The sequence below is a fragment of the Nonomuraea sp. NPDC050404 genome (assembly GCF_040655495.1).
In the GTDB taxonomy this organism is placed as follows: Bacteria; Actinomycetota; Actinomycetes; order Streptosporangiales; family Streptosporangiaceae; genus Nonomuraea.
Window position 1 is genome coordinate 1 of the sequence record NZ_JBFAKB010000038.1, and the last position, 57,671, is coordinate 57,671.

Sequence of the window (57,671 nt, forward strand, 5' to 3'; positions counted from 1 at the left end):
GGGCTCAGAACCACGGCTTGACGAACCGCCGGATGCGGGCCCGCATGTCCGGTGGTGTGAGAGGAGGGTGAGGCGACCTCACCCTCCTACTCGATTGCCCGGCGGGGCCCACCGTGATCTCCAGGGGGCAAGTCATGGCACCCCCGTGAACCTCCTCCGACGATGATCCGCTTATCGTGGGCGGCGACGGCCGATGACGAGGTGGTGGGCGCGATGCCGGGTACGGATGAGATCGAGGCGCTGAAGCGGCGTCTGGGGCGCGTGGGGGTGTGGAACGTCACATTGAGCGGCGAACCGGCCGCGGCCGAGCGGGAGGTCGCCGCCGAGGTGGAGAGTCTGGGCTTCGGGGCGTTGTGGATCGGGGAGACGCCCAACGGCAAGGAGGCCCTGGCCCACGCCGCGATCCTGCTGGGCGCGACGAGCCGGCTGACGGTCGCGACCGGCATCGCCAACATCTGGGCCCGTGACGCCACCGCCGCCGCCAACGGGGCCAACACGCTGGCGGAGGCGTACGACGGCAGGTTCCTGCTCGGGCTCGGCGTCAGCCACGCGCCGGCGGTGTCGGTGAGAGGGCACGACTACGGCAAGCCGGTCTCGGCGATGCGCACGTACCTCGACGCCATGGACGCCACCGAGTACGCGGGCCCGCTGCCGCGGCCGGCGCCCCGGGTGCTGGCCGCGCTGCGGCCCAGGATGCTGGAGCTGGCCGCGCGGCGCAGTTATGGCGCGCATCCCTACTTCGTCACCCCCGAGCACACGGCCCGCGCGCGGGCGGTGCTCGGGCCGGAGCCCGTGCTGGCGCCGGAGCAGACCGTCATCCTGGAGACCGACCCGGACCGGGCACGGCAGACCGCCCGCCGGTTCACCTCCCGCTACCTGGCGCTGTCGAACTACGCCAACAACCTGCTCGATCTGGGCTGGAGCGAGGCGGACCTGGCCGACGGGGGCAGCGACGCGCTGGTCGACGCCGTCGTGGCATGGGGCGACCCCGAGGCGATCGTCGAACGGGTGCGTGCGCACCACGACGCGGGCGCCGACCACGTCTGCCTCCAGCCGCTCGCCGCCGACCCCAAGGAACTGCTGGAGCATCTGCGCGTCCTGGCACGGGCGGGCCTGGCCGAGCGCTGATCCGGTGGCAAACGCCGAGCGCTGATCCGGTGGCAAACGCCGAGTGCTGATCCGGTGGTGAAGACGCCGGTGGCAAAGACAGGGAAAGGATTGGCGGCGGTGAGCTAGGGCGCGCGCAGGACGGGGAAGGTTCCGCCCGGGAGTCCGACCGGGGGAGTGGATCGATCGTGAGGGTCGTCGTCGATCTGACGCGCTGCCAGGGGTACGGCCAGTGCGTGTTCCTCGCCCCCGACGTCTTCACCATGCACGAAGAGGCGCTTCTGTACGACCTGCAGCCCGCCGACGAGCAGCGCGAGCACGTCCTGAGGGCGGCGGCCGCCTGCCCGGTGCAGGCCATCCACCTCGACAGGACCGCCTACCCCACTCCGACGGCGGAGACGGGACCCGCCAAAGCGGGGAGCGACGGCCGTATCGTCATCGTCGGGGCCTCGCTGGCGGGGGCGCGCGCCGCCGAAGTGCTCAGGCGGGAGGGCTTCACGGGCTCGCTGACGATGATCGGCGACGAGCGCCGCGAGCCGTACGACCGCCCGCCCCTGTCCAAGCAGGTCCTCACCGGCCAGGTCCCGCCCGAGCACACCCTGCTGCCCCGCATCCGCGAGGTCGGGGCCGAGTGGTTGTGCGGCACACCGGCCACGGGCCTGGACCTGGCACGCAAGCACGTACGGCTGGCCGACGGCCGCGAGATCGCGTTCGACCGCGTCCTGCTGGCCACCGGCACCCGCGCCCGCCCCTGGCCGAACGAGGCCGAGGCCGCGCTGGAAGGCGTGCACACGCTGCGCGACGCGCGCGACGCCGCCCGGCTGCGGCAGGCGCTGGCCGCCGGGCCGCGCCGGGTGCTGATCCTCGGCGCCGGGTTCACCGGCAGCGAGATCGCCTCGGTCTGCCGTGAGCTGGACCTGCCCGTCACGGTCGTCGAACGCGGCCCTGCCCCGCTCGGCAACGCCATGGGCGGCGTCATCGGCGACGTGGCCGCGCGGCTGCAGCGCGAGCACGGCGTGGACCTGCGCTGCGACACGACCGTCACGGCGCTGGAGGGGGACGCCGACGGGCGGCTGCGCGGGGCGCGGCTGTCGGACGGCGGCACGGTGGAGGCGGACGTCGCCGTGGTGGCGCTCGGCTCGGTACGCAACGTCGAATGGCTGCGCGACTCCGGCCTGGCCGCCGGCGTGTGGGGGGTGACCTGCGACGCGGGCTGCCGCGCCGTGGACACCAACGGCCTGGTCACCGACGACGTGTTCGTGGCCGGCGACATCGCCCGTTTCCCGCACCCGCTGTACCAGTACCAGTTCATGACCCTGGAGCACTGGGGCAACGCGGTCGCCCAGGCGGAGATCGCCGCGCACAACATGGTGAGCGACCAGGCGCACCGCTGGCCGCACCTGGCGGTGCCGGTGTTCTGGTCCAGCCAGTTCGGCGTCAACATCAAGTCGGTGGGCGTGCCCACGTTCGCCGACGAGATCGTCATCACCCAGGGCTCGACGGCGGAGCGGCGCTTCGTCGCCGTGTACGGCTACCAGGGCCGCATCACCGCCGCGGTCACCTTCGACCAGGCCATGTGGCTGGAGTTCTTCCAGCGCCAGATCGAGCGGGCGGTCCCGTTCCCGCCAGATTTCCGACATGTCGGGCGGCGCGCGGACGACGGCGTGCCGGTGCCCGCTCAGGTGCCCGAGCGGCTGGTGGCCACGGCGGGGGCGACGGTCGTGGTCACGGGGCACGACCCGGCGGAGCGCCGCGCCTCGCTGGTGCATCCGGAGTAGGGGGAGAGCATGCACGACGCCTTCCGGCAGATCCTCGATCCGGTCGGCCGCGCGGATCCGTACCGGTACTTCGGCGCGCTCAGGGACGAGCCCGTGGCGCGGCAGGAGGACGGCTCGTACGTCGTCAGCACCTACCGGGAGATCGTCGCCCTGCTGCACGACCCGCGCGTCAGCTCCGACCGCCGCAACCTCGGCGACGGCGGATCGGTGTCGCCGGAGCTGCCGGTCTCCTTCATCGGCCTCGACCCGCCGGAGCACGACAGGCTGCGCCGGCTGGCCATGCGGCACTTCGGGCCGCCGCACGCGCCGGGCACGGTGGAGCGGCTGCGCCCGCACATGCTGGAGATCACCACCGGGCTGATCGACGCGCTGGCCGGCAGGAACCGGGCCGACCTCGTGGACGAGGTGGCCTACCCGCTGCCGGTGGCGGTGATCTGCCGGCTGCTGGGCGTGCCGCAGGAGGACGAGCCGCACTTCCACGCCCTGGCCGACGAGATCATCGAGACTCTCGGGCCTGGGGAGGAGGACCGGGCCGAGCGCGAGCGGGCCCGCCAGGAGAAGGGGCTGGAGCTGGCGCGTTACCTGCGCGGGCTGGCCGAGGCGCGCGGCCGTGAGCCGCGCGAGGACATGTTGTCCGGGCTCATCGCCGACGGCGGCATGACGACGCAGGAGGTGGTCGCCACCTCGGTCCTGCTGCTGATCGCGGGGCACGAGACCACGATCAACCTGATCGCCAACGGCATGCTCACCTTCCTTCGCCACCCGGAGCTGCTGGTACGGCTGCGCGAGGAGCCCCGCCTGATCATCCCCGCGGTCGAGGAACTGCTGCGCTACGAGCCGCCGGTGCAGTTCATCTCCTCCCGGGTGGCGCTCGACGACATCCAGATCGCGGGCACCACGATCCCGGCCGGCTCGCCGATCGTGCTCGCGGTGGCGGCCGGCAGCCGCGACCCGGCCCACCTGGCCGACCCCGACGGCTTCCACCTGGACCGGCCCCGCAACGAGCACCTGGGCTTCGGCGGGGGAGCGCACTACTGCTTCGGCGCGCCGCTGGCCCGGCTGGAGGCGCAGATCGTGCTGAACGAGCTGATCCGCAGGCTGCGTAACCCGCGCCTGGTCGCCGACCCGCCCCCGTACCGGCCGAGCGCCGTCCTGCGCGGGCCGCGTCACCTGCTCGTGGACTTCGACGAAGTTGTCGGATAACTTATGGACTCGTACGATGACATACGAGTTCGTTAGGACCCCCATGGATCGCATCCGGCACGTCACGCTCTCCTCCGTCACGCTCCCGCTCGACGTCCCCATCAGCGACGCCAAGGTCCTCACCGGGCGGCAGAAGCCGATGACCGAGATCGCCTTCCTCTTCGCGGAGATCTCGACCGAGGACGGCCACAGCGGCACCGGGTTCAGCTACTCCAAGCGGGCCGGCGGCCCCGCCCAGTACGCGCACGCCAAGGAGGTCGGCGAGAACCTCCTCGGTCAGGACCCGTCCGACATCGGCAAGGTGTATGAGTCGCTGCTCTGGGCGGGCGCGTCGGTCGGCCGGTCCGGCGTGGCCACGCAGGCGCTGGCCGCGATCGACGTGGCGCTGTGGGACCTGAAGGCGCGGCGGGCCGGGCTGCCGCTGGCCAAGCTGCTGGGCTCCTACCGCGACTCGGTCAGGACGTACAACACCTCCGGTGGTTTCCTGCACGCGCCGATCGAGGAGGTCAAGGCGCGGGCCACGCAGTCGCTCGCGGACGGCATCGGCGGCATCAAGATCAAGGTCGGCCAGCCGGACATGAAGGAGGACCTGCGCAGGCTCGCGGCCGTACGCGAGCACCTTGGGGACGACGTGCCGCTCATGGTGGACGCCAACCAGCAGTGGGACCGGGCGAGCGCGCTGCGGTTCGGGCGGGCGGTGGAGGACCTGGGACTCGTGTGGATCGAGGAGCCTCTGGACGCCTATGACGCCGAGGGGCACGCGCAGCTCGCCGCCGCGCTGGACACCCCCATCGCCACCGGCGAGATGCTCTCCAGCGTCGCCGAGCACGTACGCCTCATCGAGGCGCGCGCCGCCGACATCATCCAGCCGGACGCCCCCCGCGTCGGCGGCATCACCTCCTTCCTGCGCCTGGCCGCCCTCGCCGACCACGCGGGCCTGCAACTCGCCCCGCACTTCGCCATGGAGATCCACCTCCACCTGGCCGCCGCCTACCCGCGCGAGCCGTGGGTCGAGCACTTCGAGTGGCTGAACCCGCTGTTCAACGAGCGTCTCGAAACCCGCGACGGGCGCATGATCGTGCCGGACCGGCCTGGGCTCGGGTTCACGCTCAGCGAGCAGTGCCGCAAGTGGACGGTCGATTCCGTCGAGTTCGGCAAGGCCTGAGCCGTGCGGATCGAATCGGTTAAGTTCGGGCGTTATGCCGTGCCTCTCGCGCGGCCGGTGAGTGACGCCAAGGTGGCCACGGGGCGGCAGCGTCCCCTCTCGCAGATCGACATGCTGACCTGCGAGATCGAAGCCGGGGGCCTGACCGGGCTGGGCTTCTCCTACACCACCCGGGCGGGCACGCCGGCGCAGTTCGCGCACGTCAAGGAGGTCGGCGAGAACCTCCTGGGCGAGGACCCCGCCGACATCGGGCGAATCTACGAGCGGCTGTTGTGGGCGGGCGCGTCAGTGGGCCGGTCGGGCGTGGCGACGCAGGCGCTGGCCGCGATCGACGTGGCGCTGTGGGACCTGAAGGCGAAGCGGGCGGGCCTGCCGCTGGCCAAGCTGCTCGGGGCCTACCGCGACTCGGTCAGGGTCTACAACACCTCCGGCGGCTACCTCCAGGCGCCGATCGAGGAGGTCAAGGAGCGCGCCGCGCAGTCGCTGGCCGCCGGCGTCGGCGGGATCAAGATCAAGGTGGGTCAGCCCGACATGCGGGAGGACCTGCGGCGGCTGACGGCCGTACGCGAGCACCTGGGGGATCAGACCCCGGTGATGGTGGACGCCAACCAGCAGTGGGACCGGGCGAGCGCGCTGCGGTTCGGGCGGGCGGTGGAGGACCTGGGGCTGGTGTGGATCGAGGAGCCTCTGGACGCCTATGACGCCGAGGGGCACGCGCGGCTCGCCGCCGCGCTGGACACCCCGATCGCCACCGGCGAGATGCTCTCCAGCGCCGCCGACCTGGTACGCCTCATCGACCTGCGCGCCGTCGATTTCCTGCAGCCCGACGTGCCCCGCGTCGGCGGCATCACCCCCTACCTCAAGGTCGCCGCCCTGGCCGACCACGCGCACCTCCAGGTCGCCCCGCACTTCGTGATGGAGATCCACGTGCACCTGGCCGCCGCCTACCCGCGCGAGTCCTGGGTGGAGCACATCGAGTGGCTCTCGCCGCTGTTCGAGGAGCGGCTGGAGATCAAGGACGGGCGCATGCTCGTGCCGGACCGGCCAGGGCTGGGGCTCGGCCTCGCCGAGCAGGCGCGCGGGTGGCTGCTCGACAGCGTCGAGTTCCGCGATGGCGACCGGTAGATTGTCCCGCGTGCCGCCAGACCAGAGGCTCGACCGCGACACCGGACGGGGGCTCGCGCACGAGCTCGTGGAGCGGCTCAAGGCCCGCATCCTCGCCGGTGAGATCGCGCCGGGCGAGAAGCTCCCCACCGAGTCCTCGCTCATCCGGGAGTTCGGCGTCAGCCGTACGGTGGTCCGCGAGGCCGTCTCGCGGCTGCAGGCCGCCGGGCTCGTCGAGACCTTCCAGGGGCGCGGCTCGTTCGTGCTGGCACTGCCCGCCTCCACCGCCTTCTCGGTGGAGGCGGCGCAGGTCCGCACCCACCGCGACGTCCTCGACATGATCGACTTCCGGATCGGGGTCGAGTCGGAGGCGGCCGGGCTGGCCGCGCAGCGCCGTACGGACCTGCAGCTCAAGGCCATCGAGCGGGCCCTGGTCGATCTCGGGAGGACCGGCGAGCAGCCGGGCAACGCCGTGGAGGCCGACTACGAGTTCCACCTGAAGATCGCGCTGGCGGCGAACAACCGGTTCTACTCCGACCTGCTCGCGTCGCTCGGGCCGATGATGATCATGTTGCCGCGGACCCGGCTGGAGGACGTGTACACGGTCTCCAACGCGGGCCACTTCACGCGGGTGACGCTGGAGCACGAGAACATCTACCGGGCCATCGCCGGGCAGGACCCGGCGGCGGCGCGGGCGGCGATGCGGCTGCACCTGTCCAACTCCCGCGCCCGCCTCCAGGCGCCCTAGTTCCGGCTCCCGCGCCCGCCTCCAGGCGCCGTAGGCACCTACCAGCGGGCGGTGTTGGGGGAGAAGTCCGGCACGATCGAGCGCATGTACGCCGTGTCCTCCCGGCCCCGCTGCCCGCACCTCACGTACTGCTCGTGCAGCGCCGCCAGCGCGTCCTCATCCACCTCCACGCCCAGGCCGGGCCCGGTCGGCACGGCCACGCCGCCGCCGGAGAACTCCAGCGCGCCCGGCTTGACCACGTCCTCCGTCTTCCACGGATAGTGCGTGTCGCAGGCGTAGGTGAGGTTCGGGGTGGCGGCGGCCAGATGGGTCATGGCCGCCAGGCTGACCCCGAGGTGGGAGTTGGAGTGCATCGACAGGCCCATGCCGAACGTCTCGCAGATGCCGCCGAGCAGCGCGGAACGCCGCAGGCCGCCCCACAGGTGGTGATCGGACAGGACGACCTGCACGGCGTCGGCGGCCACGGCCGGTTTGAGGTGCTCGAAGGCGATGACGCACATGTTCGTGGCCAGCGGCAGGTCCGTGTGCTTGGACACCTCGGCCATGCCCTCGATGCCGGGCGTCGGGTCCTCCAGGTACTCCAGCGCGTCCTTCAGCCGGTCCGCGACCTTGATCGAGGTCTCGACGGTCCAGGCGCCGTTCGGGTCGATGCGCAGGGCGTGCCCGGGGAAGGCGTCGGCCAGGGCCTCGATGGTCTCCATCTCGTGGCGGGGGTCGTACACGCCGCCCTTGAGCTTGATGGCGGTGAAGCCGTAGTCGGAGACCATCCGCCGCGCCTGGGCGACCAGCTGCTCGGGCGTGCGGCCCTCGCCCCAGGTGTCGTCGTCGTGGCCGGGGTGGCCGGCCCACTTGTAGAACAGGTAGGCGGAGTACGGCACGTGGTCGCGTACGGCGCCGCCCAGCAGGTCGCTCACCGGCCGGCCGAGCGCCCTGCCCTGCAGGTCCAGCAGCGCCACCTCGAACGGCGCGACCACGGTGTCCACGGCGCAGGAGACCTCCAGCATGCCGCCGAAGCTCGCGCCCGCCCCGCCGGTGGCGGAGCCGAGCGCGCCGGCCACGATCTTGCGCAGGCCGTTCAGGTCGAAGGCGTCCGCGCCGGGCAGGGCCGCCGCCACCGCCTCCAGCCGGCCCAGGTGGGCCTGGTCGGCGTAGGTCTCGCCCAGCCCGACCAGGCCCTCGTCGGTGTGCACCCGGACGATGGCGCGCAACACGTACGGCTGGTGCACGCCCACGACGTTGAGCAGCGGCGGGTCGCGGAAGGCGACCGGCGTCACCTCGACCCGGCTGATCCGTCCCGCCACGCGCGGGCTCATTGGGCGGCCGTCTTCACCGTCAGGACCGGCACGGTGGACTCCATGAGGATGCGCTGCGCCTCGCTGCCCATGATGAACTTGCCCACCAGCGAGCGGTGCCGCAGCCCGATCACGATGAGCGTGGCGCCGGTCTCGGCGACGAGCCGCTCGAAGGTCTCCGGCAGGTCGTCGTCGTGCAGCGGCTGGCGCAGCTCGGCGTCCACGCCGGCCTCCCGCGCGCGCCGCAGCAGCGCGCTGCCGGCGGCGTCGTCGATCTTGTGCTCGTCCACGGGGGCGCCGCGGCGCGGGGAGTTCACGATGATCACGCGTTCCCCGCGCAGCGCGCCCTCACGCAGGCCCGCGTCCACGGCGGCCTCGCCCTCGGGCGTCGGCAGGTATCCGACGAGGATGGTCATGAGACTTTCTCCTTGGACTTGCTCGGCACCGCTTTGCGGATCAGCGGCCAGATCAGCACGACCACGACCAGGGCGAAGATCGTGCCCGAGATGGGACGGGTGAAGAAGCCGGTCGGGTCGCCGCCGAAGATGAGCAGCGACTGCCGCGCCGAGCTCTCGATCATCGAGCCGAGCACGAAGGCCAGCACCAGCGGCCCCGGCTCGAAGCCGAATTTCTTCATCAGGTAGCCCAGCAGGCCGAACCCGATGACCAGGAAGATGTCGTACACCTGGTTGCGCACCGTGTAGGCGCCGAGCAGCGTGATGAGCACCGTGATCGGGGCCATGATGGCCGGGCGCACCCGCAGGATCTTCACGAACAGGCCCACCATCGGGATGCTCATGATCAGCAGCAGGATGTTGCCGATGTACATCGAGTTGATGACGCCCCAGAACACGTCCGGGTGCTCGGTGACGAGCTGCGGCCCCGGCTGGATGCCCTGGATGAGCAGCGCGCCGAAGATCAGGGCCATGGTCGCGTTCGCCGGGATGCCGAGTGTCAGCAGCGGGATGAACGAGGAGGTGGCCGCCGCGTTGTTGGCGGTCTCCGGCGCGGCCACACCCTCGACCGCGCCCTTGCCGAAGCGCTCGGGCTGCTTGGCGCGGCGCTTCTCCAGCGCGTACGCGGCCAGCGAGGACAACACCGCGCCGCCGCCGGGCAGCACGCCCAGCACGAACCCGATGAGCGAGCCCCGCCCGATCGCGCCCTTGGCCTGGCCGAGGTCCTTGCGCGAGGGCCACACGTTGCCGACCTTGGCCGGCGCGTGCACCTTGTTGTGCCGCTCCTCCAGGTTGTAGAGGATCTCGCTCAGGCCGAACAATCCCATGGCGATCGGGATGAAGTCGATGCCCTCGGCGAGGTTCAGGCTGCCGAAGGTGAAGCGCTCGGCGCCGGTGAAGGTGTCGCGGCCGACGGTCGCGAGCAGCAGGCCGACGCCGGCCGCGATGATGGCCTTGAGCTTGTTGCCGTTGCCGATCGCGGAGATCAGCAGCACGCCGAGGATGCCCAGGGCGGCGTACTCGGGCGGCCCGAAGTCGACCGCGAAGCCGGCCACGATCGGGGCGACGAGCGTCAGGCCGAGAATCGAGACCGTGCCGCCGACGAAGGAGCCGATGGCCGCGATGCCCAGCGCCGTGCCCGCCTTGCCCTGTTTGGCCAGCGCGAAGCCGTCGAAGACGGTGACGACCGAGGACGCCTCGCCGGGCAGGCGGAGCAGGACCGAGGTGATCGTGCCGCCGTACTGGGCGCCGTAGAAGATGCCCGCCAGCATGATGATCGCCGAGACGGGGCCGATGCCGTACGTGATCGGCAGCAGGATGGCGATGGTCGCGCCGGGGCCCAGGCCGGGCAGCACGCCGATGAGCATGCCGATGATGACGCCGATGAAGCAGTACAGCAGGTTGGCCGGCTCCAGGACGACGCCGAAGCCGTTGAGGATCGGGGAGATGTCCATGTGACTTTCTCAGATGAGGCGGGGGAGCGGGATCTGCAGCAGCAGCACGAAGAGCACGTAGAACACGGCCACGGCGGCGATGCTGATCACGATGGACGAGCGCCACGACTCCTTGCCCAGCCAGCGCAGCCAGATGAACATCAGCAGCAGCGAGGGGACCTCGAAGCCGATCACCGGCAGCAGCGCGGCGAGCCCGACGAGCGTCACCACGCCGACCGCGACCTGCACGCTGGCGCGGGAGAAGCGCTCGCTGTCCTCCAGGTGGCGGCCGGTGACGACGAGCACCGCCGACAACACGGTGATGACCACGCTGATGGCGAACGGCCACAGGCCGGGGCCGGGCTGGGTGAGCTGCCCGAGCCCGAGCGCGTACGAGCCGGCCATGCCCAGCACGCCGACGGCGAGCGCCACCACGGCAGCCGAGATCTGGGAGATCGGGCCACCGTGCGGCGGTCTGGCCTCCTCCATCTCGGCCTGGAGCCGGTCGGCCTCGGCCTGCAGCAGATCGGCGTCGGCAGGTTCCGCGCCTGGCGGCCGGGCCGGGTCGGATGTGGACATGAGCGCTCCTTCGTGGCGGGCAAGGACAGGGACCGGCGGCCGGGCTGCGCCCCGCCGCCGGCCGGGCGTCAGCCGGTCAGGCTGATGCCGAACTTGTCCAGCTGCGACTTGAACGTGGTGGAGTCGTTCTGCAGCGAGGTGAGCACCTCCTGCGGGGCGACCTCCATCGGGGTCAGCGAGTTCTCCTCGTTGAACTTCTTGTACTCCGGCGTGGCGAACGTCTTCTTGGCCGACTCCAGCAGCTTGGCCTTGACGTTCTCCGGTGTGCCCTTGGGCGCGGTTAGGAACCGGTACTGGGTCACCTGGACGTCGAAGCCCTGCTCGATGGCGGTCTTCACGTCGGGCAGGTACGGGATGCGCTCCTTGGAGAAGACGGCCAGCGGGACGAGCTTGCCCGCCTTGATGTTCTCGATGGCCTCGCCGATCTGCATGGTGGAGACGTCCACCTGGTTGCCCAGCAGCGCGGTCAGGTTGGGTGCGCCGCCGTCGAACGGCACGGCGGTGGCCTTGACGTCGGCCGCGCCGAACGTCAGCGCGGAGGCGAGCTGCGCGCCGGTGCCGACGCCGGTGGTGCCGTACCTGATCGTCTTGCCGGCCTTCTTCAGGTCGTCGATCGACTTGTAGCCGGACTTGGTGTTGGTCGCCATGACGTAGTCGTCCCGCGAGACGCCGGTGATGACGTCGAAGGAGTCGATCTTCGTGGCCTCGGCGGGGGACACCGTGAGCGGCGTGATGGTGAACAACGACGCGTTCTGCACGGCGATCTTGTAACCGTCGGGCTTGGCGGACTGCAGCTCCTTGGCGGCCAGCGAGCCGTTGGCGCCGGGCTTGTTCAGCACGGGCGCGGTGACCCCGAGGTCCTTGGCCATGCCCTGGGCCAGGGCCCGGGTGATCAGGTCGGACGAGCCGCCGGCCGAGGCGCCGACGCTGAACTCGATGTTGCCGGAGGGATAATCCCCATCGCCGCCGCCCGAGGAGGTCGTCTTGACACCACCGCAGGCGGTCAGCGAGACCGCGGCGGCGACGCCGGCCACACCCAGGAGGATACGGCGGGGGGCTGTCCGAGATGTCAGCATTGACTTCTCCTTCATGCGGGCGGAGGCCGCCCGTGGATCTCTGTGAAGCGGAGTGAGGGGGTTGCGTAAGGTTACGGCAAGGTTTCCGCTCTGTAGTCTCCGGAGACTAGGGACCAGCCTCGATGCCTGTCCAGGCTCAATTCGGTATCAAGTGATACTCTATGCGCATCATGCTAACACTCGATCAGATCCGAGCATTCGTGGCGGTCGCCGAGGAGTTGCACTTCGGCCGCGCCGCTGATCGGCTGCGCATGACCCAGCCCCCGCTCAGCCGCCACATCCAGAAACTGGAACGCCTGGTCGGGGTCACCCTGCTGGAACGTGACAACCGGCGTGTCGTGCTCACCGACGCCGGTCGCGGTTTCCTGGAGGACGCCAGGCGCATGCTCTCGCTCGTGGACACGGCCGGTGACCGGGCGCGCAGGATCGCCAGCGGGGCGGCGGGCACCGTACGGCTCGGCTTCACCGCCGTCTCGGCCATCAGCATGCTCGGCGCGCTGCTGCGGCGGTTGTCGGAGCGGCTGCCGGAGATCGACGTCATCCTGCACGAGCGGGTGACGGCCGGGCAGGTGGACGGCCTGCTGCGCGGCGAGCTCGACCTGGGCCTGGCCCGCCCGCCGTTCGACATCGACACGCTCAGCTCCCGGGTCGTCTTCCGCGAGCCGCTGTGCGCCGTCGTCCCGCTCGGCCATCCGCTGGCCGCTCTCGGGCGGCCTCTGGCACCCGACGACTTCGACGGCCTGCCCGTGGTCAGCTACAACCCGGTCCAGTCGCGGTACTTCCACGACCTGACCGTGCGTTTCCTCACCAACGCCCACCCCCGCATCGAGCAGCAGGTGCACCAGATCCTCACCGCCGTGCTGCTCGTCGCGGCCGGCCGGGGCGTGGCGCTGGCCCCCGCCAGCGCTCGCTCGCTGGGCGTGGACGGCGTAGCCTTCTGTGACCTCCTGCGCGGCGGCGGCGACCCGCTGGACGGCGACGGGAGCACGGGCGAGCCGGTCGAGCTGCACGTCATCTGGGACCGCGAATCGACCAACCCGGCACTCGGCCGGGTGCTGGAGCTGCTTCCCGATCTTGGTCTGGCCAAGGCATGATGCTTTGTGGGTATCGCCAGATACAGAATCGCACTTGGACAGGAATAACTCCACTTCCTTAGCCTGACGAGCGTCAGTCCCTATCGGCGGTGCGGGGAAATCCCACGACCGCAGTGAAGCGAGGAGCGCCAGCCATGCCCAGTTACTCCCCGCAGGAGCTCGCCACACAGCTCAAGAGCGGCCTGTTGTCGTTCCCCGTCACCCATTTCGATCAGGACCTGGAGTTCGACGAGGCGGCCTACCGTGAGCACCTTTCGTGGCTGAGCTCGTACCCGGTGGCCGGGTTGTTCGCCGCGGGAGGCACCGGTGAGGGCTTCTCACTGACCTTCGCCGAGACCGACCGGGTGGTGCGCGCGGCGGTGGCCGAGGTGGACGGCAGGGTTCCGGTCGTGGCGCCGGCCACCGGCGGCACCGCGAACGCCGTGGCCCAGGCCAAGGCCGCCGAGGCCGCGGGCGCCGCGGGGCTGCTCCTCATGCCGCCCTACCTCACCGAGGCCGGCCAGGAGGGACTGGTCGAGCACGTCTCCGCGGTCTGCCGCGCCACGAGCCTCGGCGTGATCGTCTACAGCCGGGCCAACGCGGTGCTGAACGACCGCTCCGTCGCGGCGCTGGCCGAGCGGAACGAGACCTTCGTCGGGTTCAAGGACGGCGTCGGCAACATCGAGAACATGACCCGCATCTACGCCGCCGTCGGCGACCGGCTGGCCTACATCGGTGGCCTGCCCACCGCCGAGACCTTCGCGCTGCCGCTGCTGCAGCTCGGCATGAGCACGTACTCCTCGGCGATCTTCAACTTCGTCCCGCAGTACGCCCTCGACTTCTACGCCGACGTACGCGCCCAGGACCAGGCCGCCGTCTACCGGCGCATCCGCGAGTTCGTGGTCCCCTACCTCGACATTCGCGACCGCACCAAGGGGTACGCTGTGTCGATCATCAAGGCGGGCCTGACCGCCGTCGGCCGCAAGGGCGGCCCGGTCCGCCCGCCGCTGACGAACCTCACGGACGGCGAGCTCGCCGAGCTGACCGCCCTCATCAACAAGATCAGCTAAGGGCGGTCACTTGTCTCCCACCATCCAGAGCGTCGAGGTCGTCCCGGTCGCCGGCTACGACAGCATGCTGCTCAACCTGAGCGGCGCCCACGGGCCGTTCTTCACCCGCAACATCGTCATCGTCACCGACTCCGACGGGCGTACGGGCCTGGGCGAGGTGCCCGGCGGCGAGGCCATCGGGCAGACCATCGAGGAGGCCGGCGCGCTGCTGGCCGGCCGGCCCGTGGCCGCCTACCGCGGGCTGCTGCGCACCGTGGCCGACCGCTTCGCCGCCAGGGACGCCGGCGGGCGCGGCCTGCAGACCTTCGACCTGCGCACCACCGTGCACGCGGTGACCGGCCTGGAGTCCTGCCTGCTCGACCTGCACGGCCAGTACCTCGGCCTGCCCGTCGCCGACCTGCTCGGCGAGGGCCGCCAGCGCGACCGGGTGCCGATGCTGGGCTACCTGTTCTACGTCGGCGACCCCGGCAGGACCGACCTGCCCTACCTGGTGGACGACGACGGCCGGGACGCGTGGTCGCAACTGCGCCGCCGGGAGGCGCTCACGCCCGACGCCGTGGTCGCGCTGGCCGAGGCCGCGCGCGAGCGCTACGGCTTCAGCGACTTCAAGCTCAAGGGCGGCGTGCTGGCCGGCGAGGAGGAGATCGAGGCGGTCAAGGCGCTGGCCGCCCGCTTCCCGACCGCCCGCGTCACGCTCGACCCCAACGGCGGCTGGCTGCTGGCCGACGCCGTACGGCTGTGCCGCGGCCTCGGCGGCGTGCTCGCCTACGCCGAGGACCCGTGCGGAGCCGAGGGCCGTTTCTCCGGGCGGGAGACGATGGCCGAGTTCAAGCGGGCCACCGGCCTGCCGACCGCGACGAACATGATCGCCACCGACTGGCGGGAGATGGCGCACGCCATCCGCTCCGACGCGGTGGACATCCCGCTCGCCGACCCGCACTTCTGGACCATGGCCGGATCGGTCCGCGTCGCCCAGCTCTGCCACGACTTCGGGCTGACCTGGGGCTCGCACTCCAACAACCACTTCGACATCTCGCTGGCCATGTTCACCCACGTCGGCGCCGCCGCGCCGGGGGAGATCACGGCGCTGGACACGCACTGGATCTGGCAGGACGGCCAGGCCCTGACGACCAGCCCCTTCCGGATCGAGGACGGTTCCATCGCCGTGCCGGACACCCCCGGGCTCGGCGTCGAGCTCGACCGGGCGGCCCTGGCCAAGGCCCACGAGCTGTACCTGCGCCACGGGCTCGGCGCCCGCGACGACGCGGTGGCCATGCAGTATTTGGTGGAAGGCTGGACGTTCGACCCCAAACGCCCCTGTCTCGTGCGCTGACCGGCCGGAAAGCCGTTCAGAACAGGGTCAGGGGCTCGTTCGGCATCGGCTCGGGCAGCGGTTCCAGGGCGGGGACGCGTTCGCGTACCTCGTCGTGGAACCGCCGGGCCAGCAGCGGCGCGTCCGCGTTGTCCGGCGTGTGGATGAACACCGTCGGCTCGCGCCCCTCGCGCAGCCACGCCACGGCCTGCTCCACCCACGGCCGCCAGCCCCCGACCGTCCGCTCCTCGGCGTCGCGCCCCAGGTAGCGGACGATCGGGTGGCCGGTCAGGGCCCGCGTGCGGCGCGGCACGCGCGGCTTCTTGGTCCACGCGTCCCGCTCGGCGTCGCTGGTGGGCGGCCCGTCGAACATCACCGTGGTGTCGAACGGAACCCACTCGGCCCCCGCACCGGCCAGGACGCGTTCGAGCAGCCTTTCCGAGCGCTCATCCTCGAAGAAGGCGCGGTGCCGCACCTCCACGGCGCAGCGATGCCCCTGGGGCAACTGCCTCAAAAACGCCGCCAGCGAACCGAGACCCTCGGGGGAGAAGGAGCCGGGCAACTGGATCCACCACGCGTGCACGCGCGGCCCCAGCGGCTCCATCGCCTCCAGGAACGCGCGCAACTCCTCGCCCGCGCCGGTGAGCCGGCGCTCGTGGGTGATCGGCTTGGGCAGCTTCACCACGAAACGGAAGTCAGGGGAGGTCTGGGCCGCCCAGGACTCCACCGTGGCCCGCGACGGTGTGGCGTAGAACGTCGTGTTGCCCTCCACGGCGTCGCACCAGGTGGCGTACGCCCGCAGGCGCTCCCCGGGAGACAGGTGGGCGGGGAGGAAACGTCCTTGCCAGCGCGCATGTGTCCACATCGCGCATCCCACGTGAAGCCGCATGAGCACGACGCTATCGTTCCCCGGCCACAGCGTGGGCCGGTCGTGAGGACGCCGATCGGTCCGGCATAAGGTTGCGACATGGGCATGGTCGGGACGGTCGGGCTGGTGTTGCACCCCCAGCGCGACTCGCAGAAGGCGATAGACACCATCCTGCGGTGGGCGGCCGGCAAGGGCGCCACCGTGCTCGGCCTGCCCGAGGAGGTGGGCCGCATCGACTGCACGGCCGTGGCGGTGGACGCCGAGACGCTCGTGGAGCGGGCCGACCTGATGGTGGGGCTCGGCGGCGACGGCACGATGTTGCGCACGATGCGGCTGCTGGCCGGGCGGCCGACGCCCATCCTGGGGGTGAACCTCGGACGGCTCGGCTTCCTCGCGGAGATCGACGTGGACGAGTTGCCCCGTACGCTGTCGGCGATCGACGAGCACGCCTACACCGTCGAGCCGCGCATGGCGATCCGCGCCCAGGTGGCGGGGCACGAGGTGACGGCCTTCAACGACATCGCGCTCGCGCGTTTTCCCGGCGACGGGCTGGCCGCCGTGTCCGTCACCCCGTCGGGCAGCCCGTTCGTCCGCTACAGCGCCGACGCCGTGATCGTGGCCACCACCACCGGGTCCACGGCCTACAGCTTCTCCGCCGGCGGGCCGATCGTCTCGCCCCGGGTGGAGGCGGTGCTGGTGGTGGCCGCCGCCGCGCACTCCTCCTTCAACCGGGCGCTGGTGTTGCCGGCCGACGAGGAGGTGACGCTCCAGGTGCTGCCGTCCAGCGGGCGGCTGGCGGTGGAGGTGGACGGGGCCGTGGTGGGCAACCTCAGCCCCGGCGACTGCCTCAGCGTCACCGCCTGGCCCGGCGCGGCCAAGGTGGTGCGGCTGGGCACCACCTTCTACGAGCGCGCCCGCCGCAAACTCCGGGTGGACGGCAGCGCGGAAGCCGACTGACAGCCCTCAGGTACGGCGACGGCGGCGGCCCGGCTGAGGGGTGAAGAAGTCCTCGTCGTCGGCGTGCGGCGCGAAGAAGTCGTGGTCGTCCGCAGGTGAGGCGGACGGGTCGCGGCGGTCCTTGTGCGAGGCGGACAGGTCACGGCGGTTCTTGTGCGGGGCGGCCAGGTCGTCGCGTGAGGCTGAGGCGCGGTCCTGGGGCGGGGCCGGGGTGTGCGGGGTGAACAGGTCGCCGTGGGCCGGGGGCGGGGCGGGGAGCGCATCGTCCGGGCGGGGATTCTTGCGCCGGGAGCCGCGCCGTCCGGACGGTTCCTGGCGGTTGCGGGAGGCCGTCAGGGCGGCCAGGGCCGTGGTGATGGGGACGGCGGCGATGAGCCCGAGCGTGCCCGCCACGCTGCGGACGATCTCCTGCGCGATGACCGGCGTCGTCAGCACGTCCCCGAGCCGCTGCTCCCCGACGCTGAACAGCAGCAGCAACGGCAGCGACGCGCCCGCGTACGCCAGGATGATGGTGTTGATCACCGAGGCGATGTGCGCCCGCCCGATCCGCCCGGCCGCCCGGTAGAGGCGGGCGAAGCCGTAGGACGGGTTGGCGTGGGCGAGTTCGGCGACCGTCACCGCCTGCGTGACCGTGACGTCGTCGAGCACCCCCAGCGAGCCGATGATGATGCTGGCCAGCAGCAGCCCCTGCGTGTCGAGGGACAGGCTCATGTCCAGCGTCAGCGCGCTGTCGTCGGTGATGCCGTTGAGCCGGGCCAGCCCCAGCGCCGCGTACGACACCAGCCCCGTCAGGGTGAGGCTGGCCAGCGTCCCCAGCACGGCCATGGACGTGGTCAGCGAGAAGCCGTGCGTCAGGTAGAGCACCGCCAGCATGATCGCCGAGGCTCCCACGATGGCCACCAGCATGGGCGGGCGGCCCTCCAGGATGCCGGGGATCACGAACGTCAGCAGCAGCACGAACGTGACCGCCAGCCCCACCAGCGCCGTCACCCCGCGCCAGCGCCCGAACGCGATCACCGCCAGCGCGAACGCCACCCCGAACAACCACAGCGGCACCGCCCGGTCGTGATCGGAGATCTGGTACGCCCCGTCGGCCCCGCGCAGCAGGATCACCTCGTCGTCCACGCCGAAGTGCTGCGCCCCCGGCCCGCTCGGCAACTGCAGCTCCACGTCCTTGCCCACGTCGGGCCCCTCGGCCACCTTGACCACGGCCTTGCCGCAGGTCGCGGGGTCCGGCTTGGGCGAGCCCTCGGGCGTCGCGGGGCAGCGGGTGAGCGTGACGCCGGAGACTGTGCCGGCCAGCCGCTCCACGCCCGGCTGCTGCGGCGCCGCGTCCTGGGCGCGGCCCTCCGGCCACAGCCACACCAGTGCGGCCAGCGTGATGACGGCCAGCGGCACCAGGACGGCCAGACCGGCCATCACCGTGCGCCGCGAGCTGGGCAGATCGGTACCGTGCGCGTGGTTGGCGCCCATCGCGTGAAAGGTCCTCCTTGGCTGACGAACTAGGACAGTTGTACTGCACCCGGCACCATGGGGTAGCCAAGACGGCATGACATGGCAGGTGGGCACGTCCGGATGGCAGTACGCGGACTGGCGCGGGGTCCTGTATCCGCAGGGCGTGCCGCAGCGGCTCTGGCTGGAGACCTACGCGGCCGAGTTCGCCACCGTCGAGAGCAACAACGCCTTCTACCGCCTGCCGGGCCCCGAGACGTTCGCCGCCTGGCGGGACCGTACGCCGCCGGGGTTCGTGATGGCCGTCAAGGCCAGCAGGTTCCTCACCCACGTCAAGCGGCTGGCCGAGCCGGAGGAGCCGGTCGCGCGCCTGATGGGGGCCGCCGCGGAGCTGAAGGGCAAGCTCGGCCCGATCCTGCTGCAACTCCCGCCGAACCTGAAGGCCGACCCCGGGCGGCTCGACCGGTGCCTGGGCTGCTTCCCGGCGGACGTGCGGGTGGCGGTCGAACCGCGCCACGAGTCCTGGTGGAGCGAGGAGGTGCGGCAGGTCCTGCGGGCCAGGGCCGCCGCCCTGTGCTGGGCCGACAGGAAGGGCCGGCCGGTCAGCCCGCTCTGGCGTACCGCGGCGTGGGGTTACGTGCGCCTGCACGAGGGCAGGGCGGGTTTCGCCTACGGCGAGCAGGCGCTGCGCACGTGGGCCGGCAGGGTACGCGAGGCGGGCTGGGGGGACGCCTACGTCTACTTCAACAACGATCCCGGAGGAGCGGCCGTGCGTAACGCGAGACGATTTGCCAGACTCGGCTAGTGCACACGCGTCTGTACCGCAACGGCGTCCTCGAAAAGGAGGGTTTCCCCATCGAGGAGGTCTCCGACCATGCCGCGGACCCGGACAACACGGTCTGGTTCGACCTGTGCAGCCCCTCTTCCAAGGAGCTCGGGCTGATCGGCGAGGAGCTGGGGCTGCACGAGCTGGCGGTCGAGGACGTCCTGTCCGACCATCAGCGGCCCAAGGTGGACGTCTACGACAAGCACCTGTTCATCACCGTGTACGGGGTGCACTGCGACGGGGACCGGCTCGACCCGGTCGAGGTGGACCTCTTCGTCACCGGGAACGTCCTGGTCACCGTGCGGGAGAACGAGCACTTCGACATCGGCGAGGTGGTCCGGCGCTGGGACGCCTCCCCCCAGCTCGCCGGGCACGGCGTGACGTTCCTGCTGCACGGCCTGCTCGACTACGTCGTGGACACCCAGTTCGACCTGGCGCAGGATCTCGACGGGCAGGCCGAGGCGATGGAGGAGTCCCTGTTCGAGGACCGGGTGCGCGACGGTAGGCAACTGCAGCGCCACATGTACGTGCTGCGCAGGAACACCACCGGGCTGCGCAGGATGGCGCTGCCGATGCGCGAGGTGGTCGGCACCCTGATGCGCCATGACCGGTCCCTGGCCGCCGGTTCCGGGATGGGGCCGTACTACCAGGACGTCTATGACCACGTGCTGCAGGTGACCGGGGCGGTGGAGTCCATCCGCGAGATGCTCGCCAACGTCCGCGAGACCCGCCTGTCCGAGCAGGGCTTCCGGCTGAACGAGATCATGAAGAAGATCACCAGCTGGGCCGCCATCATCGCCGTGCCCACCATGATCACTGGCGCGTACGGGCAGAACGTGCCCTATCCGGGGTCCGGGCAGGTCTGGGGGTTCTGGACGTCCACCGTCCTGGTGGCGCTGACGTCCGTGACGCTGTACTCGGTGTTCAAGAAGAAGGACTGGTTGTGAGCGCGGCCCGCTGGAGGCGGCCCGCGAACGGAGCCGGGCACGGCCCGCCCCGGACGTCCCGCGTGAGCGCGAGCGCCAGCCTGACCTCGCCCGCCGCGGGGTAGAGAGGCAGGCAACGCCGCCCTGACAACACCGTCCTGCGGCCGATCGGGGTGGTGAGCAGCGACAACTCCGTGTACGTGGCCGGCTCGGCCAGCCGCAGCAGCCACATGCCCTCCGGCAGGCGCACCCGCTCGCCCGCCACCGCGTAGTAGTCGAGCACGCCCTCGCTGGCCGAGACCACCGCCCGCATGGTGAACCGGCCGCCCTCCACAGTGAACACCTCCGCGGAGGGCGCGCGGTAGATCGAATGCACATACCCGATCGCGAATGAGCCCGCCACGACGGGCAGGCCGTGCACGGTCAGGCGCCCGGCCCCGTCACCGGAGCCGAGCGCCGCCACCGTGGCCAGCGCCGCCAGGAGGAGCCTGCTCAGCCCTTCTCCTTGTAGTAGCGCGCGGCGCCGGGGTGCAGCTCGACCGGGGCCACCTGCTGGCCCAGCGCCGGGTCGAGCTTCCTGGCTTCCGGGTGCACGGCCGACAACTCGGCCTTCTTCTCGAACAGCGTCTTGGTGATGTCGTAGGCGAGCTGGTCGGTCATCGACGAGGGCACCAGCAGCACGTTCGCGATCCCGACGGTCTTGATCGTGCCGGACAGCTTGTAGGTGGACATCTGCACGTCGAGCGGGACGTACTGCTGGCCGTAGGTGCTCTGCATCTTCGCCAGCACGTCGCTGGTGTCGAGCATCTTCATGTCCGGCTTGCTGGAGGCCAGGTCGGTGATGCCCGCCGTGGGCAGGCCGCCGACCCAGATGAACGCGTCGATGGTGCCGTCCTTGACCGCCTGCACCGACTCGTTGATCGACAGTTGCTGCTTGGTGATGTCGGTGTCGGGGTTGAGCCCGGCCGCCTCCAGCATGCGCCTGGCCACGACCTGGGTGCCGGAGTTGGCCGGGCCGAGCGAGACGCGCTTGCCCTTCAGGTCGGCGACCTTGGTCGCCTCGACGCCGGGGGCGACCACCAGGTGGGTGTAGTTGTCGTAGATGCGGGCGATCGCCTTGACCGGCTGCGGGCTGGTGAAGGTGTCCTTGCCGTTGACCGCGTCGGCGGCCGTGTCGGCCTGGGAGAAGCCGATGTGCGCCTTGCCCGAGGTCAGCAGCTTGATGTTCTCGACGGAGGCCGAGGTGACCGACGCGGTGGCCCGGGTGTTGGCGACGTTCTTCGAGAGCTGCGCGGCCAGGCCGCCGCCGTAGACGTAGTAGACGCCCGTCGTACCGCCCGTGGCGATCGAGAGCCGGTTGCCCGAACCTCCGCCCGCGCCACCGCCCCCGCAACCCGCCACGGCCAGGACGGCGACGGCGACTATCGTGAGAATCCGCTTCACGCTTTGTCCCTTCTCCTTCTTCTCATGAGATGCACGCCGGCGGCCACGAGCAGCACGGCCAGACCGGCGACGATGGGGACGGGTTCGAGGAACAGCAGCAGCACCGCGGCGACCGCCGCCATCAGCCGCTCGGGCAGGCCGAACAGCCCGCCCGTGGCCATCGCCAGGGCGGCCACCGCGACCGCGGAGACCGCCGCCATCAGCAGCACGGTGCCGATCGGCCCCTGGCCGAGCAGCGCCTGCCCGTTCGGCGTCAGCACGAAGGCGAACGGCACGAGGAAGGCGGGCAGCGTGTAACGCCAGGTCATCATCATGGTCTTGTACGTGTTGCCGCCGGTGATGGCCGCCGCCGCGACCGCGGACAGCGCCGTGGGCGGGCTCACCTCCGACAACACCGCGTAGTAGAAGACGAACATGTACGCCTCCGGCCTCGTGACGCCGAGGTCGAACAGCGCCGGCCCGATGATCACGGCCGCGATGATGAAGCTGGCCGTCACCGGCACGGCCAGGCCCAGCAGCAGCACCGCGACGGCCGCCATGACCGTGGTGATGATCAGGCTGCCCGCGCCGATGTCCACGATGATGTCGGCCAGGTTCTGGCCGAGCCCGGTCAGCGTGATCGCGCCCACGATGATGCCCGCCGCCGCGCAGACCGCGGTCACCGGCAGCACCTCCAGCGTGCCCTTGGCCAGCGCCTGCCCGACGCGCCTGGGCGTCATCCGGTGCTTCGGGTCCAGGAACGACAGCAGGAACGCGACGGCGGTGGCGATCACCACCGACTGGAACGCCGACCGGTCCAGCGCCATCAGCACGACGATGAGGATGAGCGAGCTGAAGTGGTAGCCGAAGCGCAGCAGCAACCTGCCGACCTTGGGGGAGCCCACCTCGACGGCGTGGGTGCCGAAGCGGCGCGAGTCGATCTCGATGGCCAGGAAGATGCCGAGGTAGTACAGGAGCGTGGGGATGGTCGCGTACAGCAGCACCTGGAGGTAGCTCACGCCGAGGTACTCGGCGATGATGAACGCCGCCGCGCCGAGCGTCGGCGGCGACAGGATGGCGCCGATGCCGCCGGCCGCGAGGATGCCGCCCGCCGGCTCCTTCGGGTAGCCGGCCCGCCGCAGCACCGGCCAGGCGACGCTGCCCAGGCTGACCGTGGTGGCCACGCCCGAGCCCGAGACGGTGCCGAGCAGGAAGCCGGCCGTGGTGACGGTACGGCCGGGGGCGGCGCGGGACTTGCGGAAGGCGGCGAAGCTCAGGTCGATGAAGAACTTGCTCGCGCCGGAGTAGTCGAGCACCGCCCCGTAGATGGTGAACAGGATGATGTAGCTCGCGGCCACCTGCATCGGCACGCCGAAGAAGCCCTCGGTGCCGGTGTAGAGCTGCGAGATGATCTGCCCGAAATCGAACCCGATATGGCCGATGGTCCAGTCAATCGGCAAATATGCGCCGTAATAGGTATAAAGCAGGAAAATGATGCAGATGATGGCGAAGGACCAGCCGACGGTGCGCCGTACCGCCTCCAGCAGCAACACCGTCAGCACGACCCCCGCCACGATGTCCAGGTCCGTCAGCGCCGCGCCCGAGCCCCGGTTGCGGAAGGACTCGATGTCGACCAGCGGGTAGACCAGCACGGCCAGCGACGCGGCGGCCAGCAGCCAGTCGGCCGGGCTGGGCCACTCCACCCGCGGCCCCGCCGGTCCCGGCCCCGGCTCTGGTCCCGGCTCTGGTTCCGGCCCCGGCTCTGGTCCCGGCTCTGGTTCCGGCCCCGGCTCTGGTCCCGGCTCTGGTTCCGGCCGCCGCAGCAGGCGGCGGGCCAGTGGCGCCATCCCCGATCGGTAACAGACGAAGACCAGCGGCAGCGCCACCGCCAGGAACGTCATCCGGTGCTCGATCGCCTCCACCGGCCGGAAGACCACCACCAGCGAGTACGCCGACAGCAGCCCGCCCAGGACCCACACGCCGAGCTTGAGCGGGCCGCCCAGCCGCCGCGCGGGACGTTCCTGTTCGTGCGCGGCGACCAGCTCGGCCTCACGATCGCTCAGTTCGGTCAAGTTCGTCCTCCCCGACACTGCGTTGCAGGGACTTTACGAGCCGATTACATGATCAGGGAAGCCTCCGTTACCCAACTGATTCGCGCCCGTCAGCCGAACGGTCGCGATCGCGCGGCCAGCTGCTCGATCGGCACCTCACCCGCCTGACTCCCGTCGCGCAGCCGCACCGCCGCCCGCCCGCTCGCCACCTCACGCGGCCCCACGACGAGCTGGTACGGCACCAGCCGGTGCGCCCTGATCCTGGCCCCGAGGCTGCCCCGGTCGGCGGCGGCCAGCTCCGCCCGCAACCCCGCCTCCAGGCAGCGCCGCAGCAGATCCCGCGCCGCGGGCAACTCGGCGTCCGACAGCGGCAGCACCACGGCCTGCACGGGCGCCATCCAGGCGGGGAACGCCCCGCCGTGCACCTCGATGAGGTGGGCGACCAGCCGCTCGATCCCGCCGACCACACTGCGGTGCACCATGACGGGCCGCGCGTCCCGCTGCCCGCCCGAGCCCGGCCCGCCGCTTGAGTCCGGCTGCCCGCCGCCCACGTAGCGCAGGTCGAAGCGGCCGGGCATGAAGTAGTCCACCTGGACGGTCGACAGGGTGGACTCGCGGCCGGCCGGATCGGCGATCTGGATGTCGATCTTCGGACCGTAGAAGGCGCCCTCGCCGGCCTCCTCGTCGTACTCGCGCCCGCGCTCCTTCAGCACCTCGCGCAGCACCGACTCCGACCGCGCCCACATGCCGGGGTCGTCCACGAACTTCGCGCCCTCGCCGCGCAACGACAGCCGGTATCGCGCGGCCTTGATGCCGAGCCGGTCGTGCGCCGCCTCGATCAGGTCCAGCGCGGCCGACACCTCGGCGGCCGCCTGCTCCGGCGCGCAGAACACGTGCCCGTCGTTGAGCTGGATGGCCCGTACCCTGGTCAGCCCGCCCAGCACGCCCGACAACTCCGAGCGGTACATGCCGCCGATCTCGGCCACCCGCAGCGGCAGATCGCGGTGGCTGCGCTGCCGCGAGCGGTAGATGAGCGCGTGGTGCGGGCAGATGGCGGGCCGCAGCACGAACTCCTCGCCGCCGACCTCCATGGGCGGGAACATGTCCTCGGCGTAGTGCGCCCAGTGGCCCGAGCGCTCGTAGAGCTCGCGTTTGCCCAGCACCGGCGAGTTGACGTGCAGATAGCCGCCGCGGCGTTCGAGCTCGTGCACGTAGTCCTCGATCGCCTTGCGCACGGCGGCACCGGCGGGCGCCCAGTAGGGCAGGCCGGAACCGATCAGCGGGTCGGTGTCGAAGACGCCCAGCTCACGGCCGAGCCTGCGATGGTCGTTCATGATCGTCCCCTTCGTGGAAAGGGCGAACGACCAGGCTCCCGGGCGTCCGCCCGGGAAGCATGGAATCAGCGCGCCGGGACGTGGTCCGGCGTCGTCGTGACGAGAGCGCGCTGCATGGAACCGACCATAGCACCCGCCCACGGGGGCCGTCCCCGGTAAAACCTCCGTCAGAAAATGGCCGATGATATAAAAGCAGCGTGGCCGAGATCACCGTGGACGTGCCGAGGCTGCAGGCGTTCGCCGAGGTCGGATACCAGGTCGCGGGCGGTGGCGGCGCGCACGGCGCGATGGCGGCGCTGCGCCGCGTGGTCGCGCTCGACGCCTACGAGTTCGTCGCCCACGACCCCGCCACCGGGCGGCACCACAGCGTCATCTCCTCCGGGCACCAGCGCATCGACCGCGACGCGGCCGAGGAGTACGCGGGGCTGGAGGCGTACCGCAGGGCCATCGACACGCGGGCCCCCGTCGGCATGCCCGAGCCGGGCACCGAGCGCTACTTCCGCCGTCACCTGGCGCCCTACGGCTGGCGGGCGGGGCTGACGGCACCGCTGTTCCTGCCCGACGGCCGCTACACGGGCCTGCTGCACCTGGCGTCCAGGCACGCGTTCCCGCTGCTCACCGGGGCGCTGGTGGCGGCGGTCAGCCCGACGCTTGCGCACCTCACCGATCTGAGCCGATGCGTGATCGACCCGGTGGGGCTGCCCGCCGGCTTCCGCGCGGTCGCCTTCGACCGGCTCGGCACGCGCCGCGAGGTGCCGGGACACGACCTCTCGGCCGCGCTCTGGGACGACCCCGCGATGGCCGCGTACGCGCGGGACTTCATCGACTCGCGTGAGCTGAGCCGGCACGGGCTCTGGCCCGCCCGCGACGGCGGGTGGCACGAGGTGCGGATGGTGCGGGCCGGCGTCGGGTTCGAGGGGCGGCTGCAGGGCGCGGTGGCGGCCGAGCGGCCATGCCGGCTGCCGTACGAGCTCACCGGGCGCGAGGTGGACGTGCTGACCCGGGTGGCGGCCGGCGACTCCAACCCGCAGATCGCCGCGGCGCTCGTGCTCAGCGTCCGCACGGTCACCACCCACCTGGAGCACATCTTCGCCAAGCTGGGCTGCGACAGCCGCACCCGCCTGACCACCAAGGCCCTGGCCGAGGGCCTGTGCCGCCTGGACCTGTAGCCGCTAGGAGGCGGCTCGCACCATTCTGAGCTGGCCGATCTCGGTGACGTTCTTCGTCAGCTCGACGTTCAGCCAGGCGATCATGTGGGCCACCGTGTAGGTGGGGTCGTCCGGCCACGGATAGGGGGCCGGGGCGTCGAGATCGGCGTCGGTGAGGCGGTCCAGCACCGCCAGCCACTCCTCGCGCAGGCCGCGCAGCCATTCGACGGCGGCCTTCCCGTCGCCCGGCCACGTGATCTCGGTACGCTCCCGCGGCGTCCGGCCGCTCAGGTGGTCGATCGCCACGCTCCACCACCAGCCGATGTGCCAGCTCACCCAGCCGATCGTGGGCACCGGCACGGGGTCGGGCTCGGCCTCCGCCCAGTCGGGCAGCCACCGCCCACCGGCGTCGGGGCGTACCGTCCAGCAGGTGTTCGCCGGCTCCCAGAGGAAGTCTCCCGGCTCCAGCCGTTCCAGGTGATACTCGAACAACGACCAGCTCAGGTCGAACTGCCAGCGCAACAGGTCACATCGGGAGATCGGCATCGGCCGATCCTGGCACACCGCCGTACGGCTTCAGAAATGATTTTCCGGGTGTGTCCTTCCGCGTCCATCTCGTTCGTAGAGATGGCACACGACACAGTAGGGAGACCGGACATGAAGTACATGCTTCTCATCAACAGCCTCACTGACGGCAACAAGCCCGAGGGCGGCGAGGCATCCTTCGAGGAGTGGATGGCCTACGACAAGTCGGTCAGGGACTCGGGCGTTTACGTCTCGGGGGAGTCGCTCGCCGACCTGACCACCGCCACCACCGTCCGCGTCTCGGCGTCGGGCGAGCGGACGGTCACCGACGGGCCGTTCGCCGAGACCCGGGAGATCCTCGGCGGCTTCTACGTCATCGACGTACCGGACCTCGACGTCGCCCTCGACTGGGCGGCCCGCTGCCCCGGCTCGCGCGGCGGCTCGGTCGTCGTCAGGCCGGTCGCCGACTTCGGCTGATCGGCGTCAGAGGAAGCTGATCGGCGTCCGAGGAAGCTGACCGGCGTCCGAGGAAGCTGATCGGCGTCAGAGGAAGCTGAGCGGCCTCCGAGGAGGCTGGGCGTTCAGGGGAAAGAACGGAGATGACGATGGACGGGGACGGCGACGCGGCGGTGGTGGGGCCCCGCATCGAGGCGGTGTTCCGCGAGGAGCGCGGGCTGCTGCTCGCCGCCCTGGTCCGCCGGTTCGGCGACCTGGACCTGGCCGAGGAGGTCGCCTCCGAGGCGATCGAGGCGGCCCTGGTCCGCTGGCCCGCCGACGGCGTGCCGCCCAATCCCGGCGGCTGGCTGATGACCACGGCGCGGCGCCGGGCCGTCGATCGGCTGCGCCGCGACAAGACGTACGCGGCCCGCCTGGCCATCCTCCAGGTGGAGGCGGACCGCGCGGCGCCGGCGCCGTCCCCGGAGGGCGGCGAGCTGCCCGACGAGCGCCTCCAGCTCTTCTTCACCTGCGCACACCCCGCCCTGCCCGCCGAGGACCGCGTGGCGCTGACGCTGCGCTGCCTGGCCGGGCTGACCACGCCGGAGGTCGCGCGGGCCTTCCTGCTCCCGCCCGCCACCATGGCCAAGCGCATCGTGCGGGCCAAGAAGAAGATCCGCGAGGCGCGCATCCCGTTCCGGGTGCCGGCCCCGGACGAGCTGCCCGAACGGCTGCCCGGCGTGCTCCAGGTGATCTACTCGGTCTTCACCGAGGGGTACGCGGCCAGCTCAGGCCCCGACCTGCAACGGCTGGACCTGGCCGAGGAGGCCATCAGGCTGGCGCGCATCCTGCGCAGGCTGCTGCCGGCCGAACGGGAGATCGCCGGGCTGCTCGGGCTGATGTTGCTGATCCACGCCAGGCGCGCCGCCAGGATCGGCGGGGACGGCGAGCTGGTGCTGCTCGACGACCAGGACCGGGGCCGCTGGGACCGCACGATGATCGAGGAGGGGCGGCGCCTGGTGGTCGCGGCGCTCACCGGCGGGCCGCCCGGCCTGTACGGCGTGCAGGCCGCCATCGCCGCCCTGCACGACGAGGCCGCCGACGTGGCGACCACCGACTGGCCGCAGATCGTGGCCCTGTACGACGTGCTGCTCGCGCTCGCGCCGTCCCCGGTGGTCGCGATCAACAGGGCCGTGGCGGTGGCCATGCGCGACGGTCCCGAGGCGGGTCTCGTCCTGCTCGACGAGCTGGCCGGGGAGCCCCGGCTGCGCGGCTACCACCCGTACCCGACGGCGCGGGCGGGCCTGCTGGAACGGCTGGGCCGCCATCGCGAGGCGGCGGCGGCCTACCGCGAGGCCCTCGCCGCGGCCGGGACCGAGCCCGAGCAGGCGCACCTGCGGCGCCGGGCGGGCGAGTGCGAGGCGGCCGCCCGGGAGGGTTCCTAGGTCTCTGTCAGACGGCCAGGCCGGCGGGGACACGTTCGTGCAGCAGCTCGAACCAGACCGTCGTGGACCCGGACTCGCGGGTGAAGCCCCAGCGGTGGCTGAGCGCCTCGATCAGCGGCAGGCCGCGGCCGCTGGTGGACTGCGCGCTCGTACGGCACACGCACGGAGGTTCGGGTGAGCCGCCGTCCGACACGAACACCCGCACCCCCACCTGGGAATTGCTCACGGTCACCGTGAACGAGCCCCCCGAGCCCGACTTGGTGTGCAGGATCGCGTTCGTGGCCAGTTCGCTGGTCAGCAGCAGCACGTCGTCATGGAGCGGATGGTCGCGGCCGAGCGCCGCGCCGATGAGCTCCCTGGCCCTGCCGACCTGGGAGGCGACCCCGGGCAACCGCACCACGAGATCGCCGCCGGGTTGGCCTCCCGCGGGTTTGTCGTCCCCGTCCACTTGGTGCGATGCCACAGCGACCTCCCCCGGAATTCGGTGACGTTATGAGACGCGCGGGAGGGGTCCCGGAGATTATCGCCAAAAGGTAGGAATGACCTTTCCCGAGGTCGCCTGCACGGTCTCCGACGCCGACCGAGTACGCTGCGATCGACGAGTCGTCTAGGTCCGTGGGGGAGCAGGAGGTCGCGTGAGCAGCCTGGAGGCCGTCTGGACGCAGCCGTACGAGCGGCCGGGGGCGGCGATCGTGACCGGTGTCTTCGACATCCTGCACGTGGGCCACGTGCGTTACCTCGGCACGGTGGCCGCGCGAGGACTGCCGCTCATCGTCGGGGTCGAGGACGATCCGCGGGTGCGTGCCTGGAAGGGGCCGAGCCGCCCGTTCAACCCGGCGGCGGAGCGGGCCGAGGTGCTGGCCGCGCTCCGCTTCGTGACCGGCGTCTTCATCGTGACGGGCCCGCCCGGCGCGCACGGGCCCGAGGACTACATCGACCTGCTCGCCCCGATGCGGCCGGCCGCGCTGGCGCACACGGCGGGCGACCCGCACGCGGGCGCGCGCGCCACGGCGGCGGCGATACTCGGCGCGGAGTGCTGGGAGATGTCGGCCATCCCGGACCGCTCGACGACCCGCATCGTCAACGCGGCCGGCAAGGGCTGACCCTCCCTCCGCCCGGATCCGACCCTGCCTGCCCGATCCCGAACCACCTGTCTGACCCCGACCCGCCCGGACCTGCACCTTCCGCCGGGCCCATGGTGGGCCGATGGGACGGGCGTGGCTCATGATCGCGTAATGTGTCCTGACATGACGGCCGACATCGTGGCGAAACGGGTGACGAACCTGCTGGCACCGCAGGTGCTGGTGATCGCCATGCCGCCGATCGTCGGCCTGGTCGCGCAGGGCTGGGCCGGGGCCGTGTGGGGGCTGGTGGCCTCGGCGTTCTGCGGTGGCGTGCCGGCGGCGGTGATCGCGGTGGGCGTGCGGTCGGGGCGGCTCGACTCCCACCACATCGTGGATCGTGCCCGTCGTACCGGGCCGTTGCTCTCGGCGGTGGCGGCCGTGCTGGTGGCGCTGGCGCTGCTGGTCGTGATGGGCGCGCCGACGCTGCTCCTGGCCACCGTGACCGCGATGCTGGCGGCGCTGGCCGTGACCGTGCCGATCACGTTGCGCTGGAAGATCTCCTTCCACGCCGCGGTGTCCGCCGGCACGGTCGTGGTGTTCGCGCACGTGCTGCCCGCGTGGCCGACCGCGATCGCCGGGGCCGCCGTGGTGGGGCTGGTGTGCTGGGCCAGGGTACGCCTGACGCACCACACCTGGGCCCAGGTCGCCGCCGGGACCGTGGTGGGCACGCTGACGACCTGGGGGACCCTTACGGCCTTCGGCGTGTGATGGGGCTGACGCCGGAATAGGGGAGTCGCCCGCGGGGTTGGCGCGGACATGGATGCCACGAACCGCGGCCGGGTGCGTGTGGAGCCCGCGGCCAAGCGTGTGAGGACCTATCTCGGCGGCCGGGTGGTGGCCGACACCACCTCCGCCCTCCTGGTGTGGGAGGTGCCCTACTACCCCACCTACTACTTCCCGCTGAACGACGTGGACGAGGCCGCGCTCAAGGCCACCGGAGCCACCAAGCGCTCCCCGAGCAGGGGCGAGGCCGTGCTCTACACGGTCACCTCCGGCACCGCCGAGGCCGCCGACGCGGCCCTGGCCTACCCGGACTCGCCGCTGGAGCAGATCCGCGGGTACGTGCGTTTCGAGTGGGACGCCATGGACGCCTGGTTCGAGGAGGACGAGGAGGTGTTCTTCCACCCGCGCGACCCGTACACCAGGGTTGACATCCTGCCCAGTTCGCGGCACGTGCGGATCGAGGTGGACGGCGTCACCGTGGCCGACTCCCGCAACCCGCACCTGCTCTTCGAGACCGGGCTGCCCACCCGCTACTACCTGCCGAAGACCGACGTGCGCCTGGACCTGCTGGAACACACCGACACGGTCACCCACTGCCCCTACAAGGGCACGGCCCAGTACTGGTCGGTCAACGGCAAGAAGGACCTGGCGTGGTCGTACCGGACGCCGCTGCCGGAGAGCACCAAGGTCGCCGGGCTGGTCGCCTTCTACGACGAGAAGCTCGACGTGTACGTGGACGGTGAGCTGCAGGAACGGCCGAAGACCAAGTTCGCCTGACGTCTGGCAACGAGCCACCCTGAAAGAGGCATGGGCCCGCCACCGTTCCCACGGCGGCGGGTCCATGGCCGTTTGGGGGCCGGGGGAGATCGCGACCATCGAGTTCGGCGAAGGGCCCGGTGAGCGGGACGCGCCCGTGACGGCCGCCGAACTGCAGGGCAGCCTGCGGCGGGTGACCGGGCTGGAGGTGGTCGTCGAACACGTGGAGACCGGGATCCGGTACGGCGACAACACCCGGCACGCGGAGACGTACAGGAAAGGGCGGGTGTTGCTGGCGGGGGACGCGGCGCACGTGCACTCGCCGATCGGCGGGCAGGGGCTCAACCTGGGGCTGCAGGACGCCGTCAACCTGGGGTGGAAGCTGGGGCTGGTGGTTCGGGGGGCGGCGCCTGAGAGCCTGCTCGACAGCTATACCGCCGAGCGGCATCCGGTGGCGGACACGGTGTTGCGTAACGTGCGGGCGCAGGTGGCGCTGATGCGGCCCGGGGCGCAGGTGGACGCGTTGCGGGAGGTACTGGGTGAGGTGCTGGAGCTGCCTGAGGCGTGGCGGTACTTCGCGGGCATGATGACGGGGACGGCGGTGGACTACGCGCCGGGTCGGCCCTTCGTCGGGGGGTTCGCTCCCGAGCTGGAGCTTCTCGGCGGCGAGGGTTCTCAAGGGCTCGCCGGGCGGATGCGGGATGGGCGCGGGCTGGTCGTCGAGCTCGTAAAGCCGGATGAGGGGCCGGGGGCGGTTGGTGATGCCGTGGCCGGATATCGCGGGCGGGTGGGGTTCGCGTGGGCGCGGGCGGGATCGGGGCTGGAGGACGTGAGCGGGCTGCTGGTGCGGCCCGACGGCTATGTCGCGTGGGCGGGTGGGCGCGACGGGCTCGCCGACGCGCTCACCACCTGGTTCGGGCCGCCTGAGTGACGTATTAGGTCAGAAGGCGAGTCAGTACGCGGGTGCCGAACTCCAGGCCCTCCACCGGGACACGCTCGTCCTTGCCGTGGAACATCCCGAAGTAGTCCAGGTCGGGCCGGAGCATGAGCGGCGCGAAGCCGTACCCCTTGATGCCGAGCGCGGCGAAGGACTTGGCGTCGGTGCCGCCGGCCATCACGTACGGGACCGGCCTGGCCTGCGGATCCTCGGCCACCAGGGACGCGGCCAGCTCGTCGAAGAACGGCGCGGGGTAGGGCGCGTCGGGCGCGTCCTCCAGGTTCACGAACTCGCGGGTGATCTTCGGACCGAGCAGCTCGTCGATCGTCGCCAGGAACTCCTCCTGAAGCCCCGGCAGGAAACGCCCGTCCACGTGCGCCGATGCCGTCGAGGGCACGACGTTGACCTTGTAACCGGCCTCCAGCATCGTCGGGTTCGCCGAGTTGCGGATCTGGCCCTTGAACAGGCTGCCCAGCGCCCCGAGCCGGGCCGCCTCCGCGTCCAGCCGGTCCAGGTCGATCGGCCGGCCGGTGATCTCCGACAGGCTGCGGATGAGCGCCGCCACCGACGGCGTCAGGCGCACCGGCCACTGGTGCGCGGCCACCCGCGACAACGCGTGCGCCAGCGTCGCGACCGGGTTGTCCACCGGCGGGCGCGAGCCGTGCCCGGCCACGCCGTGCGCGGTCAGCTTCATCCAGGCGGTCCCGCGCTCGCCCACCGCGATCGGGTACACCCGGTGCCCGCCCGAGCTCACGCTGAACCCGCCCGACTCGCTGATGGCCTCGGTCACGCCGTCGAACAACTCCCGGTGCTCGCGGACGGCGTGCCGCGAGCCGTAGTCGCCGGTGGCCTCCTCGTCGGCGAGGAAGGCCAGCACCAGGTCCCGCCGGGGGCGCTCGCCCCGGGCCAGCATGCCGAGCACGGTGGACAGGGTCATCGCGACCGAGCCCTTCATGTCGACCGCGCCCCGGCCGTACACGCAACCGTCGGTGATCTCCCCGGAGAACGGGTGCAGCCGCCACTCGGCCGGGTCGGCGGGCACCACGTCCAGGTGGCCGTGCACCAGCAGCGCGTCGCGGGAGTCGCCGTCGATCCTGGCCACGACGGTGGTCCGCTTGGGCGCCGACTCGAACACCGTCGGTTCCAGGCCGGCCTCGGCCAGCAGTGTGGCCACGTACTCGGCGGCCGGGCGCTCTCCCGAGCCCGGGTTGGTGGTGTCGAACCTGATCAGATCCGAGCAGATCTCGGCAACGCTCTTCACTTTCGTCCCTTCAGCGTCAACGACGGCACACCGGGCGTCTCCATGTCGAAGATCAGCCCGTAGAAGGCCAGCTCCGCCTCCAGCACCGCGACGATAGTCTCCTCCCTGCGCCAGCCGTGCTGCTCGCCGGGGAAGGTGAGCAGCGCCCACTCCTTGCCGTGCCTGTCCAGTTCCTCGGTGAAGCGCCGGGCCTGGCTCACGTCCACGATCGCGTCCTCCAGGCCGTGCAGCATGAGGACCGGGCCGGAGGCGCGGAAGGCGTTCAGCAACGGGGAGCGCTCGGTGTAGCGCTGCCGGGTCTCGGGCAGCGGGCCGACCAGGCCGTCCAGGTAACGGGACTCGAAGTCGTGCGTCTCGGCCGCCCAGCTCTCCGGGTCGGTGATCGCGTAGTGCGCCACCCCGCCCGCGAACACGTCGCTGTGCACCAGCGCCGCCACCGTCGTCCAGCCGCCCGCGCTGCCGCCCCTGATGGCCAGCTTGTGCGCGTCGGCCCGGCCCAGCTCCACCAGGCCGCGCGCCACCTTGGCGCAGTCCTGCACGTCCACCACGCCCCACCGGTGCCGCAGCCGCTCCCGGTAGGCGCGGCCGTAGCCGGTGGAGCCGCCGTAGTTGACCACGGCCACGCCGATGCCCCTGCTGGTGAAGTAGGCGATCTCCAGGTCGAGCATGATCGGCAGGTGGCCGGTGGGGCCGCCGTGCACGAAGATCACGTACGGTCCTGGTCCCCGTACGCCTGCCGGTGGGTAGAGGTGTGCGTGCACACCCTCGATCGTGACGGCCTCCGGGGTGGGGAGCAGCGCGCGGTCGGGCAGGGGCTTGCGCGGCGAGACCACCTCGTGCGCGCCGTCGTCCAGACCGACCAGCGTCACCTCCAGCGGCGTGTACGGCGTCGCCCCCACCGCCACGGCCACGGCCTCCCCGCCCGCCTTTCCACCCGCGTCTCGGCCCGCTCCTCCAGCGGCTCCTGCGGTTGCTCCTCCACCGGCTCCTCCACCGGCTCCTCCACCGGCTCCTCCACCCGCTTCTCCGCTTGCGACGGAGACGGTCGATGACCAGTGGGTGGCCGTGCCGCCGATGTCTCTCAGGCTGCCGTCCTCCGGGTCCAGTACGCCCAGGCGGCGGTGGTCGGCGGTGCCGTAGACGACGACCAGGCGGCCGTCCTCGGCCACGGCGAAGCAGGTCAGGCCCGGTTTCCAGACTGCCGGGCCGAACTCCAGCTCCATCGGGGTCAGGTTGCGGGCGGGGGAGCCGTCCAGCCGCAGGAGGTGGATGTTCCACCAGCCGGTGGGGTCGGTCACCGCGTACAGGCTCGCCTCGTCGCGCCACTCGGCCTGGGTCACCGACTCGCTGGGGCCGCCCGCGATCACCTCGTACGGGCCGGCCGTGCCGTCCTCGCGCAGCGGGGCCACGCACAGCTCCGTGCCGTCCCAGGGCATGTTCGGGTGGTCCCAGCCGATCCAGGCGACATGTCGGCTGTCGGGGGAGATGCGGGGATTCATCAGGAAATGCTGGGCTTTGGCGACCACTCTGAGCGGGCCCCCATCCAGGGGCACCGCCACCAGGTCCCGCACGTCTTCCAGCTCCCTGACCGCCCACACCTCGTCCCTGCCGGGCGGAAGGTAGAGGTCACCGTAGCGGGACAGGCCCTCCGGCGTGAGCGGCACGGGAGCGGCACCGTCCCGGCCGATCCCAGCGCCACCCGGACGGGGAGCAGCGCCGTCTGGACCTGGAGCTGTGCCGTGTGGGCCGGGAGCGGTGGTGTCCGGGCCGGGAGCAGCGCTGTCCGGGCCGGGAGCAGCGCTGTCCGGGCCGGGAGCAGCGCTGTCCGGGCCGGGAGCAGCGCTGTCCGGGCCGGGAGTGGTGCTGTTCAGGCGGTACAGGCGCTGGTCGGACCAGTTCGTGAAGACCAGGCCGCCCGCGGGAAGAGGCCGCCAGGAACGGCCGCCGTACTCCACGAGCCGGTTGCGGGCGTTCCAGCGCTCGGGCAGCGCGTCCACGCGGGAGCCGTCCGGCAGGCGGCGCACCACGCAGCGCCTGCCGCCCTCGTGCGGGCGCGGCTCGTCCCACCACACCTCGACGCCGGCGGGCGTGGCCACCGCCTCCACCCACTGGGGGCCGCCGTCGGTACGGGCCACGTCGATCGGTCGAATGCTCATGTACTGACTCACCAATTGCCGATGGTAGATGGAGGAAGGGGGGCGTCTGGGGGATGCAGCACGTAGGCGATGCCGCCGCTGCCGGAGGCGCGCAGCCACACGTGCTCGAACGCCGCCCGCGGGTAGACCCGGCGGACCTCGGCGTCGCTCGCGGCGGCCGGGTCGTTCACGATCACGTCGCCGCCGGCCGTGATACCGGTGACGACCAGGAGGTGGCCGCCGGTGGAGTAGCAGGAGCCCGGCAGTTCGCGCGCCTTGAACGACTGCGAGGTGATCACCGGGATGCCGGCCCGCAGGAACAGCTCCAGCTCCGCCGCCGAGCGCAGCCGCGTGACGAATCCGGCCAGCCCGTACCGTCCCGCGTAGGCCACGTTGAACGGCCAGTTGCCGGTGCCCTGATAGCTCTCGTCGTACGTGCCCGCCGCCGCGTGATCGACGGCCGGCGCGGGATCGCCGTCGCCCACCCAGCCCAGCTCCCCGGGCTCCGGGCCGCGACCCCAGAAGCCCAGCACCATGGCCACCGACGCCGGGCCGCACCAGTTGGCGCCCCCGCCGTCGTAGCGCGGATGGTGCCCGGCGTGCGCGTGTTGCGAGTGCCTGGGCACCGCCAGCTCCACCGCGCCGCCCGGCCCCGGCGCGCTGGGCTCGGGCGGGCCGGGCGGCAGTGCCGAGGCCATCACGCTCAGGCCGGTCACCCGGGCGCCGTCGCCATGCCTGCTCACCCGTACCTGGTAGGCCACCACCGGCCGCCTGGCCACGAACGTGTCCACCGCCACGTCCCCATGCGCGTCGCCCTGGCCGGGCACCGAGGTACGCGGGTCGCCGTGCTCGGACCAGCGGCCCATGACGTACCACTTGGTCAGCTCGCCCCCGGCCGTCCTGGCCCGCAGCGCGATCTCGATCCAGGAGCCGGGCGGGGTGCGCGCGGTCCACGAGGGCACGATCTGGGTGGCCGCGAACCCGATCAGGCGTTCCCCACTGATCCACACACCCGCTTCACCGTTCCGTACGCCCGGCTCGCCTTTCCGCACACCCGGCTCGGCGGCCCGCACGCCTGTCCCGGCGGCCTGTACGTCCAGCTCACCGTTCCATACGTCCAGCTCATCGTTGCGTATGTCCGGCTCGCCGTTCCGTACGTTCGTCTCGGCGGTCCGTGCGTTCGCTTCGGCGAGTACGGCGAAGCGGGCGAAGGCGACGCGGGCCAGATCGACGGTGAGCACTGAACACATTGTGCTTTCGCACCGCATGTCGCACATCGGATGTTTTACGTACGGGACCGATTGTGTCGGTGATCATCTCTATGGTTCCGGACATGACTTCAGCGACACAGGCGTACTCCTACGCCGGGCCCTCCATGCTGTCCGACGGCAGGCTCGGCCTCTCGACGTCCGGCGGTACGGCGTTATCCGGGCCGCAGGCCCACCCCCGCTTCTTCAGCGGGCTGCTCACCCACGCCGCCCCCGCGGCCGCGGGGCTGCTGGCCGTGGCCGACGTGGCGCTCGCGCGCTACCACCAGCCCCGGCCCGGCTGGACCCGCGACCCGGTGGTGACCTGCGACGGCGGGCGGCTGCGGTTCGAGTCGTTCTCGGCCTGCGGCGGCGTCTACGCCCGTCTCGACGTGCTCGAACTCGACGGCGACGTGCTCGACCGGGGCACCACCAACGTCGACGTCAACGGGCCGCTGCGCGAATCGCTGGCCAGGGTGGGCGGCAGGGACCCGCTCCACGTGGGCGTCGGGCCCGACGAGCTGACCGTCACCACGCTCGACGGGGCGGTGGTGGAGAAGAAGGTGCCGCTGCCGACGCGGTGGTTGCGCGGGTTCGCCGAGGTGCAGGTGATGGCCGCCGGGTGGGATCTGCGGGCCGAGCTGGCGGGGCCGCAGGCGGTACGGTTCCTGCGTTCGCTGCCCAAGGGCGCCCGCTCCGCCATCTGGGCCGTCCCGTCCGGCCGCGACCTGCGCCCGTCCGCCGCCGCCACGCGCGGCGGCGTGTGCCTGCAGGGCACCGGGCGGGTGGTCACGCTGATGCCACTGCTCCGCTTCGCCAAGGCCCTGCGCGTCTACGGCCCCGCCGGCGGCCCGGCGAACGGCCCGGCGAACGGCCCGGCGAACGGCTCGGCCAGTAGCTCGGCATACGGCTCGGCCAGCGGCTCGGCATACGGTTCTGCAGGCGGTTCGGCCGATGGCTCGTCCACGGCGAGCGCGTGGGAGCTGGAGCTGCCCGGCATGCGCTACACGCTGGCCGTCTCGCCCCACCCGGCGCGCGGCTTCTCCGGCGAGGGCCAGGTCCTCGACGACCTGGCCACCGAGCAGGCCGCCGGCGACGCCGACGTGGTCGGCATGCTGCTCAACTTCGAGCCCACCGTCGAACTGGGGCTGCTCGCCGAACGCGCCGGACTGCCGATCGAGCGGGTACGCGCCGCGCTCACCCAGCTCGGCACCGCCGGCCGCGTCGGCTACGACCTGCACGAGGCCGCCCACTTCCACCGGGAACTGCCCTACGACAAGGACCAGGTGGCCGAGCTCAACCCGCGCCTCACGGCGGCCAGGCGGCTGGTGGACTCGCACGCCGTCCGCCTGCTCCCGGACGACAGCGCCGAGGTCACGACCCCGGGCGGCGTGCGGCTGGTGCGCATCGCCGAGGGACAGTGCACGTGCCCGTGGTGGTACGACCACCGGGGCTCACGCGGGCCGTGCAAACACGTGCTCGCCGCCCGGATCGCCGCCCGTGCGGCGGTGGAGGCAACCCCGTGATCGCGGGAGCGGAGCGCGACACGCCCGGCCCGGGACTCGGACCCGCCTGGGCCACAGGCATGGGGGCAGGGCCGACCCGGGATGCGGCCGGAGCGGAGGTCGGGGACGCGGGGGATTCGGCCGGTGCGGGGGTCGGGGGCGCGGGGGTGTCGGTCAGTGCGGTGTGGGAGGCCGTGGTGGCTGCCATCGACAGTGGTGACCCCGAGCTGGTGGCCGAGTGTGTGCTGGGTCTGGACGAACGGGCTCGCCGTGCGGTGGCCGGCGCGCTGCCGGGGCACGTCGTCGTGGCCGAGAAGCGGGCGCAGGCTCGTACGCAGGAGCGCGTGGCCAGGCGCGACCGGGCCAACGAGGCCGCCTGGCAGGAGTACGTACGCGCGGGAGCCCGCGCCGGCCGTACCGTCTACGACCACGAACGCTGGCGCTGGGACGCCCCCTGGAACCGGCCCGTCCACACCGGCCGCGACGAGAGCTGGGCCGGCGCCATGCGGGTGGCGGGCGCGGTGGCCATCGGCGGCGCGGCGGCGGTGGCCGCCTGGCTCAGCCGCCGCGACCTGCAGCACCGCTCGGACGACGGCACCTGGGCCGTGCTCGAACGCGTGCTCGCTGCCCGCCCCGCCGCCTGGCAGGCCGACTTCGCGGTCCGTGCCGCGCGCAGGCTCCGTCCCGTCCCGCGCAGGCGTGGCGGCCAGGACGGCATGGCCACGCTCGTGCTCTCGATGTTGCGCCGCACCGGCGCCGTCCCGCCCCGGCACGACCCGCTCGTGGTGGCCTGGGCCGCCCGCACCCCCGTCGCGGCGGAACTGCGCGAGGATCCGCTGCTCGACCACCTGCTGCCCCGCCTGTTCGAGGCGGAGGGGGTCGGCCGCGTCCTGCGCACCGAACGCGCCGACCCCCTGCCGGTCTTACCCGGCGTGTACGACCAGCGCCCCGAACGAGCCACCCCACCTCCGGCGCTGCCCGGCGTAGACGACCAGTGCCCCGAAGAGGCCATCTCACCCCCGACGCTGCCCGGCGTGGACGACCAGCGCTCCGAACCCGCCACCTCACCCCCGGCACTGCCCGACCTGCGTGACGAACTCGTCCAGCCGCTCCCGGCGCTGCCCGGTGTGCACGAGCGGCCCGCCGAGGGTGAGCGGGTGCGGACCTGGCTGGCGGCGCTCACGACGCTGGAGCGTGAGGGGAGGATCGGGCGTGACCTGCTGCTCAACGGGTGCCTGCGGCGTTTCATGCGTGGCGGAGAGCCCACCGACCTGCGCTTCTTCCTGCGCCTGCACGAACTGCTCGACCCCGCCCACGACGAGGTGAGCGAGCGCCGCCGCGACTACCTGCGGCTGCTGCCCGCCGGTCCGGGCGCCGTCGCCGAGCCGGCGCTCAGGCAGGTGCGGCGGCTGGCGGACCTGGATCCGGCGGACGTGACGGAGGCGCTGCGGGCGCTGCTGTCCAGGAGCGAGCGCAAGCTGCTGACGGCCGGGCTCACCTGGCTCGACGAGGTCGCCGGAGACCCCGCGACAGACCTGGGCCCGCTGGCCCCCGCCCTCGGGTACGCCTTCGCCTGCGAATCCGCCGACGTGCAGGGGAGGGCCGTGCGGGTGGCGGTCAAGCACGCCAAGCGGTTCACCGGCGACGGGGCGCAGGCCGTCAGGGACGCGATCGGCGTCCTGCCGCAGGGTCTGGCCGAGACGCTGGCGGCGGTGTTCGGCGCGGAGACGGGTGAGGTTCCGGGGGAGAGCGACGGGTTCACGCCCGTGCCGCTGCCCGAGCCGGCCCCGGTCAAGGCGTTCCCCGCGCCCGTCGTGGCGGCCCGGGAACTGGACGGGCCGCCCACCGGGGCCAGGTGGGAGGCCGCAGAGCTGTGGCTGGCGGGGGTCGTGCGGCTGTACTCGCGGGATCGGGGCGGGCTGGTCTCACGGCTGACCTCGCGGCCGATCGACAGACACCAGGACGGGGATTCGCCACCCGCCGGGCGATTGGTCTCGGGGCCGGCCGAGAGGCGCCAGGACGGGGATTCGCGATTGGTCTCGCGGCCGATCGACAGGCGTCAGAGCGGGGATTCGCCGCCGGCCGGGCGATGGCTGGAGGTCTCGCAGTGGGCTCAGGAGATCGTCCGCCTGATGGCGGGGCGGACGGGCGGACGGGGGGACTCGCGGTTGCCCGAGGCCGGTGAGGTGCCGGGGCCGCACCTGTTCCTGCTGCGGCGCTGGGCCGAAGTGTGCGACGCGATCGAGGCGGGGACGCTCCCGCCGTACCTGCTGGCAGAACCCACCAACATGACCGGCCACCTGGACGCGAGGGAACTGGTGGAGCGGCTGGCCGGCTACGAGCGCGCCGGGGCCGAGGCCATGCCCACCGACCTGCGGCAGGCACTGCTGCGGTTGCCACGCGAGATCCCGGCGGAGGTGGTGGCGCGGGCAGGGCGGCTCACCTCAGGGGCCGGCCGGGCGGCGGCGTGCTGGATGAGCGGCGCGCGGCCCGAGCCCGTCGCGGAGATCTCCTGGTGGTACTGCCCGCCGGAGGGGACACCGGGGACAGGCGACAGCCGGCTGTACGGCGACGACAGGGAGTCGCCCGGACCGGGATCGGTGTTGTACGAGCTGACGCCGCACCTGAGGACCACGAACCCGGCGGCCGGTGAGCCGCCGGGCGGAGCCGTCGGGCATCGGCTGGGGGAGCACAGCGGGTTGATGCACTGGTGGCCGTACCTGCTGCCGTCCGACCGGGAGACCGTCGCGGCGCACCTCGTGCCGCACCTGATCGAGCGGTGGCAGCGGGCCCGCGCCGAGCCGTACCAGGCCGAGGCGCTGGCGCGGGCCGGCGGGCCGCCGGGGGAGGCGGTCGCGCTGGTGCTGGCGTACTTCGCGGCCGACCGGAGCCGGTCCGCCGACCCCGCCGGGCGGGCGCGGCCCCTGGTGGAGCTGGCCGCCCGGGGGGAACTCGACGCCGAGCAGATGGGACGGCAGTTCGCGCTGCTGGTACGCAGGACGGAGCTCAAGCCGGGACCGGTGTTCGAGACGCTGGAGAGCGCGGCCGTGCTCGGGGCGCATCAGGAGGTGTGGCGGATCATGGCGGGTTTCCTGGCGGTGTTCCTGCCGGCGCCGGGGGAACGCTCGCACACGCGGCACACGCAGGGGCTGGTGTTCGCCTTGCGGGCGGCGCGATGGGCACGGGCGCGCGGGGCCGTGCCCTGCGTGGCGGAGATCGCGCGACGCAGGGCGTCGAACAACTTCGTCCGTGAGGCCCGCCGCCTCCACACGTACCTGACCTGATCATGCGCGGCCATGGGAGGTGGGAGCGCTCCCGCCCCACCTCCGGCCTTCCTCAGGCGGCGCGGGCCGGAGAAAGCGCGGGGTGGGCCGGAGGAAGCGCGGAGTGGGTCAGAGGTACAGGCCGGTGGACTCGTCGCCGGGCGTCGGGGTGATCTCGCGGCCGGAGCGCAGGGCGTACAGTTGCGCGAGCGTCGCCCCCGACGGCCCCACACCTTCCGACGACCCCAGCCACGCGACCGCCTCCTCCTTGCTCAGCGGCCCCACCTCGACCTGCGCCAGGCAGCGGCCGGGCCGGACGACGGCGGGGTGCAGGCGGGCCAGGTCCTCGTTCGTGGTGATCGCCACCAGGACGTCACGGCCCTGCCCGAGCAGCCCGTCCGTGAGGTTGAGCAGGCGCGACAGCCCCTGCCCCGCCTGGGCCTTCGCGCCCGAGCTGATCAGCTCGTCGCAGTCCTCCAGCACCAGCAGGCGCCAGCGCTGCGTGTCCTCGTCGGTGTCGTAGCCGACGGCCACCTCCATGAGGTAGCCGGGCTCGTTGAACAGGCGCTCGGGATCGAGCACGCAGTCCACCTGGCACCAGTCGTGCCACTGCTTGGCCAGCGAGCGCAGCAGCGTGGTCTTGCCGGTGCCCGGCTGCCCGTGCAGCAGGATGAGACGGCCGTTGACGTCGGCGGGGGTGATCGTCATCAGCCGGTTGAGCGCCGGCAGGACCTTGGCCGAGTAGTTGGAGGCGATCTCGTACCAGGGCTGCGCGGTGATCGGCTTCTCCGAGCGGGTGCCGCCGTGCATGCCGCGCCACCAGAAGCCCATCTCGACGTGATCGACGTCGGGCACGGGCTCCTCGGCGCCCTCGATGCTCTCGGCGAGCACCGTCTTGGCCAGATCCTCATCGACCGCCGTGACGCTGACGGTCGCGGTCCTGTTGCGGTGCCGCACGACGCGCAGGGTCCAGCCGTCGCCGCAGATCAGCCGCGACTCCGAGCCGTCCTCGACCCGCGCGGTACGCAGGACGCGCCCGCCGGCCGGGGCGAGCGTGGCGTCGGGGCGTACCCGCTCCAGATTGGCCAGGCGCGACCATGGCTGCGCGCCCGTCGCGAACGGCGACAGCGCCAGCGCGTCGATGACGTCGATGGCGGAGTCGGCGTCGTCGATCCAGATGTTCATCGGGAGCTCGGAGGAGTCCGGGCTGGGGAACGGCACCTCCCTGATCACAGACATACCGTTGATGATCTCCCGTCTCGGCGCCGTATGTCGAAGGCTTTTGCTGGGGAATCCGCTTTCAGTTCCTCTTGAGAGTACCCGTCTCGGTGACGAGACCGGCGCCGGGAACGTCGCGCCAGGTGTAGGTGAGGTCGTTGCCCCGCAGCTCAAGGGTGATGGTGCCGGGGACACACGGACCCTCGATCTGGCTCAGGCGGAAGGTCAGCCGTTCGGCCTCCACCTTGGTCAGGGCGATGTCGCTCTTGCACTCGGTGTCGCCCCTGTGCTCCTCCCACGCCGCGGTGGACTCACCCTCCTCAAGCTCCACCTGGTTCTCGGTGTCGCCGGCGTTGAACGGGTTCGTGCTGGTGGTGCGGCCCGACCACTCACCCACGAAAGCGGCCGGGATCTTCAGCGACGCAGGTTCGCCGACGTCGCTCTTTTCCGTCTCCGCGGGCTCCGGGCTCTGGGCGGGTCGCGCGGTGCCGGAGGGGGCCACGGCCGGCGGTGTGGGCCGGATGCCCGGGTCGGGGGTGCGGTCCAGCAGGAGCACGGTGGCGCCGGCCGCGCCCAGGGCGGCCACGACCGCCACGACGGCGATGAGCGCGCGGCTCGAACGGCCCCCGCGCTTCGTGCCTTCCGTGCCCTCCGCGCTGCCCTGCGGCCCGGTGGGCCCGCCGTCATGCGGCACGCCCTGGTGAGGGGGCGGGTTGTACGCCCCAGGCCCAGATCCCAAGCCGTGCGGGGGCGGAGGGGCGGATCCCTGGCGCGCGTTCTGCGGCGGGGTCCTCGGGTTGACCAGGGACACCATGAGCTGCGCCGCCGTGGGCCGCCGCGCCGGATCCTTGACGAGGCAGGAGGCGAGCACCTCGCGCAGCCGCGGCGGCAGCACCGACAGGTCCGGCTCGGCGTGCAGCACCCGGTGCAGCACCGCCGGCACGGTGTCGGCCCCGAACGGGCTGATCCCCGAGGCGGCGAACACCATTGAGGCGGCCCACGCGAACACGTCGGAGGCCGGCCCGGCGGGGGTGCCGGCGATCTGCTCGGGCGACAGGTAGGCGGGCGTGCCGATCAGCCCCGACGTCATCGTCGCCGCCCCCTCGGCCCTGGCGATGCCGAAGTCCACCACCCGCGGTCCGTCCGGCCCGAGCAGCACGTTGGCCGGCTTGAAGTCGCGGTGCACGATCCCGGCCGCGTGGATGGCCGCCAGCGCGGTGGCCGTGCCGACGACCAGGCGTTCCAGCTCACCGCCGCGCAGCGGGCCGCGCTGGGCGACCCGTTCGGCCAGTGAGGGGCCTTCGACGTACTCGCTCACCACGTACGGCCGCGGCCCGCCGGTCGAGACGTCGATGACCCGGGCGGTGCAGAAGGAGGCGATGCTCTCCAGCGCGTCCAGTTCGCGCGCGAGGCGGGCCCGCGTCTCCCTGTCGCCCGTGCTCAGCAGCTTGATCGCGACGGGTTCGCCGTCATGGCCGTGGGCGAGGTAGACCACGCCCTGCCCGCCCTCGCCCAGCCGGCCGGCCAGGCGGAACCCGCCGAGCGTCGCCGGGTCGTCCGGGGCGAGGGGGAAAACCATAGGCCGATACGTTACCTGTCGCCATGCGGAAGCAAAGATCCACCGGTACCTTATGTCGTCGGTTAAATCACTCCTTACGCGGAGGTATCGGGGAAGTGTCGAAGATCACGTTCCGCGAAAGAGCGCGGTACTGGTTCGACAACACCATGTCCAGAGGCACGACGTCGTTGATCGGCTGGCTGTTCGTGGTGTCGATCGGGCTGATCGTGGTCGTGACGGGGCTCACGTTGTGGCTGGCGCCCGGTGAGCCCGAGGGCGTGAGTCACGCGGGGGAAGTGCTCTGGATCGCTCTCATGCACGCACTCACCCCGGGCAGGGTGGCCAGCGACGAGGGCACGATCCCGTACATGACGGTGATGTTCGCGGGCTCCCTGGGCGGCCTGTTCATCGTCAGCATGCTCGTCGGTCTGCTGTCCAACGGGCTCAAGCAGAAGGTGGACCGCCTGCGCAGGGGCCGCTCACGCATCGTGGAGTCGGGGCACACGGTGGTGCTCGGCTGGTCCGACCAGGTGTTCACGATCGTGTCCGAGCTGGTCAAGGCGCACGCCAGCCAGCGCAACTCGGTGATCGCCATTCTGGCCGACCGGGACAAGCTGGAGATGGAAGAGGCCATCCGCGAGCACATCGGCGATCTCGGCAGGACCAGGGTGGTCTGCCGGACCGGGCGGCCGACCGAGCCGCGCGACCTGTCGCTGATGAACCTGGCCGCGGCCCGTTCCGTCGTCGTGCTCTCGCCCGAGAGCGAGGACCCCGACGCCCACGTCATCAAGATCCTGCTCGCGCTGGCCAAGCGCGACGGCATCCACCCGCCGGTGGTCGCCGGGCTCACCTCCAGCCGCAACATCGCCGCCGCCCGCCTGGCCGGCGGCCCGGACGTGCACCTGGTCGACTCCGACGACACCGCCTCCAGGCTCATCGTGCAGTCCTCGCGCCAGTCCGGCATGTCCGTGGTCTGCATGGACCTGCTGAACTTCGACGGCGGCGAGATCTACCTGCGCACGCCGAAGAAGCTCGTGGGCGTCACGTACGGGGACGCGCTGCACGCCTACCAGACCGCCTCCGTGATCGGCCTGCGCCGGCCATCCGGCGTCGTGCTGAACCCCGCCACGGACACCGTCATCAACGCCGACGACGAGGTCATCGTCATCGCGCACGACGACTCCCACGTACGCCTGGCGGCCGGCAAGCCGTCACTCGACGAGTCCGCGATCGTCACCTCGGATCTGACACCCACGGCGACCGAGCGCACGCTCCTGCTCAACTGGAACGGCCGCGCCGAGCACATCGTTCGCTACCTCGACGGCTACGTCGCCCCCGGCTCGGTCCTGGAGATCGCCGCCGACCACCCCGGCGCCGGTTCGAGCCTCGTGGGCCTGCGCAACCTCACCGTGAACGTCAAGGACTGCGACACCACCGACAGGTTCGCCCTGGAGTCGCTCGGCGTCGGCCTGTTCCAGCACGTCGTCGTGCTGTCCGACGACCGCTTCGACCCCCACCACTCCGACACGCGCACGCTCATGACGCTGCTGCAACTGCGCGACATGCAGACCGCGCTCGGCGAGCACTACTCGATCGTCAGCGAGATGCACGACGAGAACAACCGCTCGCTCGCCGAGGTCACCGAGGCCGACGACATCGTGATCAGCGACACCGTCATCGGCCTGCTCCTGGCCCAGCTCGCCGAGAACCGGCACCTGGCCGACGTCTTCGCCTACCTCTTCGACTCGCGCGGCTCGGAGATCTACCCCCGCCCCGCCGGCGAATACGTCAAGACCGGCACGCGGGTCTCCTTCTCCACGGTCGTGGAGTCGGCGCGGCGCAGGGGCGAGACGGCCATCGGCTATCGCAACTCCACGGCCCGCAACAACCCGCCGCACTACGGCATCGTGCTGAACCCCGACAAGAACGAACCGATCGTCCTGGGGCAGAAGGACTCGGTAATCGTCCTCGCCGAACGCTAGAACGCTGCCCACCGCCGGTGGTTTAAGTTAGCGTTTGCCCGTGAGGACCATCGACTGGACCGACGGAGCCATCGAGCTCGTGGACCAGACCCTGCTCCCCGACAAGTGCGTGATGCTGCGCATCAGCACCGTCGGGGAGCTCATTGAGGCCATCCGGCGGCTGGCCGTGCGCGGCGCGCCCGCACTCGGCGTGGCGGGGGCGCTCGGCGTCGTCCTGGCCGACGGCGATCCCGCCCAGATCGCCGCACTCCGCGCCGCCCGGCCCACCGCCGTCAACCTCGCCTGGGGCGTCGACCAGGCCGCCGCCCATCTGCCGCAGGGCCGCGAGGCGGTGCTCGCGGCGGCGCTGCGGGTCCGCGACGAGGACATCGCCGCCTGCAGGGCCATGGGCGAACGCGGGGCCGACCTGCTCGAAGGCGACCGGCTGCGGATCATGACCGTGTGCAACACCGGCGGGCTGGCCGCCGTCGAACGCGGCACCGCGCTCGGCGTCGTCCAGACGCTGCACGAGCGCGGGCGCCTGGCCGAGGTGCTCGCGCTGGAGACCCGGCCGCTGCTGCAGGGCGCCAGGCTCACCACCTGGGAACTGGCCAGGATGGGCGCGCCGCACCGCCTCATCGCCGACTCGGCCGGGCCGTACCTGCTGGCCAAGGGCGGGGTGGACGCGGTGCTCATCGGCGCCGACCGCATCGCCGCCAACGGCGACACCGCCAACAAGATCGGCTCGTACGCGCTCGCGCTCGGCGCGGAACGGGCCGGCGTGCCGTTCATCGTCGTCGCGCCCGAGTCCACGATCGACCCCGGCACCCCGTCGGGCGACCAGATCGAGATCGAGGATCGGGGCGCGGAGGAGGTCGTGAACGTCAGGGGCGTACGCGTGGCGCCCGAGGGCACACCGGTGCTGAACCCGGCGTTCGACGTGACACCGCACGACCTCATCAGCGCGATCGTGACCGACCAGCGGGTGATCAGGCCGTAGGGGGAATTCGCCGATCACGGAGACCCGGACGCGGTCGCCGCGTTACGCTCAGTCATCATGTTCTCGACCCCCGGAGAGCAACCATGGCCATCGATCTGGTAGCGCGGCGCGACTGGCTGGCGCGTACACCACGCGGCGACTACACGCAGCTCGACTCCACCAAAGGGGTCAAAGTTCACTACACGGGCGGAGCGGTCTCCCCGAGCATCGTGGCAAACCATGATGAATGCGTTGCTCTGGTCCAGTCCATTCAGGGGTACCACATGGATGGCAACGGCTGGATCGACATCGGCTACTGCGTGGATGAGGAAACGGAAATCCTGACGCGGCAGGGCTGGCAGGATTACCGGTCACTGCGTGCCGGGGACACGGTCCTCACTCTCAACCACGAAACCGGTATGTCGGAATGGCAGCCGGTTCTGGAAGTCTGCGTCTTCCCTGCCCGTGCCCGCGAAATGGTGCGTATGGAGGGCTCCTGTCACTCCTCGCTGACCACGCCGCAACACCGCTGGCCGGTTGAGCGACGACGCAGGCGCACGGCTGAGGGCAGGCGGACGGGACCTGACGGCAGATGGCTGCGTGCCGGAAAGGCCCCTCGGGATGCCACCAGCTTCGAGCGCCTATGGGTGACCACGGAAACCATCGGTTACTGGGATCGAGTCCCACTCGCCGCCCCTTGCGCGGAACTGCCCGCAGAGCCGAAGTGGTCCGATGCTTTCGTCGAACTCGTCGCCTGGTTCTGGACGGAGGGGCATGCGTCCCTTCTGCGCGGCGGAGAACGTTCGACGAACGTCACCCTGTACCAATCGTTGAAGAACTCGGCATACGTGGCCAGGATCCGAGCAGCGCTCGGGGCCGTCTTCGGGCCTCCCGTGGCGCAGTTTCCCCGGCTCGGCCGGGGAACGGATGGAGTGCCTCGGTGGCGGGAGGCTCCGAACAGGCATCTCGTCGAATTCCACCTGTCCGCCGACGCCGGACGAAAGCTGGTCGAGGTGGCGCCGGGGAGGGTCACCGGCCACGAATTCCTGCTCTCCCTCACCAGGGCGCAACTCGCACTGTTCATCGAGACCTCGCTCGCGGCGGACAACGGCGGAAAGAACCTGCTGGCGCAGAAGGACCGGGCCGCTGCCGAGGCGTTCATGTTCGCTGTGCTGCTGACCGGCGCCTCGGCGTCCCTGCGCCGCAGGCCGCCCACGGAGTCGTGCAAGAGCGGCATGTGGGAGGTCCACATCCGGCAACAGCAGTATTTCGGCCCCCGTATGGCCCTGCGCAGGGGTTCTTTCACAATCACCAGGGAGACATATCACGGTGAGATCTGGTGCCCTCGGACTGAGAACCAAAGCTGGCTGGCCCGTCGCGCCGGCACCGTCTACTTCACCGGCAATTCCTACGTCGCCTGTCCGCACCAGAAGGTGTTCGAGGGGCGCGGCCTGTATCGGCTGCCCGCCGCGAACGGCCCCGGGCTGAACGCGGGCCACTACGCCGTGCTGGGACTGGTCGGGAACGTGGGCCTGGTCGAGCCGCCCACCGCGATGTTGCGCGCGATCCTCGACGCGGTCGAGTACGTACGCCTGCACGGCCGCGCCGGTAAGGAGATCAAGGGGCACCGCGACGGTTATGCCACCGACTGCCCCGGCGACCCCCTCTACGACTGGGTCAAACGCGGCGCGCCCCGGCCGAAGGAGGACGGAACCCCCGCCCCGACCCCGACCCCGACCCCGCCTGCGACGCCGGCGTTTCCAGGACGGCTGCTGAAGTATCCGCCGGTCATGCGCGGCGAGGATGTGCGTGCCTGGCAGGAGCGGATGCGGGAGCGCGGCTTCGACCTGGAGGCGGACGGCGCGTACGGCAGCCGGTCGAGCGAGGCGTGCCGCCAGTTCCAGCGGCAACAGGGTGTGCGGGACGACGGGATCGTGGGGCCGGTCACGTGGCGACTGACCTGGGAGGCGCCCGCCGCCTGACCGTCACCGGCCCTTTCGCCGGTCGGGTAGGGGTGGGCCTCGGTTACTGAGGGGGAGTGGTTCGGCCTACTATCCGAACCATGGAACTGGCAGCGGGGTTCGCGTCCACATCCCGGGACGACTGGCGCGCGCTGGCGGCGGAGGTGCTGCGCAAGTCCGGGGCGGAGACCGACGCGCCGGAGCGGGCCCTGTCGAGGACGACCTACGACGGGGTCACCGTCGCGCCGCTCTACGACGCCGGCGACCTGCCGGGCGATCCCGGGCTGCCGGGCGCGGCCCCGTACGTGCGCGGCTCCCGGGCCGTGGCCGGCTGGGACGTGCGGCAACGGCACGCGGTGGCCGACCCCGAGGCGGTGCTGGCCGACCTGGAGAACGGCGTCACCTCGTTGTGGCTGGTCGTCGGTGACGGTGCGATCCCGGTCGGCGAGCTGGGCGCGGTGCTCAAGGACGTCTACCTCGACCTGGCCCCCGTCGTCCTGGAGGCCGGGGATTCCGTACGCGAGGCCGCGGAGGCCCTGTTCACCCTGGCCGCCACCCGCGCGTCCGGCCCGGAGCCGGGCGGCGATCCGGGCAGCCACGCCACTCCGGGGGACTCCTCAGGGCCCTCCGCCGCTGCCAAGGCGGCGCTCAGCGACAATCTGGAGCCCTCCGCCGCTTCCACGCGAGCGGTCAGCGGCAGCCTGGGGGCCTCCGTCGCTGCCGTGGGGGCGCTCAGTGGCAATCTGGGGGCTTCCGCCGTGCGCGGGCCCGCCGGGGTCGAGCTGGCGTTGCGTTGCGCCGCCGAGTTTCCCGGGCTGCGGGCCATCGTGGTCGACGCGACCCCGTACCACGACGCGGGTGGCAGCGACGCGCAGGAGCTGGCCTGCTCGATCGCCCGGGGCGTCGCGGAACTGCGCGCGCTGACCGCCGGCGGGCTGTCCGTGGCGCAGGCGCTGGGGCAGATCGAGTTCCGGTACGCCGCCACCGCCGACCAGTTCGCCACCATCGCCAAGCTGCGGGTCGCCCGCCGCCTGTGGGCCAGGGTCGCCGAGGTCTGCGGCGCGCCCGAGGCCGGCGGCCAGCGGCAGCACGCCGTCACCAGCGCGGCCATGATGACCGCCCGCGACCCGTGGGTGAACATGTTGCGCACCACCGTCGCCTGCTTCGCCGCCGGAGTGGGCGGGGCGGAGGCGGTGACCGTGCGGCCGTTCGACGCCTGTCTGGGCCTGCCCGACGGCTTCTCCCGCCGCATCGCCCGCAACACGCAGTCGCTGCTGCTGGAGGAGTCGGGGCTGGGACGGGTGATCGACCCGGCGGGCGGCTCCTGGTACGTCGAACGCCGCACCGCCGACCTGGCGGCGGCGGCCTGGGTCTTCTTCCAGGAGATCGAGGCGGCAGGCGGGATCGGGGAGGCCGGTGACCTGGTGTCCGAGCGGGTCGCCGCCACCCGGGCCCGCCGCGACGACGACATCGCCCACCGCCGCCTTCCGCTGACCGGGGTGAGCGAGTTCCCCGATCTGAACGAGAAGCCCGTACGCCGCCCGGCCCCCGCACGGCCCCCCGAGCCGTCCAAGCCCCCCGAGCCGTCCAAGCCCCCCGAGCCGTCCAAGCTCCCCGGGCCGGGACGCGGGCTGCCCAAGGTGCGTTACGCCGAGCCGTTCGAGCGGCTGCGTGACCTGGCCGACGCCCGGCCGGAGCGCCCCAAGGTGTTCCTGGCCACCATCGGCGCCCTCGCCGCGTACACCGCGCGGGCCGCGTTCGCCGCCAACCTGTTCCAGGCGGGCGGCCTGGCCACCGAGACGGCGGGCCCCGGCGCCGACCCCGAGCAGATCGCCACCGCCTTCGCCGTCAGCGGCGCCACCGTCGCGTGCCTGTGCTCCAGCGACAAGCTGTACGCCGAGCACGCCACCGCCGTGGCCGCGGCCCTGCGCCGGGCAGGGGCGAGAAAGGTGTGGCTGGCGGGGAAGGGAACCTATGAGGGCGTGGAGGGCAACCTGCACGCCGGATGCGACGCGCTGGCCGTGCTCCGCGAGACCTTCGACCACCTGGAGGTGACCCGATGATCCCGGACTTCTCCAGCATCCCGCTCAACCCCCTGCCCGAGCGGGACAGTGCGGGGCCGGAGCCGGTGGGCGAGGTGTGGCAGACGCCCGAGGGCATCGCGGTCAAGCCGCTCTACACCGCCGCCGACCTGGCGGGCCTCGACTTCCTGCGCACCTACCCCGGCGTCGCCCCCTACCTGCGCGGACCGTACCCCACCATGTACGTCAACCAGCCCTGGACGGTCCGCCAGTACGCGGGCTTCTCCACGGCCGAGGACTCCAACGCCTTCTACCGGCGCAACCTCGCCGCCGGGCAGAAGGGCCTGTCGGTGGCCTTCGACCTGGCCACGCACCGGGGCTACGACTCCGACCACCCCCGCGTGGCCGGCGACGTGGGCATGGCGGGCGTGGCGATCGACTCGATCTACGACATGCGGCAGCTGTTCGACGGGATCCCTCTCGACCGCATGTCGGTGTCCATGACCATGAACGGGGCCGTGCTGCCGATCCTGGCGCTGTACATCGTGGCGGCCGAGGAACAGGGCGTCGCGCCGGAGCAGCTCGCGGGGACGATCCAGAACGACATCCTCAAGGAGTTCATGGTCCGCAACACCTACATCTACCCGCCGGCGCCGTCGATGCGCATCATCTCGGACATCTTCGCCTACACCAGCGAGAAGATGCCGAAGTTCAACTCCATCAGCATCTCCGGCTACCACATCCAGGAGGCCGGGGCCACGCTGGACCTGGAGCTGGCCTACACGCTGGCCGACGGGGTCGAGTACCTGCGGGCCGGGGTCGCCGCGGGGATGGACATCGACCGGTTCGCGCCGCGGTTGTCGTTCTTCTGGTGCATCGGCATGAACTTCTTCATGGAGGTCGCCAAGCTGCGCGCCGCCCGGCTGCTGTGGGCCAGGCTCGTGTCCGGATTCGGCGCGAAGAACCCGAAGTCGCTGAGCCTGCGCACGCACAGCCAGACCTCCGGCTGGTCGCTGACCGCCCAGGACGTCTACAACAACGTCGCCAGGACCTGCGTGGAGGCCATGGCCGCCACCCAGGGCCACACCCAGTCGCTGCACACCAACGCCCTGGACGAGGCCCTGGCGCTGCCCACCGACTTCTCCGCGCGCATCGCCCGCAACACCCAGCTCCTCCTGCAGCAGGAGTCCGGCACCACCCACGTGATCGACCCGTGGGGCGGCTCCTACTACGTCGAACGCCTCACCCACGACCTCGCCGAGCGCGCCTGGACCCACATCCAGGAGGTCGAAGCCGCCGGCGGCATGGCCAGGGCCATCGAGGCCGGGCTGCCCAAGCTGCGCATCGAGGAGGCCGCCGCGCGGGCCCAGGCCCGCATCGACTCCGGCCGCCAGCCGGTGATCGGCGTGAACAAGTACCGCGCGGACGCGGACGAGGACATCGAGGTGCTCAAGGTCGACAACAGCGCCGTACGCGACCGGCAACTGGCCAAGCTCGCCCGCCTGCGGGCCGAACGCGACGACGCGACCGTGCGGCGCACCCTCGACGCGCTCACCAAGGCCGCCGGGCATCCCGCCCCCGGCCTGGAGCACAACCTGCTCAAGCTGGCCGTGGACGCCGCCCACGCGATGGCCACCGTGGGGGAGATCTCCGAGGCCCTGGAGAAGGTGTTCGGCCGGCACGCCGAGCAGGTGCGTACCATCACTGGCGTGTACCGCGACGAGTCAGGCCAGGACGCCGACATCGAGCGCGCCCGCGACGCCTGCGCCGACTTCGAGCGGGCGCAGGGCCGCCGCCCGCGCATCCTGGTGGCCAAGATGGGCCAGGACGGCCACGACCGCGGCCAGAAGGTCATCGCCACCGCCTTCGCCGACCTGGGCTTCGACGTGGACGTCGGCCCGCTGTTCCAGACGCCGGAGGAGGTCGCCAGGCAGGCGGTCGAGGCCGACGTGCACATCGTGGGCGTCTCGTCGCTGGCCGCCGGGCACCTCACGCTGGTGCCCGCGCTGCGCGAGGCCCTGGCCGGCCTGGACGCCGCCGACATCATGATCGTGGTGGGCGGCGTCATCCCGCCCGGCGATCACGACGAGCTGCGGGCCGTGGGCGCGGCGGCGATCTTCCCTCCGGGGACCGTGATCGCCACCGCCGCCCTCGACCTGCTGCGGCAGCTGGAAAGCCGTCAGTAGGCGCCTTGCTCGCACATCGCGACCGAGATCGTCTTCTGGGCGGTGACGGGCGAGGTGATCCGCAGGGTGACGCGGTGGGTGCCGCCGGTGCTCTCCAGGCCGCTCGGCGCGGTGACGTACCGCCGGCCGTTCTCGGAGACGAGCGCCGAGGAGCGGCCCACGGACGTGCCGTCGATGATCCAGCTGTATTCAAAGGTCACCGGCTCGCCCGTGCGGCGGACCAGCGCCCGCAGCGTCACCTCGCCGCCGGACCAGCACTCGCCGTTCCTGGTGCCGTTCGCGCGCACGGAGACGACCTTCAGCCCCTCCTGCGCGCCCGGCGTCGACACGACGCCGTCGCCGTCGTCCGTGACGGTGTCGGGGGTGCCGTCCGTCTGCGGGGTCGGCCTGGGGGTACGGGTGTCCCCGGCGGACGGCGTGGCCGGCGCGGAGGTGGTGGGGACGCCGCTGACGACCGACATGTTCCTGGTCTTCGGCGTGGGCTCGGTGGGGGTGAGCCAGACGATGGCGGCGGCCAGCGCGCACACGGACACCCCGGAGACGACCGCGATCAGCACCTTCTTGGCCCGCCGGCCCTTGCGCGGCTTGACGGCGGCCCGCGGGACCGGCTCCTGCGGCGGGACCGGCTGCTCCTGCTGCGCGTGAGCCTGGTACGGCTGGGCGGCCTGGAACTGCTGGGCCGCCGCCTCATAGGACTGTGCCTGCTGGACCGCCTCATAAGGCTGGGCCTGCTGGACCGCCTCGTGGGGCTGGGACCTTTGGCGCCGCCGGCCCGCCTCATGCGGCGGGTTCGCCTCGTGGGGCCGGGCCGCCTCATAGGGCGGGTTCGGCTCGTGCGGGGCCGGCTCATAGAGCGGGCGCGCCTCGTGGTGCTGAGCCCCCACCGGCTGCTCCGGCTCCTGGTGCTGGTGCACCCCCGGGACCGGGCCGGTCGGCGGCGTGGGCTGCCGCGAGTGAGCGCCGCTCTGCGACGCCGCATGGTCCTGTGTCCCGTACCCGGCGGCGGGCGGCGGCTGCTCGACCGGCGAGGAGATGTCGAACAGCGCCTGCAGGGGCGAGCCTCCCGGACCGGGAACGTTGTCCTGCGTGGCCGGCTCGGTGTGCGGCCCGCGCCCCTGGGCCATGCCCTCCTGGGGCCGCTCGAACGCCGCCTCGGGCGTCGCGTGCGGGGCCGCGAACGGAGCCGGGGGCGGGGTCTGGTGCGGGGCCGCGAAGGGAGCCGGAGTCTGGTGCGGGGACGAGGGCCGGCGCGAGGGGGCGGCCAGGCGCAGCAGGACGTCGCGCATCGCGGGCCGGGCGCCGGGATCCTTGACCAGGCAGACGGTCACGATCTCGCGCAGCGGCCGGCCCAGGTCCGCGAGCTGCGGCTGCTCGTTCAGTATGCGGTTGATCACCGCGGGCAGCGCGTCGTCGCCGAACGGCGGGACGCCCGTGGCCGCGTACACGATCACCGAGGCCCACGAGAACACGTCCGCCGCGGCCCCCACCGGCTTCCCGGCGAGCTGCTCCGGCGCCATGTACGCCGGCGTCCCCACGATGTTGCTGGTCGCCTTCATGCCCGAGCCCAGCGCCGCGGCGACGCCGAAGTCCACCACCCGCGCCCCGTCGGGGCCGAGCAGCACGTTGGCGGGCGTGAGGTCCCCGTGCACGACCCCGGCCTGGTGCAGGGCGTCGAGCGCGGTCGCGGTCGCCACGGCGAGCCGCTGCAGGTCCGCCCCGCCGAGCCGGCCGGTCTGCTGCAACGAGGGCCCGTCCACGTACTCGGACACGATGTACGGCCTGCCGCTGGTCGAGGCGTCGAGCACCTGCGCGAGGCAGAACGGCTCGACCTTGCGCGCCGCGGCGATGTCCCTGGCCAGGCGGTCGCCCACGGCCAGCCCCTCGCGCAGCACCTTGACGGCGACGGGGGTTCCGTTGCGGGCCTGGCCGAGATAGACGACACCGTGGCCGCCCGCGCCGAGCCGTCCGACCAGCCGGTAGGGCCCCACCGCTGCCGGGTCGCCCTCGCGGAGGGATTCGACGTTGGGCATGAGGGGAGTGACTCCTGTGACGGCTGAGGTGAACTCCAGCACCCTACTGGCAAAAGTCAAACCTTGTCAGAAGATAAGCTGATCAACTGGGAAGAAAGGGGCCAAGCGGGTGCACTCGCTGGAGGACTACGCGCGGGGTGTCCGGGAGGGCTCGCGTACCTGGATCGCCCGTGCCATAACGCTTGTGGAGTCGAGGCGGCCCGATCACAACGCCCTCGCGCAACGACTTCTGGTCGAACTCACCCCTATGTCCGGACGGGCCTGCCGGGTGGGCGTGTCGGGCGTGCCCGGCGTGGGCAAGTCCACGTTCATCGACGCGCTCGGCACCCGCCTGACCGCACAGGGTCACCGGGTGGCCGTGCTGGCCGTTGATCCCTCCTCCACCAGGACGGGCGGCAGCATCCTCGGCGACAAGACCCGCATGTCCCGCCTGGCGGCCGACCCCGCCGCGTTCATCCGCCCCTCGCCCACCTCCGGCACGCTCGGCGGCGTCACCAAGGCCACCAGGGAGGCCATGGTCGTCGTGGAGGCGGCCGGCTTCGACGTCGTCCTGGTCGAGACCGTCGGCGTGGGCCAGTCGGAGACCGCCGTGGCCGACATGGTGGACACGTTCCTGCTGCTGACCCTGGCCCGCACGGGCGACCAGCTCCAGGGGATCAAGAAGGGCGTGCTGGAGCTGGCGGACGTCATCGCCGTCAACAAGGCCGACGGCGAGCACGAGCTGCCGGCCAGGAAGGCGGCCCGCGAGTTGTCGGGGGCGCTGCGCATGCTCCGCTCCGAGGGGCCGCCCGCCGTGCTGACCTGTAGCGCGCTCACCGGGGACGGGCTGGACAAGCTCTGGCAGCGGGTGCTGGCCCACCAGGGCGGGCTCGACCTGGCCGCCAAGCGCCGCCGCCAGCAGGTCCGCTGGACGTGGGCGCTGGTGACCGACCGGCTGCTGTCGGAGTTGCGCGACGACCCGGAGGTGGCGGCGATCACGCAAGAGGTGGAGCGCGAAGTGCTCGAAGGCGGGCTGACGCCTTCTCTGGCGGCCGACCGACTTCTGTCCGCATTCAAGCGGCTTTGACCCTTGCGCCCGGCGGGGCCGGAGCAGCATCGGTACCCCCCGGGTGGAGATACCTCCTCCGAGGTTGAATTCTTCCCCTCTCCGGAGCCGGGTGCGGACGGAGCGTGTGCGTGATCCATGTCACGATGACGCCCAACCACAGTGGGGAGGGCTCATGGCTGCGGAATCGATGCTGCCCGGCAGGGTGACCGACGAGCTGGAGGAGTACGGCCGTCTGCTGGAGGAGCACGGGATCACCTGGGGCGAACCAGAGATCCACTACGTGAAGTTCTTCGCCAGGCGCAGGGTGCTGCCGCCGTCGTTGTTCGACCGCTTCTGGCGGCTCGTCGCCGAGGCGGTCGCCGAGATGCACCCCGACGAGCCGCGCGACCAGGTCGCCGCCCGGCTGGCCGAGCCGGACTACGACCGGGTGCTGCGCGACACCCTCGACGGCCTGCTGCCCGGGCACCTGGTCGCCGTGCGGATCGAGGAGGGCGGCGTCAAGCTCGAAGGGGCGCCGCGCACGATCCTGCTCCCCTGGCGGGCGCGCGTCGCGGGCAGAGCGGCCGGGCGCTGGGGCAGGGACCTGCCGTTCGAGGTGCTGGCGGGCGGCGCGCGGGCGGCCGAGCAGGGCGGCGCCGCCGCGCCGAGCTCCTGGAAGGATGAGCTCGCCCCCGCCGCGTCGCTGCCGGGGCGCGGCGAGGAGCGGATCTCGCTGCTGTTCGACTCCCAGCGGGACGCGCCCTGCCAGGTCAGCGTGGACGACACCCAGCGCTGCCTGCCCCCGCGCGGCGCCTGGCTGGTCGAGGTGGACCAGGACAGCATCGTCGTCGCCGACGGCGTCCGGCTCCGCCTGGACACGCTCCTGCGGCCGATCCAGTCCTCCAGGCTGCGCCTGCGGGCCGGGAGGCCGTGCCGGTGGAGCGTCGTGGCCGCCGACGGCAGCGGCTGGTTCCCGCCCGACACCCCGCACCGCT

Annotated in this window: 47 protein-coding genes (1 of these 47 running past the window's edge); 28 read left to right on the plus strand and 19 right to left on the minus strand. The window is 72.0% G+C overall.

Features of this window, described 5'->3' with window-relative positions:
- The first annotated feature begins 162 nt into the window (after nt 1-162).
- The 6 genes from AB0I81_RS56015 (at nt 163) to AB0I81_RS56040 (ending at nt 7,105) form a co-directional block, all read left to right on the plus strand.
- The gene (locus tag AB0I81_RS56015) at nt 163-1,128 is read left to right on the plus strand and encodes a TIGR03620 family F420-dependent LLM class oxidoreductase (protein ID WP_360677135.1); all 966 of its coding nucleotides are present in this window, start codon (nt 163-165) and stop codon (nt 1,126-1,128) included.
- Nucleotides 1,129-1,295: 167 nt separating this feature from the next.
- On the plus strand, nt 1,296-2,885 hold the full coding sequence (locus AB0I81_RS56020) for an FAD-dependent oxidoreductase (protein ID WP_360677137.1): 1,590 nt from the start codon (nt 1,296-1,298) through the stop codon (nt 2,883-2,885).
- Nucleotides 2,886-2,894: 9 nt separating this feature from the next.
- On the plus strand, nt 2,895-4,088 hold the full coding sequence (locus tag AB0I81_RS56025; RefSeq protein ID WP_360677139.1) for a cytochrome P450: 1,194 nt from the start codon (nt 2,895-2,897) through the stop codon (nt 4,086-4,088).
- 43 nt (nt 4,089-4,131) lie between these two features.
- Nucleotides 4,132-5,253, plus strand: a complete 1,122-nt coding sequence (locus tag AB0I81_RS56030) for a mandelate racemase/muconate lactonizing enzyme family protein (protein WP_360677141.1) — start codon at nt 4,132-4,134, stop codon at nt 5,251-5,253.
- A gap of 57 nt (nt 5,254-5,310) precedes the next feature.
- The gene (locus tag AB0I81_RS56035) at nt 5,311-6,378 is read left to right on the plus strand and encodes a mandelate racemase/muconate lactonizing enzyme family protein (protein ID WP_360677143.1); all 1,068 of its coding nucleotides are present in this window, start codon (nt 5,311-5,313) and stop codon (nt 6,376-6,378) included.
- Nucleotides 6,379-6,388: 10 nt separating this feature from the next.
- Nucleotides 6,389-7,105 carry a FadR/GntR family transcriptional regulator gene (locus AB0I81_RS56040; protein ID WP_360677145.1) on the plus strand — a complete coding sequence of 239 codons (717 nt, stop codon included), beginning with the start codon at nt 6,389-6,391 and terminating at the stop codon, nt 7,103-7,105.
- Between the two features lie 38 nt (nt 7,106-7,143).
- Here AB0I81_RS56040 and AB0I81_RS56045 read toward each other — a convergent pair whose 3' ends face one another.
- The 5 genes from AB0I81_RS56045 to AB0I81_RS56065 form a co-directional block, all read right to left on the minus strand.
- Nucleotides 7,144-8,406 (minus strand): enolase C-terminal domain-like protein, encoded by a 1,263-nt coding sequence (locus AB0I81_RS56045; protein WP_360677147.1) that lies wholly within the window; start codon nt 8,404-8,406, stop codon nt 7,144-7,146.
- A gap of 8 nt (nt 8,407-8,414) precedes the next feature.
- Nucleotides 8,415-8,813 carry a universal stress protein gene (locus AB0I81_RS56050; protein WP_360677149.1) on the minus strand — a complete coding sequence of 133 codons (399 nt, stop codon included), beginning with the start codon at nt 8,811-8,813 and terminating at the stop codon, nt 8,415-8,417.
- Nucleotides 8,810-10,306, minus strand: coding sequence for a tripartite tricarboxylate transporter permease (locus AB0I81_RS56055; RefSeq protein WP_360677151.1), 1,497 nt, complete (start codon nt 10,304-10,306; stop codon nt 8,810-8,812). The genes AB0I81_RS56050 and AB0I81_RS56055 overlap by 4 nt, the downstream gene beginning before the upstream one ends.
- A 9-nt stretch (nt 10,307-10,315) precedes the next feature.
- On the minus strand, nt 10,316-10,864 hold the full coding sequence (locus AB0I81_RS56060; RefSeq protein ID WP_360677153.1) for a tripartite tricarboxylate transporter TctB family protein: 549 nt from the start codon (nt 10,862-10,864) through the stop codon (nt 10,316-10,318).
- Nucleotides 10,865-10,932: 68 nt separating this feature from the next.
- Nucleotides 10,933-11,940: a tripartite tricarboxylate transporter substrate binding protein gene (locus AB0I81_RS56065; RefSeq protein ID WP_360677155.1), complete on the minus strand. Its 1,008-nt coding sequence runs from the start codon at nt 11,938-11,940 to the stop codon at nt 10,933-10,935.
- Nucleotides 11,941-12,110: 170 nt separating this feature from the next.
- Here AB0I81_RS56065 and AB0I81_RS56070 point away from each other — a divergent pair, with 170 nt between their 5' ends.
- The 3 genes from AB0I81_RS56070 (at nt 12,111) to AB0I81_RS56080 (ending at nt 15,416) form a co-directional block, all read left to right on the plus strand.
- Entirely contained in the window at nt 12,111-13,034 is a 924-nt protein-coding gene (locus tag AB0I81_RS56070; protein WP_360677157.1) for a LysR family transcriptional regulator, read from the plus strand.
- A gap of 134 nt (nt 13,035-13,168) precedes the next feature.
- Nucleotides 13,169-14,083 carry a 5-dehydro-4-deoxyglucarate dehydratase gene (kdgD, locus tag AB0I81_RS56075; protein WP_360677159.1) on the plus strand — a complete coding sequence of 305 codons (915 nt, stop codon included), beginning with the start codon at nt 13,169-13,171 and terminating at the stop codon, nt 14,081-14,083.
- Between the two features lie 10 nt (nt 14,084-14,093).
- A complete protein-coding gene (locus AB0I81_RS56080; RefSeq protein ID WP_360677161.1) occupies nt 14,094-15,416 on the plus strand; it encodes an enolase C-terminal domain-like protein in 1,323 nt (440 codons plus the stop codon).
- A gap of 16 nt (nt 15,417-15,432) precedes the next feature.
- Here the strand turns inward: AB0I81_RS56080 and AB0I81_RS56085 are convergent, their stop codons facing one another.
- Entirely contained in the window at nt 15,433-16,284 is an 852-nt protein-coding gene (locus AB0I81_RS56085; protein ID WP_360677163.1) for a DUF72 domain-containing protein, read from the minus strand.
- Between the two features lie 78 nt (nt 16,285-16,362).
- Here AB0I81_RS56085 and AB0I81_RS56090 point away from each other — a divergent pair, with 78 nt between their 5' ends.
- Nucleotides 16,363-17,220 carry an NAD(+)/NADH kinase gene (locus AB0I81_RS56090; RefSeq protein ID WP_360677165.1) on the plus strand — a complete coding sequence of 286 codons (858 nt, stop codon included), beginning with the start codon at nt 16,363-16,365 and terminating at the stop codon, nt 17,218-17,220.
- Nucleotides 17,221-17,226: 6 nt separating this feature from the next.
- Here the strand turns inward: AB0I81_RS56090 and AB0I81_RS56095 are convergent, their stop codons facing one another.
- Nucleotides 17,227-18,693, minus strand: a complete 1,467-nt coding sequence (locus AB0I81_RS56095) for a YibE/F family protein (protein ID WP_360677167.1) — start codon at nt 18,691-18,693, stop codon at nt 17,227-17,229.
- Nucleotides 18,694-18,769: 76 nt separating this feature from the next.
- Between AB0I81_RS56095 and AB0I81_RS56100 the strand changes: the two genes are divergently transcribed.
- Entirely contained in the window at nt 18,770-19,477 is a 708-nt protein-coding gene (locus AB0I81_RS56100) for a DUF72 domain-containing protein (RefSeq protein ID WP_360677169.1), read from the plus strand.
- The gene (locus AB0I81_RS56105; protein ID WP_360677171.1) at nt 19,477-20,445 is read left to right on the plus strand and encodes a magnesium transporter CorA family protein; all 969 of its coding nucleotides are present in this window, start codon (nt 19,477-19,479) and stop codon (nt 20,443-20,445) included. Before AB0I81_RS56100 ends, AB0I81_RS56105 begins: the two co-directional genes overlap by 1 nt.
- Here AB0I81_RS56105 and AB0I81_RS56110 read toward each other — a convergent pair.
- The 4 genes from AB0I81_RS56110 to thrS form a co-directional block, all read right to left on the minus strand.
- The gene (locus tag AB0I81_RS56110; RefSeq protein ID WP_360677173.1) at nt 20,423-20,887 is read right to left on the minus strand and encodes a DUF1850 domain-containing protein; all 465 of its coding nucleotides are present in this window, start codon (nt 20,885-20,887) and stop codon (nt 20,423-20,425) included. The genes AB0I81_RS56105 and AB0I81_RS56110 overlap by 23 nt on opposite strands.
- Before the next feature lie 29 nt (nt 20,888-20,916).
- Nucleotides 20,917-21,867 (minus strand): TAXI family TRAP transporter solute-binding subunit, encoded by a 951-nt coding sequence (locus tag AB0I81_RS56115; protein ID WP_360677175.1) that lies wholly within the window; start codon nt 21,865-21,867, stop codon nt 20,917-20,919.
- Nucleotides 21,864-23,918, minus strand: a complete 2,055-nt coding sequence (locus AB0I81_RS56120) for a TRAP transporter fused permease subunit (protein ID WP_360677177.1) — start codon at nt 23,916-23,918, stop codon at nt 21,864-21,866. The genes AB0I81_RS56115 and AB0I81_RS56120 overlap by 4 nt, the downstream gene beginning before the upstream one ends.
- 89 nt (nt 23,919-24,007) lie before the next feature.
- Nucleotides 24,008-25,231 (minus strand): threonine--tRNA ligase, encoded by a 1,224-nt coding sequence (gene thrS / locus AB0I81_RS56125; RefSeq protein ID WP_360677179.1) that lies wholly within the window; start codon nt 25,229-25,231, stop codon nt 24,008-24,010.
- Between the two features lie 197 nt (nt 25,232-25,428).
- Here thrS and AB0I81_RS56130 point away from each other — a divergent pair, with 197 nt between their 5' ends.
- A complete protein-coding gene (locus AB0I81_RS56130; protein ID WP_360677181.1) occupies nt 25,429-26,400 on the plus strand; it encodes a LuxR C-terminal-related transcriptional regulator in 972 nt (323 codons plus the stop codon).
- A 3-nt stretch (nt 26,401-26,403) separates the two neighbouring features.
- On the opposite strand, the gene AB0I81_RS56135 is transcribed toward AB0I81_RS56130, so the two are convergent.
- Nucleotides 26,404-26,925 carry a DinB family protein gene (locus tag AB0I81_RS56135; protein ID WP_360677183.1) on the minus strand — a complete coding sequence of 174 codons (522 nt, stop codon included), beginning with the start codon at nt 26,923-26,925 and terminating at the stop codon, nt 26,404-26,406.
- A gap of 111 nt (nt 26,926-27,036) precedes the next feature.
- Between AB0I81_RS56135 and AB0I81_RS56140 the strand changes: the two genes are divergently transcribed.
- Together AB0I81_RS56140 and AB0I81_RS56145 are read left to right on the plus strand one after the other, a co-directional pair.
- Nucleotides 27,037-27,381, plus strand: coding sequence for a YciI family protein (locus tag AB0I81_RS56140; RefSeq protein ID WP_360677185.1), 345 nt, complete (start codon nt 27,037-27,039; stop codon nt 27,379-27,381).
- Nucleotides 27,382-27,503: 122 nt separating this feature from the next.
- Entirely contained in the window at nt 27,504-28,784 is a 1,281-nt protein-coding gene (locus AB0I81_RS56145; protein WP_360677187.1) for a sigma-70 family RNA polymerase sigma factor, read from the plus strand.
- Nucleotides 28,785-28,791: 7 nt separating this feature from the next.
- Here the strand turns inward: AB0I81_RS56145 and AB0I81_RS56150 are convergent, their stop codons facing one another.
- Nucleotides 28,792-29,247 carry an ATP-binding protein gene (locus AB0I81_RS56150; protein ID WP_360677189.1) on the minus strand — a complete coding sequence of 152 codons (456 nt, stop codon included), beginning with the start codon at nt 29,245-29,247 and terminating at the stop codon, nt 28,792-28,794.
- 172 nt (nt 29,248-29,419) lie between these two features.
- On the opposite strand from AB0I81_RS56150, the gene AB0I81_RS56155 reads away from it, so the two are divergent.
- The 4 genes from AB0I81_RS56155 to AB0I81_RS56170 all read left to right on the plus strand — a co-directional run bounded on the left by AB0I81_RS56155 (nt 29,420) and on the right by AB0I81_RS56170 (nt 32,318).
- Nucleotides 29,420-29,887, plus strand: coding sequence for an adenylyltransferase/cytidyltransferase family protein (locus AB0I81_RS56155; RefSeq protein WP_360677191.1), 468 nt, complete (start codon nt 29,420-29,422; stop codon nt 29,885-29,887).
- Between the two features lie 144 nt (nt 29,888-30,031).
- The gene (locus AB0I81_RS56160; RefSeq protein WP_360677193.1) at nt 30,032-30,616 is read left to right on the plus strand and encodes a hypothetical protein; all 585 of its coding nucleotides are present in this window, start codon (nt 30,032-30,034) and stop codon (nt 30,614-30,616) included.
- A 48-nt stretch (nt 30,617-30,664) separates the two neighbouring features.
- Complete coding sequence (locus tag AB0I81_RS56165) at nt 30,665-31,408, plus strand: DUF427 domain-containing protein (protein WP_360677195.1); 744 nt, start codon at nt 30,665-30,667, stop codon at nt 31,406-31,408.
- Nucleotides 31,371-32,318, plus strand: coding sequence for an FAD-dependent monooxygenase (locus AB0I81_RS56170; RefSeq protein WP_360677197.1), 948 nt, complete (start codon nt 31,371-31,373; stop codon nt 32,316-32,318). Before AB0I81_RS56165 ends, AB0I81_RS56170 begins: the two co-directional genes overlap by 38 nt.
- Before the next feature lie 4 nt (nt 32,319-32,322).
- On the opposite strand, the gene AB0I81_RS56175 is transcribed toward AB0I81_RS56170, so the two are convergent.
- Genes AB0I81_RS56175 through AB0I81_RS56185 form a run of 3 tightly spaced genes read right to left on the minus strand, consistent with a single transcriptional unit; the run spans nt 32,323 to nt 36,961 of the window.
- Complete coding sequence (locus AB0I81_RS56175) at nt 32,323-33,585, minus strand: M20/M25/M40 family metallo-hydrolase (RefSeq protein ID WP_360677199.1); 1,263 nt, start codon at nt 33,583-33,585, stop codon at nt 32,323-32,325.
- Nucleotides 33,582-35,741: a prolyl oligopeptidase family serine peptidase gene (locus AB0I81_RS56180; RefSeq protein WP_360677201.1), complete on the minus strand. Its 2,160-nt coding sequence runs from the start codon at nt 35,739-35,741 to the stop codon at nt 33,582-33,584. The genes AB0I81_RS56175 and AB0I81_RS56180 overlap by 4 nt, the downstream gene beginning before the upstream one ends.
- 8 nt (nt 35,742-35,749) lie before the next feature.
- Nucleotides 35,750-36,961 (minus strand): C39 family peptidase, encoded by a 1,212-nt coding sequence (locus AB0I81_RS56185; RefSeq protein WP_360677204.1) that lies wholly within the window; start codon nt 36,959-36,961, stop codon nt 35,750-35,752.
- Nucleotides 36,962-37,053: 92 nt separating this feature from the next.
- Between AB0I81_RS56185 and AB0I81_RS56190 the strand changes: the two genes are divergently transcribed.
- On the plus strand, nt 37,054-38,493 hold the full coding sequence (locus AB0I81_RS56190) for an SWIM zinc finger family protein (protein WP_360677205.1): 1,440 nt from the start codon (nt 37,054-37,056) through the stop codon (nt 38,491-38,493).
- Entirely contained in the window at nt 38,490-41,756 is a 3,267-nt protein-coding gene (locus AB0I81_RS56195) for a hypothetical protein (protein WP_360677207.1), read from the plus strand. Before AB0I81_RS56190 ends, AB0I81_RS56195 begins: the two co-directional genes overlap by 4 nt.
- Nucleotides 41,757-41,864: 108 nt before the next feature.
- Here the strand turns inward: AB0I81_RS56195 and AB0I81_RS56200 are convergent, their stop codons facing one another.
- Together AB0I81_RS56200 and AB0I81_RS56205 are read right to left on the minus strand one after the other, a co-directional pair.
- Entirely contained in the window at nt 41,865-42,974 is a 1,110-nt protein-coding gene (locus tag AB0I81_RS56200) for a DUF5925 domain-containing protein (RefSeq protein ID WP_360677209.1), read from the minus strand.
- Between the two features lie 61 nt (nt 42,975-43,035).
- On the minus strand, nt 43,036-44,532 hold the full coding sequence (locus AB0I81_RS56205) for a protein kinase (protein WP_360677211.1): 1,497 nt from the start codon (nt 44,530-44,532) through the stop codon (nt 43,036-43,038).
- Between the two features lie 95 nt (nt 44,533-44,627).
- Between AB0I81_RS56205 and AB0I81_RS56210 the strand changes: the two genes are divergently transcribed.
- The 5 genes from AB0I81_RS56210 (at nt 44,628) to scpA (ending at nt 53,619) form a co-directional block, all read left to right on the plus strand.
- Nucleotides 44,628-46,493, plus strand: a complete 1,866-nt coding sequence (locus AB0I81_RS56210) for a potassium transporter TrkA (protein WP_360677213.1) — start codon at nt 44,628-44,630, stop codon at nt 46,491-46,493.
- A gap of 40 nt (nt 46,494-46,533) precedes the next feature.
- The gene (gene mtnA / locus AB0I81_RS56215; protein WP_360677215.1) at nt 46,534-47,472 is read left to right on the plus strand and encodes an S-methyl-5-thioribose-1-phosphate isomerase; all 939 of its coding nucleotides are present in this window, start codon (nt 46,534-46,536) and stop codon (nt 47,470-47,472) included.
- 83 nt (nt 47,473-47,555) lie between these two features.
- A complete protein-coding gene (locus tag AB0I81_RS56220; protein WP_360677218.1) occupies nt 47,556-49,433 on the plus strand; it encodes a peptidoglycan-binding protein in 1,878 nt (625 codons plus the stop codon).
- A gap of 80 nt (nt 49,434-49,513) precedes the next feature.
- Nucleotides 49,514-51,475 carry a methylmalonyl-CoA mutase subunit beta gene (locus AB0I81_RS56225; protein ID WP_360677219.1) on the plus strand — a complete coding sequence of 654 codons (1,962 nt, stop codon included), beginning with the start codon at nt 49,514-49,516 and terminating at the stop codon, nt 51,473-51,475.
- Nucleotides 51,472-53,619, plus strand: a complete 2,148-nt coding sequence (gene scpA, locus AB0I81_RS56230) for a methylmalonyl-CoA mutase (RefSeq protein ID WP_360677221.1) — start codon at nt 51,472-51,474, stop codon at nt 53,617-53,619. The genes AB0I81_RS56225 and scpA overlap by 4 nt, the downstream gene beginning before the upstream one ends.
- Here scpA and AB0I81_RS56235 read toward each other — a convergent pair.
- Complete coding sequence (locus tag AB0I81_RS56235; protein ID WP_360677223.1) at nt 53,613-55,649, minus strand: protein kinase; 2,037 nt, start codon at nt 55,647-55,649, stop codon at nt 53,613-53,615. The two genes, scpA and AB0I81_RS56235, sit on opposite strands and share 7 nt — an antisense overlap.
- A 109-nt stretch (nt 55,650-55,758) precedes the next feature.
- Between AB0I81_RS56235 and meaB the strand changes: the two genes are divergently transcribed.
- Nucleotides 55,759-56,715 carry a methylmalonyl Co-A mutase-associated GTPase MeaB gene (gene meaB / locus AB0I81_RS56240; protein ID WP_360677225.1) on the plus strand — a complete coding sequence of 319 codons (957 nt, stop codon included), beginning with the start codon at nt 55,759-55,761 and terminating at the stop codon, nt 56,713-56,715.
- Between the two features lie 154 nt (nt 56,716-56,869).
- On the plus strand, nt 56,870-57,671 hold the 5' portion of the coding sequence (locus AB0I81_RS56245; RefSeq protein ID WP_360677227.1) for a CehA/McbA family metallohydrolase. It continues 1,415 nt past the right edge of the window; only the first 802 of its 2,217 coding nucleotides appear in the window; its start codon is at nt 56,870-56,872; its stop codon lies off the right edge, out of view.

Excerpts from the sequence above, each read along its gene's own strand:
- AB0I81_RS56015 (WP_360677135.1), top strand. The coding sequence starts at position 163 with ATGATCCGCTTATCGTGGGCGGCGACGGCCGATGACGAGGTGGTGGGC.
- AB0I81_RS56025 (WP_360677139.1), top strand. The coding sequence starts at position 2,895 with ATGCACGACGCCTTCCGGCAGATCCTCGATCCGGTCGGCCGCGCGGAT.
- AB0I81_RS56030 (WP_360677141.1), top strand. The coding sequence starts at position 4,132 with ATGGATCGCATCCGGCACGTCACGCTCTCCTCCGTCACGCTCCCGCTC.
- AB0I81_RS56050 (WP_360677149.1), bottom strand. The coding sequence starts at position 8,813 with ATGACCATCCTCGTCGGATACCTGCCGACGCCCGAGGGCGAGGCCGCC.
- AB0I81_RS56055 (WP_360677151.1), bottom strand. The coding sequence starts at position 10,306 with ATGGACATCTCCCCGATCCTCAACGGCTTCGGCGTCGTCCTGGAGCCG.
- AB0I81_RS56060 (WP_360677153.1), bottom strand. The coding sequence starts at position 10,864 with ATGTCCACATCCGACCCGGCCCGGCCGCCAGGCGCGGAACCTGCCGAC.
- AB0I81_RS56065 (WP_360677155.1), bottom strand. The coding sequence starts at position 11,940 with ATGCTGACATCTCGGACAGCCCCCCGCCGTATCCTCCTGGGTGTGGCC.
- AB0I81_RS56070 (WP_360677157.1), top strand. The coding sequence starts at position 12,111 with ATGCTAACACTCGATCAGATCCGAGCATTCGTGGCGGTCGCCGAGGAG.
- kdgD (WP_360677159.1), top strand. The coding sequence starts at position 13,169 with ATGCCCAGTTACTCCCCGCAGGAGCTCGCCACACAGCTCAAGAGCGGC.
- AB0I81_RS56085 (WP_360677163.1), bottom strand. The coding sequence starts at position 16,284 with ATGCGGCTTCACGTGGGATGCGCGATGTGGACACATGCGCGCTGGCAA.
- AB0I81_RS56090 (WP_360677165.1), top strand. The coding sequence starts at position 16,363 with ATGGGCATGGTCGGGACGGTCGGGCTGGTGTTGCACCCCCAGCGCGAC.
- AB0I81_RS56095 (WP_360677167.1), bottom strand. The coding sequence starts at position 18,693 with ATGGGCGCCAACCACGCGCACGGTACCGATCTGCCCAGCTCGCGGCGC.
- AB0I81_RS56100 (WP_360677169.1), top strand. The coding sequence starts at position 18,770 with ATGACATGGCAGGTGGGCACGTCCGGATGGCAGTACGCGGACTGGCGC.
- thrS (WP_360677179.1), bottom strand. The coding sequence starts at position 25,231 with ATGAACGACCATCGCAGGCTCGGCCGTGAGCTGGGCGTCTTCGACACC.
- AB0I81_RS56135 (WP_360677183.1), bottom strand. The coding sequence starts at position 26,925 with ATGCCGATCTCCCGATGTGACCTGTTGCGCTGGCAGTTCGACCTGAGC.
- AB0I81_RS56140 (WP_360677185.1), top strand. The coding sequence starts at position 27,037 with ATGAAGTACATGCTTCTCATCAACAGCCTCACTGACGGCAACAAGCCC.
- AB0I81_RS56145 (WP_360677187.1), top strand. The coding sequence starts at position 27,504 with ATGACGATGGACGGGGACGGCGACGCGGCGGTGGTGGGGCCCCGCATC.
- AB0I81_RS56160 (WP_360677193.1), top strand. The coding sequence starts at position 30,032 with ATGACGGCCGACATCGTGGCGAAACGGGTGACGAACCTGCTGGCACCG.
- AB0I81_RS56165 (WP_360677195.1), top strand. The coding sequence starts at position 30,665 with ATGGATGCCACGAACCGCGGCCGGGTGCGTGTGGAGCCCGCGGCCAAG.
- AB0I81_RS56180 (WP_360677201.1), bottom strand. The coding sequence starts at position 35,741 with ATGAGCATTCGACCGATCGACGTGGCCCGTACCGACGGCGGCCCCCAG.
- AB0I81_RS56190 (WP_360677205.1), top strand. The coding sequence starts at position 37,054 with ATGACTTCAGCGACACAGGCGTACTCCTACGCCGGGCCCTCCATGCTG.
- AB0I81_RS56200 (WP_360677209.1), bottom strand. The coding sequence starts at position 42,974 with ATGTCTGTGATCAGGGAGGTGCCGTTCCCCAGCCCGGACTCCTCCGAG.
- AB0I81_RS56205 (WP_360677211.1), bottom strand. The coding sequence starts at position 44,532 with ATGGTTTTCCCCCTCGCCCCGGACGACCCGGCGACGCTCGGCGGGTTC.
- AB0I81_RS56220 (WP_360677218.1), top strand. The coding sequence starts at position 47,556 with ATGGCCATCGATCTGGTAGCGCGGCGCGACTGGCTGGCGCGTACACCA.
- AB0I81_RS56225 (WP_360677219.1), top strand. The coding sequence starts at position 49,514 with ATGGAACTGGCAGCGGGGTTCGCGTCCACATCCCGGGACGACTGGCGC.
- scpA (WP_360677221.1), top strand. The coding sequence starts at position 51,472 with ATGATCCCGGACTTCTCCAGCATCCCGCTCAACCCCCTGCCCGAGCGG.
- AB0I81_RS56235 (WP_360677223.1), bottom strand. The coding sequence starts at position 55,649 with ATGCCCAACGTCGAATCCCTCCGCGAGGGCGACCCGGCAGCGGTGGGG.